This is a genomic window from Citricoccus sp. CH26A (assembly GCF_000224415.1).
Lineage (GTDB): Bacteria > Actinomycetota > Actinomycetes > Actinomycetales > Micrococcaceae > Citricoccus.
Map to the genome: position 1 here is coordinate 56598 of NZ_AFXQ01000001.1, position 57671 is coordinate 114268.

Consider the following 57671-nt stretch of genomic DNA (forward strand, 5'->3'; position numbering starts at 1 on the left):
GCGTGCTCATCGGGCCCATGGCCGCCACGGGTGCCGAGCCCCTCGGCGCCATGGGCACGGACACCCCGATCGCGGTGCTCTCGAAGCGTCCGCGGCTGCTGTTCGACTACTTCACGCAGTCCTTCGCGCAGGTCACCAACCCGCCGCTGGACGCGATCCGCGAGGAACTGGTCACCTCGATGCGCACCTCGATCGGCCCGGACGGCAACCTGCTGTCCACGGAGCAGGTGCGCACCCGGCACGTGAACCTCGAGTTCCCCGTGATCGACAACGACCAGCTGGCCAAGATCGCCAACCTGCGCGAGCAGCCCATTGAGGGCGGAGCCTCGCGGCGCGGCGCCAAGGTCGCCCTGAAGGTGCGCGGCCTGTACCGGGTCGACGCCGGCGCGGCCGGCCTGCGCGCCCGGCTCACCGAGATCTGCGAGCAGGTCTCCACCGCGGTGAACCGCGGGGTGCAGTTCATCGTGCTCTCCGACCGCGACTCCAACGCCCAGTGGGCGCCGATCCCCTCGCTGCTGCTGCTCTCGGCCGTGCACCACCACCTGCTGTCCTCCGCCAACCGGACGCGGGCCTCGCTGCTCGTGGAGGCCGGGGACGTCCGCGAGGTCCACCACGTGGCGGTGCTGATCGGCTACGGCGCCTCGGCCGTCAACCCGTACCTGGCCATGGAGTCCGCCGAGGCGCTCGTGCGCACCGGCGCCATCACCGGCGTCACCGCGGAGCAGGCCGTGGCCAACCTGATCAAGGCCCTGGGCAAGGGCGTGCAGAAGATCATGTCCAAGATGGGCATCTCCACGGTCGCCTCCTACTGCGGTGCCCAGACCTTCGAGGCCATCGGCCTGTCCCGGTCCCTCGTGGACCGGTACTTCGCCGGCACCCACACCCCCATGGGCGGAGTGGGCCTGGAGGTCATCGCCGCGGAGAACCAGCAGCGGCACTGGGCGGCGTACCCCCCGGACGGCAACGACATCGACCCGTACCGCGAGCTGGAGACGGGCGGGGAGTACCAGTGGCGCCGGGACGGACCGCCGCACCTGTTCAACCCGGAGACGGTGTTCCGGCTGCAGCACTCCACCCGGACCCGCCAGTACGACGTCTTCAAGGACTACACCCGCCGGGTGGACGAGCAGTCCCAGGACCTGATGACCCTGCGCGGACTGCTGCGCCTGAAGACGGGGGTGCGCGAGCCGGTCCCGCTGGAGGAGGTCGAGCCGGTCTCCTCGATCGTGAAGCGCTTCTCCACCGGGGCGATGAGCTACGGCTCCATCTCCCGGGAGGCGCACGAGACGCTGGCCATCGCCATGAACCGGCTGGGCGGCAAGTCCAACACCGGTGAGGGCGGAGAGGACCCCGAGCGACTGCTCGACCCGGAGCGCCGCTCGGCGATCAAGCAGATCGCCTCCGGCCGCTTCGGCGTGACCAGCCTGTACCTGGCCACCGCGGACGACCTGCAGATCAAGATGGCCCAGGGCGCCAAGCCCGGCGAGGGCGGCCAGCTGATGGGCACCAAGGTCTACCCCTGGGTGGCGTCCACGCGGCACTCCACGCCCGGGGTGTCCCTGGTGTCCCCGCCGCCGCACCACGACATCTACTCGATCGAGGACCTCGCCGAGCTGATCCACGACCTCAAGCGCGCCAACCCGGCCGCCCGCGTGCACGTCAAGCTCGTCTCCGAGTCCGGGGTGGGCACCGTGGCGGCCGGCGTGACCAAGGCCAAGGCCGACGTCGTGCTCATCTCCGGCCACGACGGCGGCACCGGCGCCTCGCCGCTGAACTCGCTCAAGCACGCCGGCGCCCCCTGGGAGCTGGGCCTGGCCGAGGCCCAGCAGACGCTGATGCTCAACGGGCTGCGCGACCGCGTCGTGGTCCAGGTCGACGGGCAGCTGAAGACGGGCCGCGACGTGGTGATCGCCGCCCTGCTGGGCGCCGAGGAGTACGGCTTCGCCACCGCGCCGCTCGTGGTCTCCGGCTGCATCATGATGCGGGTGTGCCACCTGGACACCTGCCCCGTGGGCGTGGCCACCCAGAACCCCGAGCTGCGCTCCCGCTTCACCGGGACCCCGGAGTTCGTGGTCACGTTCTTCGAGTACATCGCGGAGGAGGTGCGCGAGTACCTCGCCGAGCTGGGCTTCCGGTCCCTCGACGAGGCGATCGGCCACATCGAGGTCCTCGACCGGGACGAGTCCCTGGACCACTGGAAGACCGGGGGGCTGGACCTGTCCGGCATCCTGTCCGGCTACGATCCGGCCGACCCCGAGAAGGCGCGGCAGCTGCTCAGCCACACGGGGCAGAACCACGAGCTGGACCGGCACTTCGACAACGACCTCATCACCGCCGCCGAGCCGGCGATCGCCACCGGGCAGCCGCTGACGGTGTCCAAGGTGATCGTCAACACCGACCGGGCCGCCGGGACCATGCTGGGCTACCACGTGACCCGGGCACGGCTGCTGGACGAGCTGGCGGACGACACCATCACCGTGCGGCTCACGGGCGAGGCCGGACAGTCCCTCGGGGCGTTCGTGCCCGCGGGCATCACCCTGCGGCTCGAGGGCGACGCCAACGACTACGTGGGCAAGGGCCTGTCCGGCGGACGGATCGTCGTGCGCCCGGACGAGCGGGCCGGGTTCGCGGCCGAGGACAACGTCGTGGCGGGCAACGTCATCGGCTACGGGGCCACGTCCGGCGAGCTGTACCTGCGCGGTCGCGTGGGCGAGCGGTTCCTGGTGCGCAACTCGGGGGCCAGCGCCGTCGTGGAGGGCATCGGGGACCACGGCTGCGAGTACATGACCGGTGGCCGGGCCCTGATCCTGGGCCGCACCGGGCGCAACTTCGGGGCCGGCATGTCCGGCGGCGTGGCCTGGGTCCTGGACCTGGACCGCACCGTGATGAACCCGCTGGCGATGGCGAACGGGGACCTGCTGCTGCTGGACCCCGGCCCGAGGACCGGGAGGCGATCGCCGAACTGCTGGCACGGCACCATGCCGAGACCGGGTCGCCGGTGGCGGCCCACCTGCTGGCCACGCTGGACGAGGCCCTGCACCGGTTCACCACCGTGCTGCCGGCCACCTACGACGCCGTGCTCAAGGCCCGCGCGGCCGTCATCGATGAAGGACTGGACCCGGACGGCGTCGACGCCTGGGGTCGGATTCTGGAGGCAACCAATGGCTGATCCCCGTGGATTCCTGACCAACCGCGAACGCAGGGACCGTCCGTCCCGTCCGGTGCCCGTGCGCATCATGGACTTCAAGGACGTCTACGCCCGGCAGGACCCGGCCGTGGTGCGCCAGCAGGCCGGCCGCTGCATGGACTGCGGCGTGCCGTTCTGCCACCAGGGCTGCCCGCTGGGCAACCTCATCCCCGAGTGGAACGACCTGGTCCGCCAGGGCCGGATGGAGGAGGCGGCGGCACGGTTGCACGCCACCAACAACTTCCCCGAGGTCACCGGGCGCATCTGCCCGGCGCCCTGCGAGTCCTCCTGCGTGCTGGGCATCAACCAGCCCGCGGTGACGATCAAGCAGACCGAGGTGTCGATCGCGGACGCCGCCTTCGACAACGACTGGCTCGATCCGGTCATCCCGCAGCGGCACAACGGTCACACGGTGGCCGTCGTCGGCTCCGGACCGGCGGGGCTGGCCGCGGCGCAGCAGCTGACGCGGGCCGGGTTCACGGTGGCCGTCTTCGAGCGGGACGAGAAGGTCGGCGGACTGCTGCGCTACGGCATCCCGGACTTCAAGATGGAGAAGGACATCCTGGACCGGCGCATCGAGCAGATGGTCGCCGAGGGCACCCGGTTCCGCACCTCCGTGTCGATCGGAGAGGACATCACGTGGTCCGAGCTGCGTGAGCGCTACGACGCCGTCATCATCGCCACCGGTGCCCCCGTGCCGCGCGACCTGCCCGTCCCCGGCCGGCACCTGGCCGGGATCCACCCCGCCATGGACTACCTCGTGCAGTCCAACCGGGTGGTGGACGGACAGCAGGTCCCGGACCAGATCCGGGCCGACGGCAAGCACGTGATCGTGCTCGGCGGCGGGGACACCGGTGCGGACTGCATCGGCACCGCGCACCGCCATGGCGCGGCCTCCGTCACCACGCTGGCGATCGGCCGGGAACTGCCCACCGAGCGGCCGGAGGACCAGCCCTGGCCCACCATGCCGAAGGTCTTCGAGGTGACCAGCGCCGACGCCGAGGGCGGCACCCGCGAGTACCTGGCCTCGACCGTGGAGTTCCTCGACGACGGCAACGGCCACGTCCGCGCCCTGCGGGTGGCGGAGACCGAGTACCTGCCGGACGGGCGGCGGGTGCCCCGGCCGGGCACCGAACGGGAGATCCCGGCCGACCTCGTGCTGCTGGCCCTCGGGTTCACGGGGGTGGAGGACACCGGGCTGACCCAGGGACCGGAGGGTGCCGGCGTCGTGCTCGAGGGCGGGCTGGTCCGCCGGGACCGGCGGTACGAGACGGACACCCCGGGGGTGTTCGTGGCCGGCGACGCCGGGCGCGGGGCCTCGCTGGTGGTGTGGGCGATCGCCGAGGGCCGGGCCTGTGCCCGGGCCGTGGACGAGTCGCTGGAGAGCTGGACCCGCCTGCCCTCGCCGGTGGAGCCCACGGACCGGCCGATCTCGGTGCGGGCCGACGACGGTGCCCTGCGGCCGCGGCGGCGTGAATACGCCTCCGAGGCGGCCGAGGCCCGGGTGCGCGGATGATCCGGTCGTTCACCCGCACGTCGTCCCCCGTCAGTCCCGGAAGGGACCTTCCGCTCGTTAGGGTGGAACCATGAGACACGCGAAGATCGTTGCCACGTTCGGTCCGGCCACGGAGGGATACGAGAACACCAGGGCCCTGATCGCCGCGGGCGTGGACGTCGCGCGGATGAACATGAGCCACGGCACGTACGAGGTGCACGAGCGGACCTACGCCGACATCCGCCGCGCCGCCACGGACCTGGACCGCCCGGTGGCGGTCTTCGCCGACCTGCAGGGCCCGAAGATCCGGCTGGGCCGGTTCGCCGACGGGCCGCACGCGTTGGCCGTGGGGGACCGGTTCACGATCACCACCCAGGAGGTGGAGGGCACCGCCGAGCGGTGCGGCACCACCTTCAAGGGGCTGCCGCGGGACGTCCGCACCGGGGACACCCTGCTGATCGACGACGGCAAGGTCGCACTGCGGGCCGTGGAGGTCACGGACACGGACGTGGTCACCGAGGTCACCGTGGCCGGCACGGTGTCCAACAACAAGGGCATCAACCTGCCGGGGGTGGCGGTCAACGTCCCGGCACTGTCGGAGAAGGACGAGGAGGACCTGCGCTGGGCGCTGGACCTCGGCGTGGACATGGTGGCGCTGTCCTTCGTCCGCTCGGCCCAGGACGTGCAGCGGGTGCACGAGATCATGGCGGAGCAGGGCCGGAAGGTCCCGGTGATCGCCAAGATCGAGAAGCCGCAGGCGGTGGAGGCCCTGCACGGGATCGTGGACGCGTTCGACGCGATCATGGTGGCCCGCGGCGACCTGGGCGTGGAACTGCCGCTCGAGGACGTCCCGGTGGTGCAGAAGCGGGCCATCGAGCTGGCCCGGCGCTGGGCCAAGCCGGTCATCGTGGCCACGCAGGTGCTCGAGTCGATGATCGACAACCCCCGGCCGACCCGCGCCGAGGCCTCGGACTGCGCCAACGCGGTGCTCGACGGCGCCGACGCCGTGATGCTCTCCGGCGAGACCTCGGTGGGCAAGTACCCGGTGGTCACCGTGGAGACGATGGCCCGGATCATCGAGTCCACCGAGACCCACGGCCTGGACCGGATCCTGCCGCTGGGGTCGCGGCCGAAGACCCGCGGCGGGGCCATCACCCGGGCCGCCGTGGACATCGCCAACCAGCTCGACGTGCGCTACCTGGCCACCTTCACGCAGTCCGGCGACTCGGCCCGGCGGCTGTCCCGGCTGCGGCCGCACCAGATGGTCTACGCGTTCACCCACGTGGAGCACACCCACAACATCCTGTGCCTGTCCTGGGGGGTGCTGCCGAAGATGGTGCCGTTCGCCGACTCCACCGACGAGATGACGGCCCAGGTGGACCGTTCGCTGCTCAAGGAGGGCATCGCCGGGGTCAACGACCTCGTGGTCATCGCCGCCGGGTCGCCTCCCGGCCAGGCCGGCTCCACGAACACGGTCAAGGTGCACCGGATCGGCGACCTCGCGGACTCCGGCGGACTGCTGCAGGGCTATCAGCGTCCGGCGCGGGAACGCGTGGGCGTGTGGCCGGCGCGGTCCCCGCTCTGAGATGATCACGGACACGGACCGCGTCCACCTGCGGCGATGCGTGGAACTGGCCGAGGAGGCCCTGGACAGCGGGAACGAGCCCTTCGGGTCCGTGCTGGTCTCCGCGGACGGCGCCGTGCTCCTCGAGGACCACAACCGGGTGGGCGGCGGTGACGCCACGCGTCACCCGGAGTTCGCGATCGCCCGGTGGGCCGCCGGGCACCTGAGCCCGGACCAGCGGGCCGCGTCCGTGGTCTACACCTCCGGTGAGCACTGCGCCATGTGTTCCGCCGCGCATGCCTGGGCGGGACTGGGACGGATCGTCTACGCCAGCTCCACCGCCCAGCTGGGCCGGTGGCTCCGCGGGCTGGGGGTCCCGCCCGGACCGGTCGTGGCGCTGTCCATCCGGCAGGTCGCCCCCGGGGTGCCGGTCGACGGCCCGGACGAGGAGCTCGCGGAGCAGGTCCGGAGGCTGCATCACCGCTATCACCGCCATCACCGCCTCGACGGGGGTGCGGGCGCACCGGGCCCCGCCGGCGGGGTCAGCCCATCTGGTCGATGACCGTCTGGGCCACCTCCCGCATCGTCAGGCGGCGGTCCATGGAGGTCTTCTGGATCCACCGGAAGGCCTCGGGCTCGGACAGGTCCAGGGTGGTCGTCAGCACGGACTTCGCCCGGTCCACGAGCTTGCGCGTGGCGAACTGCTCGGTGAGGTCGGAGACCTCGGCCTCCAGGGCGCGCAGCTCCTCGAACCGGGCCACGGCCAACTCGATGGCCGGCACCAGGTCGTTCTCGCTGAACGGCTTGACCACGTAGGCCATCGCCCCGGCCTGGCGGGCCCGTTCCACCAGCTCGCGCTGGCTGAAGGCGGTCAGCAGCACCACGGGCGCCACCCGCTCCCGGGCGATCTGCTCGGCCGCGGTGATGCCGTCCATGATGGGCATCTTCACGTCCATCAGCACCACGTCCGGCTGCAGCTCCGTGGCCAGCTCGACCGCCCGCTGGCCGTTGTCCGCCTCGCCGACCACGGCATAGCCCTGGGACGAGAGGATCTCCACGATGTCCAGGCGGATCAGCGTCTCGTCCTCGGCGACGACGACGCGCAGCGGCTCATCGGCGCTCGGCGCGGTGCTCTCGGTCGGCATGGTGGCTCCTCGCAGGTGGGGACGGTTCACGGGACTCACGGTTCAGCGTATATCGAGGCCTGGTCCCGGCGGTCGCGCGTGTATCCTTGTGGAGTTGCCTCGCCGGATCCCGGCGGGCCCCAATGGCGGAACTGGCAGACGCGCCGCACTCAAAATGCGGTATCGAGAGATGTGTGGGTTCGAGTCCCACTTGGGGCACTGGCGGCGCGGCGGCACGACCGCCCGCGGCCGTTAGCCCTTCCGGCGCTCCGGGTCGAGGATCATGTTGGTGATCCTCGCGGTGGACAGCCGCCGTCCCTGCTCATCGGTCATGACGATCTCGTGCGTGGTCAGCGTCCCGCCCAGGTGGATCGGCGTGCAGGTCCCCGTCACGGTTCCCCGCTGGATCCCCCGGTGATGCGTGGCCCCGATCTCGATCCCGACCACCGGCTTGCCGGCGTGCAGGACCGCGGCGATGGACCCCAGGGTCTCGGCCAGCACCAGGTGGGCCCCGCCGTGCAGCAGCCCGGCGTTCTGCTCGTTGCCGGCCACCGGCATGGTGGCCACCATGCGTTCCACGGTCATCTCCTGGAACACGATGCCCATCTTGGCGGTCAGCGGACTGATCCCCAGCCGGCCCAGCCTGCCGTGGATCTCCTCCGGGATCCCCGAGTCCAGCATGAGCCGCCGCAGTTCCTCGGGCGAGGGGTCCGGCGTGACCCCGGGGACGAAGGCGTAGGGGGCCGCGGCGGGGGCGCGTGTCTGGGCTGAGTCCATGAGCATTAGGCTGGCACCCGTGACTGATTCGAGCAATTCCGCACCTGACACCGCCCAGCGTCTGCTGGTCATCGACGGCCACTCGATGGCCTTCCGGGCCTTCTACGCCCTGCCGGTGGACAACTTCGTCACGGACACCGGTCAGCACACCAACGCCGTCTACGGCTTCACCACCATGCTGCTGACCATGATCCGCCAGCAGAAGCCCACGCACGTCGCGGTCGCCTTCGACCTGGACACCCCCACCTTCCGCTCCGAACAGTACGAGGAGTACAAGGCGGGCCGGTCCAAGACCCCGGAGGAGTTCCACGGGCAGGTCGAGCTGATCCAGAAGGTCATGGAGGCCATGAACATCCCCACCATCACGGTGGACGGCTTCGAGGCGGACGACATCGTGGCGACGATGGCGGCCCAGGCCGAGGCGGCCGGCTGGCAGACCCGGGTGGTCTCGGGCGACCGGGACGCGTTCCAGCTCATCACCGACCGGACCCTGGTGCTGTACCCGAAGAAGGGCGTCTCGGACATCCCGCCGATGGACGCCGCCGCGATCGAGGCGAAGTACGGTGTCCCGCCCCACCGGTACCCGGACCTGGCGGCGCTGGTGGGGGAGAGCGCCGACAACCTGCCGGGCGTGCCCGGGGTCGGCCCGAAGACCGCCGCGAAGTGGATCGGCCTCTACGGCTCCGTGGAGGACGTGCTGGAGCACGCCGAGGAGATCAAGGGCAAGGCGGGCCAGTCCCTGCGTGACCACGCCGAGTCCGTCCGCCGCAACCGCAGGCTCAACGCGCTGGTGACGGACATGGACCTGCCCGTGGCGCTGGAGGCCACGGAGCTCGAGCACCCGGACCACGAGCAGATCGAGGACCTCTTCGACGCCCTGCAGTTCAACGCCGTGCGCCAGCGCCTGTTCGACACCCTCGCCGAACGACTGGGTGGCGAGCCCGAGGCCGTCCCGGTCGAGCAGACCCCGGACTTCGCGGTCGCCACCACCGCCGGGGAGCTGGAGGCGTTCATCACCGCGCACGGGGCCAACCTGGTGGGCGTGCACGTGGTCCTGGACGGGCCGGCCATCCTGCCCAAGCGCAAGATCCCGGCCCCCGGGGACTACGGGGTCCCGCTCGGGGCGGCGCTCGTGGCGGAGGGCGCCGCCGTCTACGTCCCCCTGGACACGCCCGACGCCGGCGCCGGCCCGGTGCTGGCCGAGTACCTGTCCCAGCCCGGTGCGCAGAAGGCCGTGTACGACCTGAAGGCGGCCGGCAAGGCCCTCAAGGCCTCCGGTGCCCGGACCGCACTGGGGCGCGCCGTGGCGCTGGCCGGCGTCGTGGACGACGTGCTGCTCTCGGCCTACCTGATCTCCCCGGACCGCCGGGGTTACGGCCTGGACGCCCTCGTACAGGCGTACCTGCAGTCCACCCTCGAGATGGAGGACGACCCGACCCAGGCCGGGGACCAGCTGGAACTGGACCTCGGGGCCGCCGAGGCCGAGGGGGCCGACGCCGGGGCGGCGCTGCTCCAGGCCCGAGCCGCCGCCACCGTCCGCGCCGCCTGGATGGTGCGCCGGTTGTCCGAGGTGTTCGTGCCCCAGTTGCTCGAGCGCGGGGCCCAGCAGCTGCTGCGGGACCTCGAGATCCCGTTGGCCCTGGTGCTCGTGGACATGGAGCTGGCCGGCATCGCCGTGGACCGGCCCGTGCTGGACGGGCTCTTCGAGGAGTTCACCACGCGGATGCAGTCCGCCCAGGAATCGGCATGGGCCTCCGTGGCGGAGGCCACCGGCGGGGAGAAGGTCAACCTCGGCTCGCCCAAGCAGCTGCAGGCGCTGCTGTTCGAGAAGCTCGACATGCCGCGCACGCGCAAGACCAAGACCGGGTACTCCACGGACGTGGACTCGCTCACCGACCTGCTGGCCCAGACCCAGCACCCCTTCCTCGAGAACCTCATGCTCCACCGGGACGCCACCAAGCTGCGCCAGACCGTGGAGGGACTGCTGGACACGGTGGCCGGGGACGGACGCATCCACACCACCTACTCGCAGACCGCCGCCGCCACCGGGCGGTTGTCCAGCCTGCACCCGAACCTGCAGAACATCCCGGTCCGGACCGAGGCGGGCCGGAAGATCCGCGAGGTGTTCGTCGTGGGGGAGGGCTACGGCACCCTGCTCACGGCCGACTACTCCCAGATCGAGATGCGCATCATGGCGCACCTGTCCGAGGACGAGGCCCTGATCCAGGCGTTCCGGGAGGGCGAGGACCTGCACCGCTTCGTCGGTTCCCAGGTGTTCGGCGTGGAACCCCAGGACGTCTCCTCGGAGATGCGCGCCAAGGTCAAGGCCATGAGCTACGGCCTGGCCTACGGGCTGAGCTCCTTCGGGCTCTCCAAGCAGCTCCAGATCCCCGTGGACGAGGCACGGTCCCTCATGAAGGGCTACTTCGACCGCTTCGGCGCGGTGCGCGACTACCTCAAGGAGGTCGTGGCCAAGGCCCGCCAGGACGGTTTCACCGCGACCATCCTGGGCCGGCGCCGCTACCTGCCGGACCTGAACAGCGACAACCGCCAGTTGCGGGACATGGCCGAGCGCGCCGCGCTCAACGCCCCGATCCAGGGCTCGGCGGCGGACATCATCAAGCAGGCCATGCTGGACGTCCAGTCCGGACTGGTGGAACAGGGACTGCGCTCCCGGCTGCTGCTGCAGGTCCACGACGAACTGGTCCTGGAGGTCCCGGACGAGGAACTCGACGCGGCCACCACCCTCCTCCAGGAGAGGATGGGTGCGGCCGCGGAACTGTCCGTCCCGCTGGACGTGCACGTCGGCGTCGGGCGGAGCTGGCACGATGCCGCGCACTGATCCCGTCCTGCCCGAGGGACTCCGGCTGCATCGCTTCGACGTCACCGGCCGGCCGGCCGCGGAGGACCCCGCCGCGGCCCTGTTCCTGCGGACCGTCGAGCGCGGCTTTTACGAGCCGGAGCCGACGGGCACCGCACTGGACCAGCTGCTCGGCTACGCCCACGCGGACGGGCGCACCTACACCGGCGTCTACGCGGCCGGTGCCGACCCGGCCACCGACCGCCCGGTCGGCACCTTCTCCGGTTTCGACAAGCGCCTGCACACCGGCCGGCGCCGGGAGGTCGACGCCCGCCTGATCTCCGAGGTCACCGTCTCCCCGAGCCATCGCCGCCGCGGGATCCTGCGCGCCCTGATGGAGTCGGAACTGGCGATCGCCGCCGGGCGGGGCCTGCCGCTGGCGGCGCTGACCGCCTCCGAGGCCACCATCTACCGCCGCTTCGGCTTCGGCGCGGCCACCACCCAGCGCTCCGTCGAGGTGGACGTCCGGGGGGACGCCGCCCTGGCGGGACCGGTGACCGGGCGCGTCGAGCTGGTGGAGCCGGGGGACCTGGCCGGGCTGGGCCCGGAGCTGTTCGGGCAGGCCTACCTGCAGACGCCCGGTTCCGTGCAGCGGATGGCCTCCTACGGCGGCCACGAGACGGACACCATCGAGTCGGGACGGCACGGGAAGGACCACGGCTTGTTCGCCGCGGTCCACCACGACGACGGCGGGGTGCCCCGCGGGTACGTCACCTACCGGTTCACCGGCTGGGACACCGATCCGGCCACCATCCGGGTCTCGCTGCTGACCGCCACCACGGCGGAGAGCACCCGGGCCCTGTGGTCCTTCCTGGCGAACCTGGACCTCATCGAGCGCGTCACCTGGCGCGGCGCGCCGGACGACGGCCTGCTGGAGCACCTGTTCGCGGACCACCGCCGGGTGCGCACCACCCGGCGGGAGGACCACCTGTGGCTGCGGTTGCTGGACCTCCCGGCTGCCCTGCGCGGCCGGGCCTGGGCCCGCGACGGCGAGCTGACCCTGCGGGTGCACGACCGCCTCGGCCACACCGCGGGCGACTGGCGCCTGACCGTGGCCGGTGGCGAGGCCGACGTCGTGCCGCTGGAAGCGCACCCGGACCTGGAGCTGGACGTCGCGGACCTGTCCGGGGCCTACCTGGGCGGGGTGTCCGCCGAGGTGCTCCGCCAGGCCGGCAGGATCACCGAGCACCGGCGCGGGGCCGCCGCCGCACTGGCCGGGATGCTGGCGCAGGACCGGCCCGTCCACTGCATGACCGGGTTCTGACGGACGGTGCCCCCGGGGACCGCCACCGGGGGCACGCCCCGCTTTGACCGCGACTTGGGACGGCGGCTAGACTGGCCGAGCACTTTCTGTGCATACCCAATAATCCAAATCAACCCACTATCCGGGTGTCGCGGTCCTTACGTGTGTCCGCCTGGCCCGGCCGAGTGAACAATCCACATCGGAGCCCCTACTACATGACCATTACCTCCACCGCCCCGCAGGTCGCCATCAATGACATTGGCACTGCTGAGGACTTCCTCGCCGCCATTGATGAGACGATCAAGTACTTCAATGACGGCGACCTGGTCGAAGGCACCGTCGTCAAGGTCGACCGCGACGAAGTGCTCCTCGACATCGGCTACAAGACTGAAGGCGTCATCCCGTCCCGGGAACTCTCCATCAAGCATGACGTGGACCCGGATGAGGTCGTCGCCGTGGGCGATAACGTGGAGGCCCTGGTCCTCACCAAGGAGGACAAGGAAGGCCGCCTGATCCTGTCCAAGAAGCGCGCTCAGTACGAGCGTGCCTGGGGCTCCATCGAGAAGATCAAGGAAGAGGACGGCGTCGTCACCGGCACCGTCATCGAGGTCGTCAAGGGCGGCCTCATCGTCGACATCGGCCTGCGCGGCTTCCTGCCCGCCTCCCTCGTCGAGATGCGCCGCGTCCGCGACCTGGCCCCGTACATCGGCCAGGAGCTGGAAGCCAAGATCATCGAGCTGGACAAGAACCGCAACAACGTGGTCCTGTCCCGCCGCGCCTGGCTCGAGCAGACCCAGTCCGAGGTCCGCTCGAACTTCCTGCACAAGCTGGAGAAGGGCCAGGTCCGCACCGGTACCGTCTCCTCCATCGTCAACTTCGGTGCCTTCGTGGACCTGGGCGGCGTGGACGGCCTGGTGCACGTCTCCGAGCTGTCCTGGAAGCACATCGACCACCCGTCCGAGGTCGTCGAGGTGGGCCAGGAGGTCACCGTCGAGGTGCTCGAGGTGGACATGGACCGCGAGCGTGTCTCCCTGTCCCTGAAGGCCACCCAGGAAGACCCGTGGCAGCTGTTCGCCCGCACCCACGCCCTGGGCCAGGTCGTGCCGGGCAAGGTCACCAAGCTGGTGCCGTTCGGTGCGTTCGTGCGCGTCGAGGACGGCATCGAGGGCCTGGTGCACATCTCCGAGCTGGCCTCGCGCCACATCGACACCGCCGAGCAGGTCGTGTCCGTCAACGACGAGCTGTTCGTCAAGGTCATCGACATCGACCTGGAGCGCCGCCGCATCTCGCTGTCCCTCAAGCAGGCCAACGAGGGCGTGGACCCGGAGGGCACCGAGTTCGACCCGGCGCTCTACGGCATGGCCGCCGAGTACGACGACGAGGGCAACTACAAGTACCCCGAGGGCTTCGACCCGGAGTCCAACGAGTGGCTCGAGGGCTTCGAGACCCAGCGCGCCGCGTGGGAGCAGCAGTACGCCGACGCCCAGGCCCGCTGGGAGGCCCACAAGGAGCAGGTGGCCCGCCACCTCAACGAGGACGTCGAGGGTGCGGCTGCCGTCGAGTCCGGCGCTGCCTCCTACTCCTCCGAGGACCGCGGCGAGGCGGACCAGGGCACCCTGGCCTCCGACGAGGCCCTCGCCGCCCTGCGCGAGAAGCTCACCGGCAACTGATCGGCTGAGCCGCTGACCATTCGGACAGCGTGACAGGAAGGCCCCGCACCACCACGGTGCGGGGCCTTCCTGCGTCCGGAGGGCGGCGGGCACCCTGCCCGTGACGCGGTCGCGTCGGCGCCGGGCTCAGTGCCGGGTGCTGACCGTGACCGTGAAGGTGCGGTCACGGGCCACCTGCCGGGTGGGGCCCACCCGTCGCTCCAGGTCGGGCCGGTACATCAGGTGCGAGTTCCACACGCACCACAGCTCGCCGCCGGGGCGCAGCACGCGCGCGCCGGCGTCGAACAGTCGCAACGCCACCCGGGTGTCCACCGTGTTGCCGGCATGGAACGGGGGGTTGAGCACCAGCAGGTCCTCGCTGGCGTCCGCGAACGACGCCAGGGCATCGTCCCGGCGGACCTCCACCTGTGCGGCGACGCCGTTGAGCGCGGCGGACAGGACCGTGGAGGCGCAGGCGTCGGCCGACTGGTCGGTGGCGACCACGGTGGCCTCCCGGCCCCTGCTGCGGGCCCGCAGCGCGAGGTGGACCGCGATCGTGCCGTTGCCGCAGCCGACGTCCACGGCCCGCCCCACGTCTCCGATCCCCCCGATGTTCCCGAGCAGGAACCGCGTTCCCGGGTCCACGGCGGTGCCCCCGAAGGTGGAGCCGTGGGCCGCGAGGGTGACGGTGCCGACGTCGGGCAGGGTGTGCACCGCCGTGCGGGGGAACGGGGCGGGCCGTCCGCGGACCGGGCCGCGCGCGGTGAGGACGCGGGACTTGGAGCGGCCGCGTCCGGGGACCACGGACTCGAAGTAGCGGTTCAGCACGGTGTTCTGCCGCGGGGTCATGTGCTTGTCCCGGCCTGCGGCCAGCAGGAGGACGTCCTGGGCGGCGTGCTCGGCCACGAGGTGCGCCCACTGCTCCAGCGCGTCGAGCGAGCGGGGCAGGACCAGCAGGACGGTGCGCGCCCCGGCCACCAGTGCGGGGTCCACCGGCCCGCGGTGCAGGGTCCCCGGCAGCGGCGTGGCCCACCGGCCGAGGTTGGCCTCCAGGGACCGCTCGTGGGCCAGGGCGTCCTGACCTACGCGGACGTCGTGACCCGCCGCCAGCAGGGGGAGCGTGAGCGCACCGTGCCGATCCTCCAGCACCACGACGGCATCCCGCGTCTCGCTCCCCGCACCGGCGTGCCCGGCGTCCAGCCAGGACTGCAGGGTGTCCAGCAGCAGCAGGTCCGCGGCGTCGTGGGCCTGCAGCCCGGGCGCCTCGGGGTAGGGCCAGCGGGACAGCGCGTCGAACGCGAAGCCCTCCGTCAGGGCCGAGCGGTCGACGGGGGGAGTCTGGCCGAACGGGACGGTGGCGTTCACGGCAGGTCCACCCACTCGCTGCCGAGCGTGCGGAACGTCCCGGCCCCGGCCGTGATGGACGCCAGGCGGGCGGCGAACGCCTCTGTCGAGTGGCCGTCGTCGGGCAGGGCCACCGTCACCGTGGCCGAGGAGGCCCCGTAGTCGGTGTCCTGCACCGCGAACCCCGCCGCGCGCAACTCGTTCTCCCAGCGGCCGGCCTCCGCGTGGGGGGCCTCGACCCCGGCCAGCACCATCCGCTGCCGCGCGAGCAGGGGGGCGGTGTCCAGGACGGCGGACACGGCGTCCGAGTAGGCGCGGACCAGTCCGCCGGCACCCAGCTTCACCCCGCCGAAGTAGCGCACGACGACCGCGCAGACGTCCGAGAGGTCGCGTGCGCCTCCGGTGTCCCTCATGGACAGGGCCTCCAGCATGGGGATGCCCGCGGTCCCGGCCGGCTCACCGTCGTCGGAGGACCGCATCACATCCCGGTCGGGGCCGAGGATGAAGGCGCTGCACACGTGCCGGGCCTCGTGGTGCTGCCGGCGCAGGCCGGCGATGAACTCGCGTGCCTGCTGTTCGGTCTCGACTCGGGCCAGGCACCCGATGAAGCGCGAGCGCCTGATTTCCAGTTCGTGGACAACCGGTGCGTGGGCCGAGGCGGCAGGGAGGACCGTGTACTGCGCGTTGCGCGACCTGCCAGGCATGCCGTTCAGTCTACGGGTCGCTGCCGCGCCGCCCTCGTGCGGTAAGTTGTCGCCTGTCGCACGGACACGGTCCCCGGGACGACCGGGGGTGATCGGAAACGAGGGAACTCATGCTGACTCGTCTTCACAACCGGCTGGGCTTGCGGACTGGGCCGGCCATCTTCTTCATCTCGGCGTCGGTCATCATCGTCTTCACGGTGGCGATGGCCCTGTTCCCTGCACCCGTCCAGGGTGCCTTCGGCGTGGTGTCGACGTTCCTGCGCTATGACGCCGGCTGGTTCTACACGCTCGGCACCACTCTTCTGGTGTTCGTCGCGGTCGGCCTGGCCCTCAGCCGATACGGCCGGGTGAAACTAGGCACCGACGACTCAGAACCGGAGTACTCCGGAGTCGCCTGGTTCGGGATGCTCTTCGCCGCCGGCGTGGGCGCCGTCCTCATGTTCTGGGGCGTGGCGGAGCCGATGAACCACTACGTCAACCCCCCGATGTACGGCACCGAACCGGCCTCGGACCTGGCGGCCACTCAGGCGCTGGCGATCGCCAACTTCCACTTCGGGATCCACATGTGGGCGCTGCTGGTGGTTCCCGGGCTGTGCTTCGGCTACTTCACGTACAAGCGTCAGTTGCCGCCGCGCGTCTCATCGGCCCTGCAGCCCCTGCTCGGTGACCGAATCCACGGCACCTGGGGGAAGATCGTGGACATCCTTGCCGTGGTGGCCACCGTCTTCGGCCTGTCCGTCTCCGTGGGCCTGGGCGCCATGCAGATCAACAGCGGCATGAATTACGTCATGGGTGTGCCCATGAACGGTTGGCTACAGGCCGGCATCATCGCCGTCATCACTGCCGTAGCGCTGGCCTCTGCCTTGTCGGGCCTGGACAAGGGCATCAAGCGGCTGTCCTACCTCAACATCGTCATGGCGGTGGCCCTGATGGTGTACGTGATGATGTGGGGCGCCACCATGGACACGGTACGCGGGATCGTCGAGTCCGCGGGCTCCTACCTGGGCAGCCTGCCGATGCTCTCGTTCTTCAACGACACGTTCGGCGGGGGTGAGTGGTCTGGCGACTGGACCGTGTTCTACTACGCCTGGACCGTGACGTGGTCGCCCTTCGTGGGCCTGTTTGTGGCCCGCATCTCCCGCGGCAGGACCATCCGGGCCTTCGTCACCGCGTGCCTCGGTCTACCCACCGCCTTCGTCATCATCTGGTTCGGCGTCTATGGGCTCAACTCCTTCCGCATCGACCGAGCGGAAACGAGCGCCGGGAGCCTGACCGAGACGATCGTCACCCAGGGCAACGTGGAGGCAGCCCTGTTCCAGTTCCTGCAGTCTTTCCCCTTCTACGGCGTGACCGCGGTGCTGGCCCTGGTGATCATCGTCATCTTCTTCGTGACCTCATTGGACTCCGGCGCCCTGGTGCTCGACAACCTGGCCTCCGGCCACGAGGACGTGGGGCCCAAGCGCCAGCGGATCTTCTGGGCGGTCTCGGTGGGCCTGATCTGCTCGGTCATCCTCGTCACCTCTGGTGAGAATGGCTTCGGCGCCTTGCAGGAGGTCATCATCGTCATCGGCGCCCCGGTCATGGCCCTGGCACTGCTGCAGTCCTGGATGCTGCTGCAGGCCCTGCGCGAGGACGCCGGCGCGGTGAAGCCGATCCGGACTCGCCAGTGGAAGAAGGTGCTGCCGGTCGAGGAATACCACCGGCGGGCACACGAGGATGAGCACGACATGGACAAGTACGTGATCCGGCCCGAGTACGAGGTCGGAACGGAACCCGAGTACGACACCCACCAGCCGCAGACCTGGGCCTGGCAACGGGCCCAGGACGGCCGAGCGCTGTTCCATGTCGGCCTGACCGGTGGCATTGCCTCGGGCAAGTCGCTGGTGGGGAAGCAACTGGGGGAGCTGGGCGCCCGGGTCATCGATGCCGATCAGGTCGCCCACGACGTCGTCATCCCGGGGTCCGAGGCCCTGGCCGAGATCCGGGAGGTGTTCGGCGGGGACGTCATCACGGACGGCGGCGAACTCAACCGCTATGCACTGGCAAAGATCGTGTTCGGCAACAGCAGCGCCCGGGAGCGCCTCAACGCCATCGTCCATCCGCGCGTGCGCCAGGAGATCGAGCGGCGGGTCCGGGAGGCCGGGCCGCACGCGGTGGTCGTCGTGGACCTGCCGCTGTTGGTCGAGACGGACGTCGCCCAGGAGTTCGACGTGGTCCTCACGGTGGAGGCCCCGGCCGAGACCCGGGTTGCCCGGTTGGTCCACGAACGCGGTTTCTCCATGCAGCAGGCCTGGCAGCGTATCGACGCCCAGGCCAACGACGCGGAGCGGCGCGAGATCGCCGACGAGGTGATCCTCAACGACGGCAGCCTCAACGACCTCTCAGAGGCGACCCGGCGGTTCTGGGACGACTACGTCCAGCCGGTGCTCGACGAGGACAGGGCCCGCGACGAGGCGGTCAGCACGGATTCAGCCACCGCCCCTGTCTCGGCCGGTGAGGACGAGGAGGCGCGATGACCTCGATGGGGACGACCGCCGGTCGGCCCAGGCTGCACATCGGCCTGACCGGGGGCATCGCCTCGGGCAAGTCCACCGTGGCCGCCGAGCTCGCGGACCTGGGGGCCGTCGTCGTCGACTCGGACGCCCTGGCCCGCGCGGTCGTCGCCCCCGGTTCCGAGGGGTTGGCCCTCGTGCGCGAGGCCTTCGGCCCCGCCGCGATCGCGGCGGACGGGACGATGGACCGGGCCGCGGTCGCGGCCATCGTCTTCAACGACGCCGACGCCCGGGAGCGGCTCAACGGGATCATCCACCCCCTGGTGCGCGCCGAGGGACGGCGCCTGGTCCGCGAGGCCGGGCCCGACGCCGTCGTGGTCCAGGACGTGCCCCTGCTGGTGGAGACCGGGCAGGCCGACGCCTACGACCTGGTCCTGGTGGTCCAGGCCGACACGGACGAGCGGGTGGCGCGGATGGTCCGGGACCGGGGGATGACCGAGGAGGCCGCAAGGGCCCGGATCGCCACGCAGGCCACCGACGAACAGCGCCGGGCCGCGGCCGACGTCGTCATCGTCAACGACGCCGGCCTCGAGGACCTGCGCCGGGCCACCCGCCGCTTCTGGGAGGAGTACGTGGCGCCGGTGCTGGACGGCGCCGGGGACTGAGCGTCCCCGGCGGGCCGCCGCCCGGGACCACCACCGGGACCAGCGGTCTCCGCCGGTGGTGAACCGTACTGCCGCGGTGACTCGAACAGCAGTACGGTTAACGGCATGAGTCTGGCGCAGAAGATCAAACGGCAGGTGGCCCCCTTCGAGGTGATCTCGGAGTTCACGCCCTCGGGCGACCAGCCCAAGGCGATCGCCGAACTGGCCGAGCGCGTCCAGGCGGGGGAGAAGGACGTGGTCCTGCTGGGTGCCACCGGCACCGGCAAGTCCGCGACGACGGCCTGGCTGATCGAGAAGGTCCAGCGGCCCACGCTGGTGATGGTCCAGAACAAGACCCTGGCCGCGCAGCTGGCGAACGAGTTCCGAGAGCTGCTGCCGAACAACGCCGTCGAGTACTTCGTCTCCTACTACGACTACTACCAGCCCGAGGCCTACGTCCCGCAGTCGGACACCTTCATCGAGAAGGACTCCTCCATCAACGAGGAGGTCGAGCGGCTACGGCACTCCGCCACCAACGCCCTGCTGACGCGCCGGGACGTCATCGTGGTCGCCACCGTGTCCTGCATCTACGGACTGGGAACGCCCGAGGAGTACATCCAGCAGATGGTGACGCTGCGCCGGGGCCAGGAGATGGACCGCGACGCGCTGCTGCGCCAGTTCGTGCAGATGCAGTACGTCCGCAACGACCAGGACTTCCACCGCGGGACCTTCCGCGTGCGCGGGGACACCGTGGAGATCATCCCGATGTACGAGGAGCTGGCGATCCGCATCGAGTTCTTCGGGGACGAGATCGAGACCATCCAGACCCTGCACCCGCTCACGGGCCACGTGGTCCGCGAGGAGGAGGAGATGTACATCTTCCCGGCCTCGCACTACGTGGCCGGCGACGAGCGCATGCACACGGCGATCGGCTCGATCGAGGACGAGCTGCGGGAGCGCCTCCAGGAGTTCGAGTCGCAGAACAAGCTGCTCGAGGCCCAGCGGCTGCGGATGCGCACCACCTATGACCTCGAGATGATGCAGCAGATGGGGTACTGCAACGGCATCGAGAACTACTCGCGGCACATCGACGGCCGCCCGGCCGGCTCGGCCCCGCACTGCCTCCTGGACTACTTCCCGGACGACTTCCTTCTCGTGGTCGACGAGTCCCACGTGACGATCCCGCAGATCGGGGCCATGTACGAGGGCGACATGTCCCGCAAGCGCACCCTCGTGGAGCACGGCTTCCGGCTGCCCTCGGCCATGGACAACCGCCCGCTGAAGTGGGACGAGTTCCTCGAGCGGATCGGCCAGACCGTCTACCTCTCCGCGACGCCCGGCAAGTACGAGCTGTCCCAGGCCGACGGCGTGGTGGAGCAGATCATCCGGCCCACCGGCCTGGTGGACCCCGAACTGGTGGTCAAGCCCACCCAGGGGCAGATCGACGACCTGCTCGAGGAGATCCGGGTGCGCACCGAGCGCGACGAGCGCGTGCTGGTGACGACCCTGACCAAGCGCATGGCCGAGGACCTCACGGAGTACCTGCTCGACCACGGGGTCAAGGTCGAGTACCTGCACTCGGACGTGGACACGCTGCGTCGCGTGGAGCTGCTGCGCGAGCTGCGCAAGGGCACCTTCGACGTGCTCGTGGGCATCAACCTGCTACGCGAGGGCCTGGACCTGCCCGAGGTGTCCCTCGTGTCCATCCTGGACGCGGACAAGGAGGGCTTCCTGCGCTCGTCCACCTCGCTCATCCAGACCATCGGCCGTGCGGCCCGCAACGTCTCCGGCCAGGTGCACATGTACGCGGACCGCATCACCGACTCGATGCGCTACGCGATCGACGAGACGAACCGCCGGCGCGAGGTGCAGCAGGCGTACAACCGGGAGCACGGCATCGACCCGACGCCGTTGCGCAAGCGGATCGCGGACATCACCGACCAGCTGGCCCGGGAGGACGCGGACTCGGCGGACTTCCTGGCGGGGATGGGCGGCATCAAGTCCGGCTTCGAGTTCGGCAAGGGCAAGCGCGGCTACACCGCGACCATCAGCGACGAGCAGCGGGCGGCGGCCGCCCACGCCGTCGCCGGCGGGGACGCGGACCTGGTGGAGCACGACGGCGGCGCCCCGGACTTCGCGAAGCTGCCCGCCAAGGACCTGTCCGACCTGATCGACCAGATGAGCGCGCAGATGCACCAGGCCGCCGTGGACCTCCAGTTCGAGCTGGCCGCCCGGATCCGGGACGAGGTCTCCGAACTGAAGAAGGAACTGCGGCAGATGCAGCGGGCGGGCCACGCCTGAGACCTGACCGTGGGCAGGGTACACTGGGCCACGGCGTAGGGGAGTATCCCGAACACTGCGGACGTCAGCACGCTGGTCTGACCAGCCGTACGCAGCGGCCTGCCGCACGGCAGGCGGAGAGACTTGCGGCACACACCCAGCGGTGTCCCGTGCCGGCCGTCCCTCGTGCGACGGTCCGGCCGTGGTCACCGGAACCACCACGGAAAGTGACTGCATGGAAATCAATGCGCTGACCTGGATCGTCACCATCTTGGTGATCATCGCGCTGCTGCTCTTCGACTACATCTTCCACGTGCGCAAGGCCCACACGCCGACCATCCGGGAGGCGGCCATCTGGTCCGCCATCTACGTCGGCATCGCCCTCCTGTTCGGCCTGGTCTTCTTCGCCTTCGGCGACACCCGGCACGCGGTCGAGTACTACGCCGGCTACATCACGGAGAAGGCGCTCAGCGTCGACAACCTCTTCGTCTTCCTGGTCATCATGGCCTCCTTCAAGGTGCCGCGCGAGTACCAGCAGAAGGTGCTGCTGTTCGGCATCACCTTCGCGCTGATCTCCCGGACCGTGTTCATCCTCCTCGGTGCGGCGCTGATCTCCGCCTGGTCGGACGTGTTCTACCTCTTCGGCCTGGCGCTGCTGCTGATCGCGGGCGGCCAGCTCAAGGGGGAGCTCACCGGGGACGAGGAGAACAAGGACGAGGCGGACAACTTCCTGGTCCGCCTGGCCAAGAAGTGGCTCCCCGCCTCCGAGCGCTACGACGGCGACCGGCTGTTCACGTGGGAGAACGGCAAGAAGGTCATGACGCCCATGCTGCTCGTCATGGTCAGCATCGGGCTCACCGACGTCCTGTTCGCCTTCGACTCGATCCCCGCCATCTACGGGCTCACCCAGGATCCGTACATCGTGTTCACGGCCACGGCGTTCTCGCTGATGGGCCTGCGCCAGCTGTTCTTCCTCATCGACGGCCTGCTGGACCGGCTCGTGTACCTGTCCTACGGCCTGGCGGCCATCCTGGGCTTCATCGGCGTCAAGCTGATCCTGCACGCGCTGCACGAGAACAACCTGCCGTTCATCAACGGCGGCGAGAACGTCCCGGTCATCGAGATCGCGACGAACACCTCGTTGCTGGTCATCGTGGGCATCCTCATCATCACGGTCGTGGCCTCGCTGACGAGCCCCAAGGGGCGCGCCCTGGTGGCCCTGCAGAACGCGGAGAAGTTCTCCTACCGGTACACCAAGCTGGACGAGACGGCGACCGAGGAGGACCGCCGCAAGGCCGAGGCGCTCATGGACAAGTGGACGCACGCGGCCGAACGGGTTTCCCCGCACTACCGCGACGAGCTGCTGGACCACAAGGACAGCTACTCGCAGATCATCCGCACGGCCCACGAGACCCGTCTGGCCTCCGCCCAGGCGGAGGGCCGGGACGTGCCGGCCATCTCGCAGACCATCGTGGACAACGAGGGTCCCACGACCTGATCCCGACCCACCGCACGGGGGCCCGGTCTGGCAGTCGCCAGGCCGGGCCCCCGTCGTCCAGGGCTGGACACCACCCCGGGGACCGGGGTCTATGGTGGCCCCATGTACACGGAGACAGCACCCCAGGCAGACCGTCATGCCCTGAGCCCGGAGCACGCGGAGACCATCAGGGCGTCCCTACCGGCGGTGGGCGCGAACATCCAGGAGATCACCCGGCTCTTCTACAGCACGATGTTCTCGAAACACCCCGAGCTGCTCGCCAACACCTTCAACCGGGGCAACCAGCGCAGCGGTGAGCAGCAGAAGGCGCTGGCGGCCTCGGTCGCCACCTTCGCGGCCATGCTGGTGGACTCCTCGGCGCCGAGTCCCGTCGAGCTGCTGACGCGGATCGGCCACAAGCACGTCTCGCTGGGCATCACCGAGGACCAGTACCAGATCGTCCACGACAACCTGTTCCACGCGATCGTGGAGGTCCTGGGCGACGCGGTCACCCCCGAGGTCGCCGAGGCCTGGGACCGCGTCTACTGGATCATGGCGGACGTCCTGGTCAGCTTCGAGAGGGGCCTCTACGACTCCGCGGGGGTGCCGCCCGGCGAGGTCTTCGTGCCCGCGCGGCTGGCCCGGCGCGAGCAGCTGACGGGGTCCGTGATGAGGTACTCCTTCGAGGCCGAGGGCTTCTCCCAGACCCAGCCCGGCCAGTACACCTCCCTGGGCGTGAGCCTGCCGGACGGCGCCCGGCAGCTGCGCCAGTACTCCCTCGTGGAATGGGACGACCGGGGCTTCTCCGTGGCCGTCCAGCGGGACGGCGAGGTCAGCTCCCACCTGCAGGACCACGTGCGGGAGGGGGACACGATCGAGGCCACCCTGCCCGCCGGCCACCTGGTGCTGCACCAGTTCACCTCGCCGATCGTGACGGTCAGCCAGGGCATCGGCTCCACCCCGATGGCCGGGATGCTGTTGGCGCTGATCCGGCGGCTGGACAGCGAACAGGGGGCGCAGTCCGCTCCGGAGCACCCCATCACGGTGCTGCACGCCGACTCGTCCGAGGCCGACTACGCCTTCGGGGAGCTGGCCGAGTCGGTGACGTCCCGCCTGCACGCGCCGCTCGTGACGGCCTTCCGGGACCAGGGCCAGCGGCTGGACCTGAAGGCCCTGTCCGAGGACGGCACGCTGCCGGCGGGCGCGCAGTGGTACCTGTGCGGCGGGAACGCGTTCCTGCAGGACATCCGCGACCAGATCGAGGAGCACAAGACCACCCTGTTCCCCGTGGAGGTCCACTTCGAGCTGTTCAGCCCGAACGACTGGCTGCTGCGCTGAGGGGCGTCCGGCTCAGCCCGTCATCTCCAGCAGCCGCTTCAGGATGGCCGGACCGTCGTCGCCGATCCCGTCGTGGTGGAAGTCGTCGGTCTCCCACACGGTGAGGCACCGGACCCGGTCCGCCGTCTGCAGGGAGAGGTCCCGGTCCACGTACACGTCGTGCGTGTAGACCGCGGCGGCCGTCGGCACCGTGTTGGCGGCGAGCGTGTCCGGGTCGTAGAGCGGCCCCCAGTCGGTGCGGCGCGCGAGCGCCTCGGTCACCGCGCGCAGCGGCCGCAGTGCCGGGTCGAGGTCCGCGTACCAGTCGAAGACCATCTCCCCGGTCAGCAACGGCGCCGTCGTGCGGTCCGGGTCGAAGTCGGCCAGGTCCGCCGACCCGGTGAGCAGCCGCTGCGCGGCCCAGCCGGTGTCCGTCCCGCCCGTGTCCGACCGCACGGCACCGGTGCTGGCCGGTTGCGCGTAGATCGACTCGTGCATCACCAGGTAGAGCGGGTTGGTGGCCCGTGAGACCTGCTGGTAGAGCCCGTGCAGGAAGGTGTCGGAGAGCTCGGGGCATTCGGGGCCGGCGAAGGCCTCCTGCAGGAGGTAGTGCAGCTGGTCCATGCGGGTGTTGCCGCCCAGGAGCATTCCCAGCGCCTGGACCCGGCCGACGGTCACGGGCGAGCCGTCGGGCAGGCTCGCGGCACCGCCCCGGGCCACCTCGTAGACGCGGGCCAGCACGTCCCGGTCCTGCGGGAAGCGGGAGAAGTACTCCTCGTTGCGGTGCCGCATCCGCCGGTAGGTGGCGCGGTAGACCTGCTCGGCGTGGCCGTCCAGGGGGGCCAGTCCGCCGGTGATCAGGGCCCGCTCCACGCCCTCCGGGTGCCAGGAGAGGTAACTGAGGGCACAGAAGCCGCCGAAGCTCTGGCCGAAGACGGTCCACGGCCCGGAGCCGAGGGCGAGCCGGATCGCCTCGGCGTCCTGCACGATCGACGGCGCCCGGAAGTGCACGAGGTACTCCGCCTGCTGCCGGGCGGTCCCCTCGGCCGGCAGGGTGTGACGGGTGACGGGGGAGGAGAGCCCGGTACCGCGCTGGTCCAGCATGAGGATCCGGAAGTCCGCGGCCGCCTGCTTCATCCAGCCCCCGAGCCTGGCCTGGCGCATGCCCTTGCCCCCGGGCCCGCCCTGCAGGAACACCAGCCAGGGCAGCTCCTGCCGCCGTCCACGGTGGGCGGCCGCCACGTACTCGCGGGCGAAGACCGGGATGGTCCGGCCGTGCGGCGCCGCGTGGTCCAGCGGGACCTCGAACCAGTGGTCGGCGATCAGCGTGCCGTCCAGCAACGTGGCCCGGGGCCCGGCCCGGTGCGCGGCCGGACGCGGGGGAGCGAAGGTGCGGGGGTCACCGGCGACGACGGCACTCACCCCCGTGCACCCGCCATCCCGGTCGTCGGCCGGGTGGTGTCCCCGACGCCGGCCCCCGCGGCCTCGCCGGCCCGCTGCAGGGCGCCACCGGTGAGCCGGAAGGTCGTCCACTCGTCCATCGGCTCGGCACCGAGTGAGCGGTAGAACCCGATCGACGGCTCGTTCCAGTCCAGGACCGTCCACTCCAGCCGCGCGTAACCGCGCCGGGAGCAGATCCCGGCCAGGTGCTCCAGCAACCGCCGGCCGTGCCCGCGCCCGCGGACCGCGGGATCCACGTAGAGGTCCTCGAGCCAGATGCCGTGCGTGCCCTCCCAGGTCGAGTAGTTCAGGAACCACAGGGCCAGGCCCACCACCCGGGGCGCGGCGCCGGGCGCGTCGTCCACCACGTCCTCCACGACGTGGCAGAACACGGCCGGATGCTCACCGAACAGGTGCCGGTGCAGGTCCCCCTCGGTGTTCCGGACCGCGTCGGGCTCCCGCTCGTAGGCCGCCAGGTCACGGATCAGCCGCAGGATGTCCGGCACGTCCGTGGGGCGGGCCGGCCGGATGCCGTTCGTCATGGTCTTGGTCTCCATCGTCCTGTCCGTCCTGGCTGTCCTGTCCCGTCCCGTCATCACACTGCCCAGCCGGGCTCGGGTGGGCCCACCGAGACCACCAGGATCACGGGGTGGCCGAGCTCATCCGAGGCGTCCAGGTCCACCACGGCGTTGATGCCCCAGTCCAGGTTCTCCTCGGGGTCCACGAGGACCTGCCGCACGGCCCACCAGCGGGAGCCGGACACGCCGGCCGGTGCGCCTCCGCCGGGCCCGGCCGCCGGGGACGTGTCGACCCGGAAGTACTGGGGACCCCGGGCCGCGGCGCCGTCGTCGATGTCCTCGTAGTCCCCGAAGTACCCGTCCAGGGCCTCGGCCCAGTCGTGCGTGCTGAACGAGTCCCCGGCGGAGGCGCCGAGCTCGCCCAGGGCGCGGTCCTGCTCGTCCCCGAACAACCGTACACGGCGGAACATCGCGTTGCGGACCATCACGGTGAAGACGGTCCGGTTGGCCGTCAGCCGCGGCGGCTCGGGCGGGGCGAGCTGTTCGTGGTCCTTCTTGAGCTCCTCGATGTCCCCGGCCAGCAGGTCCTCCCACTCCTCGATGAGCGAGGAGTCGGTCTGCTTGACGATCTCGTCCAGCCAGGCCATCAGCACGTCCAGCTCGTCGTCCCGGACGTCCTGCGGGATGGTCTGGCGCAGCGCCTTGACCGCGTCCGTGAGGTAGCGCAGCAACACGCCCTCGGACCGTGCCAGTCCGTAGAAGTTCACGTAGTCGGTGAAGCCCATGGCCCGTTCGTACATGTCCCGCACCACGGACTTCGGCGTCAGCTCGAAGTCGTTGAGCCACGGGGCGGAGGCGCGGTAGGTCTCGAAGGACTGCTCCAGCAGCTCCGCCAGGGGTTGCGGGTGGGTGACCTCGTCCAGCGCGTTCATACGGTCGGTGTAGTCCATGCCCTCGGCCTTCATCGCGGCCACCGCCTCGCCGCGCGCCTTCTTCACCTGGGCGGACAGCACCTGCCGGGGCGGTTCGAGCGTGGCCTCCACGATCGAGACCATGTCCAGGGCGTACCCCGGCTCCGCGGGGTCCAGCAGCTCGAAGGCGGCCAGGGCGAAGGGGGAGAGCGGCTGGTTGAGGGCGAAGTTCGGCTGCAGGTCCACCGTCAGGTCCACCGTGCGGCCCTCGGCGTCCGGCTCCTCCAGCTTCTCCACGACGCCGGTCGCCAGCAGCTCGCGGAAGATCCCCAGGGCGCGGCGCATCAGGGCGGCCTGCCGGGCCGGTGTCTCGTGGCTGTTGCGGATCAGCCGTCGCACGGCGATCACCGGGTCACCGGGCCGGTCCAGGATGTTCAGCAGCATCGCGTGGCTGATCTGCAGCCGGGAGGTCATCGCCTCCGGCTCGGCGTCCACGAGGCGCTCGAAGGTGGCCTTGCCCCAGGACACGAAACCCTTCGGCGGGGTCTTCTTCGGCGAGGACTTCGCGGACTGCTTCATCCGCTTGGACCGTTCGGACTCGTCCTTGACGCCGGCGAACTTGGCCGCCAGCTTCGCCTGGTTCCGGGCATTCTCGATCACGTGCTCGGGGGCCTGGACGACCACCAGTCCGGAGGTGTCGAACCCGGCGCGACCGGCCCGGCCGGCGATCTGGTGGAACTCACGGGCATTGAGGATCCGCGTGCGTTCGCCGTCGTACTTGCTCAGGGCCGTGATGAGCACGGTGCGGATGGGCACGTTGATGCCCACCCCGAGCGTGTCCGTTCCGCAGATGACCTTGAGCAGGCCCTCCTGGGCGAGGCGTTCGACCAGGCGCCGGTACTTGGGCAGCATCCCGGCGTGGTGGACGCCGATCCCGGACCGGATGAGCCGGTTGAGCGTCTTGCCGAACCCCGCGGAGAACGCGAAACCGGCGATCCGCGCGGCGATCGCGTCCTTCTCGGAGCGCGTGGCCACGGACACCGAGGACAGGGACTGCGCCCGCTCCACGGCGTCCAGCTGGGAGAAGTGCACCACGTACACCGGCGCCTGCCGGGTCTCCACGAGCTCGGCGACCTTGTCCTGGACGTGGTCCTCGGACCACTCGTAGGACAGCGGGATGGGGCGCTCGGCGTGGGCCACCGTGGTGGTGGTCCGGCCGGTCCGTTCCGTGAGGTCCTCCTCGAAACGGCTCGTGTCCCCCAGCGTGGCGCTCATCAGCAGGAACTGCGCCTGGGGCAGTTCCAGGAGGGGCACCTGCCACGCCCAGCCGCGCTGGGGGTCGGCGTAGAAGTGGAACTCGTCCATCACCACCGGGCCGACGTCCAGTCCGGATCCCTCCCGCAGGGCCTGGTTGGCCAGGATCTCCGCGGTGCAGCAGATGATGGGGGCGTCCCCGTTGACGGACGAGTCGCCGGTGACCATCCCCACGTTCTCCGCTCCGAAGACGTCCACGAGGGCGAAGAACTTCTCGGACACCAGGGCCTTGATGGGCGCGGTGTAGTAGGTCCGCTGTCCGCGGGCGAGGGCGTGGAAGTGCGCGGCCAGGGCCACGAGGGACTTCCCGGACCCGGTGGGCGTGGCCAGGACGACGTTGTTGTCCTGCACCAGTTCCATGACCGCCTCGTCCTGGGCGGGATAGAGGGTGATCCCCCGGGACCGCGTCCAGTCCAGGAAGGACTCGTAGACGGCATCGGGGGACAGCCGGGGGGCGTCCGGGGCGGGGATCAGGTCGGTGAGCAGCATCCCTGCCAGCCTAGTTGGCGTTCCGTGGTGGGTTCGTGTCCTCCCGCGTCATCCCACGGGTACGCTCCGGGCCGGCGGGCGCTAGCGTGGAAGCATGCGCGACTTCACCTGGGATCCGGAGCAGTACAGCGTCTTCGCCGACCGCCGGGCCCGGCCCTACCGCGACCTGACGGCCCGGATCCGTATCACCGATCCCCGGGTGGTCGTGGACCTCGGCTGCGGCCCCGGCAACATGACGGCCACCCTCGCCGAGCGCTGGCCCGATGCCCACGTGACCGGACTGGACTCCTCGGCGGACATGGTGGACACCGCCCGCCGGCTGGCCGCCGAGCCGGGGGCGCCGGCCAACCTGTCCTTCGAGCAGGTGGACGCCCAGCGCTGGCAACCGGGCGCCGACGTCGACGTGGTGGTCTCCAATGCCATGCTCCAGTGGATCCCGGACCACCGCGAGCTGGTCGCCGGCTGGCTGGCCGCCCTCCGGCCGGGGGCCTGGTTCGCCGTCCAGGTGCCCGGGAACTTCGAGGCCCCCTCGCACGCCACCATGGCCGAGCTGTCCCGCCGCCCGGAGTACGCGGCGGCGCTGGAGGGCGTGATGGAGCGCGAGTCCGTCTACACCACCGAGGAGTACCTGGAGACCCTGATCGCGGCCGGTTATGAGGCCGACGTCTGGGAGACCACCTACTCCCAGCCGCTCACCGGGTCCGATCCCGTCTACGACTGGGTCCGCGGGGCCGCGCTGCGACCCTCGCTGCAGCGGCTGGAGGAGGCCGACCGGCGCGACGGCACGAACCTGGTGGAACGGTACGTGGAGGAGTACAAGCGCATCATGCGCGCCTCCTACCCGACCTACCTCACCCCGGACGGGGTGCGGCTGACCGACTACCCGTTCCGTCGCATCTTCGTGGTCGGGGTCAAGAGCGACCTGGCGCCCAGCATCTGAGCCGGGCCGTTCACCAGCCGCGCTCGCGCCACTGCGCCAGGTGCGGTCGCTCCGCGCCGAGCGTGGTCGGGTCCCCGTGGCCGGGATGCACGATCATGTCGTCCGGATACACGTCGAACAGCCTGGCCACCACGTCGGCGAACAGGGACTCGAACCGCTCCGGGTCCTGCTGCGTGTTGCCCACGCCCCCGGGGAACAGCGAATCGCCGCTGAAGCACAGAGGCGGGCCGTCCTCGGGCTCGTAGACCAGGGCCACCGAACCGGGGGTGTGGCCGCGGAGGCCGACGACGGCCAGCGAGATCCCGTTGAAGGCCGCGGTGTCCCCGTGGTTCAGCAGGACCTTGGCGGCCACGCCGGTGGCCTCCTCGATCGCGGCGGCGTCCGCGGTCCCCGCGGCCGTGGGCACGCCCGTGGACTCCGCCACCGCGGCCAGCGCCCGGACGTGGTCCCAGTGCTGGTGGGTGGTGATGATCACCGCGAGCTTGAGCTCGCAGGGGGTGTCCTCTCGCGCCGACTCCAGCAGTTCCCGGACCGCCTCCGCATCGTCCGCGGCGTCGATCAGCACCTGGGTCCCGGAGGTCTTCGAGGTCAGGACGTAGACGTTGTTCGCCATCTCGGAGACCGAGCGTTGTCGGACCGTCACTTGGGGCAGGTCGTGCAGCAACCGGATCGGTGAGGTGGAAGAAGGCATGCGACCCAGTCTAGGGACGTTGACGTTCCGAAGGGCAAGGCCGTCGGGGAGGTCAAGACCCGGTCCACGCCGTTCGCTAGGGTGGGGTCATCAGCGGGTGCACGGGAGACGGAGGAGTGCTGGTGGAGGACGACAGCGCGGCGCGGGCGCCGCAGCAGGGATCGGTGCCGGCCTGGCTCGTCAAGGCCCTGGCCATCAACACCTCCTCCACCGTCCCGCCCTTCGAGCAGGTCCGCACCGGACTGCTCGACCTCATCCATCGCAATCGGCTGCCGGTCGGCACCAAGTTGCCGACCGTGCGCGGCCTCGCGGCCGCCCTGGGGGTCGCCGCCAACACCGTGGCGCGCGCCTACAAGGAACTGGAGCAGGCCGGCGTCGTCACGGCCCGGCCCCGGCTGGGCACCGTGGTGGCCCGCGGCGGTGATGACGCCGAGGACCGGCTGGCCGCGGCGGCCACCGCCTACGCGGAGGCCGCGCAGTCGCTCGGGTTCACGCGGCGCCAGGCGGTCCGGCAGCTCGAGGCCGTCTACCCGTCGTCCTGAGCGCGACGGCGGTGCCGGAGGCACGCCCGGGGCCGGTTACGCTCTCGGCCGACGTTTCGAAGATGTCTTCGAAGGCGTCCTCCAATAGACTGGACGGCGTGCCCGATACCCCTCTGACGATCACTGACCAGACCATTCCACCCACCACCGCCCGCGGCCTGGCCGCGGGCCCGGACAGCGGTGGCCATCGCCACGACCCGGACCGGATCGTGGTCAAGGGAGCCCGGGAACACAACCTGAAGAACGTCGACCTGGACATCCCCCGGGACTCGCTCGTGGTCTTCACCGGGCTGTCCGGGTCCGGGAAGTCCTCCCTGGCCTTCGACACGATCTTCGCGGAGGGCCAGCGCCGGTACGTGGAGTCCCTGTCCTCCTACGCGCGCATGTTCCTGGGCCGGGTGGACAAGCCCTCGGTCGACTTCATCGAGGGCCTGTCCCCGGCGGTGTCCATCGACCAGAAGTCGACGAACCGGAACCCGCGGTCCACCGTGGGCACGATCACCGAGGTCTATGACTACATGCGCCTGCTGTGGGCGCGGATCGGCGTGCCGCACTGCCCCGAGTGCGGGCAGCCGGCCTCCAGGCAGTCACCCCAGCAGATCGTCGACCAGCTCTCCGAGCTGCCGGAGAAGACCCGCTTCCAGGTGCTGGCCCCCGTGGCGCGGGGCCGCAAGGGCGAGTTCGTGGACGTCTTCTCCTCCCTGGCCACCCAGGGCTTCTCGCGCGCCATCGTCGACGGCGAGCTCATCCAGCTCTCCGACCCGCCCAAGCTGAAGAAGCAGGTCAAGCACACCATCGCCGTGGTCGTGGACCGGCTGGCGATGAAGGACGGGATCCGCCAGCGGCTCACCGACTCCGTGGAGACGGCGCTGAAGCTCGCCGACGGACTCGTGGTGGTGGACTTCGTGGACGTGGACGCCGCTGTGGACCCGGAGAAGGCCAACGCCGGCGAGTGGGACGCCGTGGACGCCGAGGGGAACCGCAAGTACCGCTCCTTCTCGGAGAAGCTGTCCTGCCCCAACGGCCACCAGCTGTCCATCGACGAGATCGAGCCGCGGTCGTTCTCCTTCAACAACCCGTTCGGGGCCTGCTCGGTCTGCACCGGCATCGGCACCCGGCTCGAGGTGGACGAGGACCTGGTGGTCCCGGACCCCGACCTCTCCCTCGCCGAGGGCGCCATCGCCCCCTGGTCCATGGGCAAGTCCACGTCCGAGTACTGGAAGCGCCTGCTGTCCGGCCTCGCCGACGAGGTCGGGTTCTCCATGGACACCCCGTGGAAGAAGCTGCCCGCCTCGGCCCGCAAGGCCGTACTGCACGGCAAGGACTTCAAGGTCGTGGTCCAGTACCGCAACCGCTTCGGCCGCGAACGCCGGTACACCACCGGTTTCGAGGGCGTGATCGACTACATCCACCGCAAGCACCTGGAGACCGAGTCGGACAACGCGCGGGACCGCTACGAGTCCTACATGCGCGAGATCCCCTGCGCCGCCTGCAACGGCACGCGGCTGAACCCGACGTCGCTCTCCGTGCTGGTCGGCGGGAAGTCCATCGCCGAGGCCTCGGTCCTGCCCATGCGGGATGCCATCACCTTCCTCGAGGGACTGGAGCTGTCCGCCCGTGACCGGCAGATCGCCGACCAGGTCCTCAAGGAGATCCTGGCCCGGCTGCACTTCATGCTCGACGTCGGCCTCGACTACCTGAACCTGGAGCGCCCGGCGGGCACGCTCTCCGGCGGAGAGGCCCAGCGCATCCGGCTGGCCACCCAGATCGGCTCCGGACTGGTGGGCGTCCTCTACGTCCTGGACGAGCCGTCCATCGGGCTGCACCAGCGGGACAACCGCCGGCTGATCGAGACCCTCAACCGGCTTCGCGACCTGGGCAACACCCTGATCGTGGTGGAGCACGACGAGGACACCATCGCCGAGGCCGACTGGATCGTGGACATCGGCCCCCGGGCCGGCGAGCACGGCGGCGAGGTGGTCCACTCCGGGTCCCTCGAGGACCTCAAGGCCAACGAGCGCTCGATCACCGGGGACTACCTCTCCGGCCGCCGGGCCATCACGCTGCCGGCCGAGCGTCGGCCCGTGGACAAGGACCGCAGGCTCACCGTGGTCGGGGCGCGCGAGCACAACCTGCAGGACGTCACCGTGGACTTCCCCCTCGGGGTGCTCACCGCGGTCACGGGCGTCTCCGGCTCGGGCAAGTCCACCCTCGTCAACGAGATCCTCTACAAGGTGCTGGCGAACCAGCTCAACAACGCCCGCCATGTCCCCGGCCGGCACAAGCGGGTGAACGGCCTCGAGCACCTCGACAAGGTCGTGCACGTCGACCAGAGCCCGATCGGGCGCACGCCGCGGTCCAACGCGGCGACCTACACGGGCGTGTTCGACACCATCCGCAAGCTGTTCGCGGACACCCAGGAGGCCAAGGTCCGCGGCTACCAGCCCGGCCGGTTCTCGTTCAACATCAAGGGCGGCCGCTGTGAGTCCTGCTCCGGGGACGGCACCCTGAAGATCGAGATGAACTTCCTGCCGGACGTCTACGTGCCCTGCGAGGTCTGCCACGGCGCCCGGTACAACCGCGAGACCCTCGAGGTGCACTACAAGGGCAAGAACATCGCCGAGGTGCTGGACATGCCGATCGAGGAGGCCGCCGAGTTCTTCTCCGCCTACTCCAAGATCTCGCGGTACCTCAACACGATGGTGGACGTCGGCCTGGGCTACGTCAGGCTCGGCCAGCCGGCCACCACGCTCTCCGGCGGCGAGGCCCAGCGCGTCAAGCTCTCCGCCGAGCTGCAGAAGCGCTCGAACGGCCGCTCGATCTACGTGCTGGACGAGCCGACCACCGGCCTGCACTTCGAGGACATCCGCAAGCTGCTCGGCGTGCTGCAGTCCCTGGTGGAGAAGGGCAACACCGTCATCACCATCGAGCACAACCTGGACGTCATCAAGTCGGCCGACCACCTGATCGACCTCGGTCCCGAGGGCGGTTCCGGCGGTGGCACCATCGTGGCGACGGGCACGCCGGAACAGGTGGCGAAGAACCCGGCGAGCCACACCGGCCGGTTCCTCGCCGAGGTCCTGTGACGGCCGCGGCGCCCGCCACCGGCAGCCCGCGTCCCGCCGTCCTGCTGGACCTGGACGGCACCCTCGTGGACCCCGCGGGGGCCATCACCGGGGGCATCGCGGCGACCCTCGCCCGCCACGGGCTGCCCGTGCCGGGACCGGAGCGGCTGCGCGCACTGGTCGGGCCCCCGCTGCGGGAGGGACTGCGGAGCCTGGACGGGGTGACCGAGGACAACCTGCTGGTCCTCATCCGCGAGTACCGCGCCGGCTACCGGGAGCACGGGATGGCCGCGAGCGTGGTCTACCCGGGCATCCATGAGGCGCTGGAGGACCTGGGCCGGGACCACGACCTGGTGGTGGCGACCTCGAAACCGGTCTCGAGTGCACGCCGGCTGCTGGGCATCCAGGGCCTGGACCACCACTTCGTGGCCATCTGCGGCTCCAGCGACGACGAGACCGCGCCCGTCCCGCCCGGGGGCACCAAGGTGCAGGCGATGGCCGAGGCCCTGGCCGCCGTCGGGATGGGCGGGCACGGGAAGCCGCGTGCCGTCATGGTGGGCGACCGGCACTTCGACCTCGACGGCGCCGCGCACCACGGCCTGCCCGGCATCGGGGTGCTGTGGGGCTTCGGCGACCGGGACGAGCTGACGGCCGCCGGGGCCGAGGCGCTGTGCGACAGCCCGGCGGAACTGCCCGCGCTGTGCCGGCGCCTGCTGGGCGAGCGGGCCATCCAGCACTGAGCACACTATGATGGACCGGTCCGCCGGTCCTCAACGGAACCGGTGCGGACCAGCACGCACCCACGCAGCGAGAGGATGGACATGGCGACCAACGAGGCCGTGCGCTGGGGGTTCCGTGCCGCCCTGAAGGTCTCCTGCCGCCCCACCGTCACCGGACTCGAGAACGTCCCGCGGACCGGTGGGTTCATCGTGGCCAGCAATCACCTGTCGTTCCTGGACTCGGTGATCCTGCAGGCGCTCATGCCGCGGATGGTCCACTTCTTCGCCAAGTCCGAGTACTTCACGCAGCCGGGCCTCAAGGGCCGGGTGATGAAGGGCTTCTTCGAGTCCGTCGGGTCGATCCCCGTCCAGCGCGACCAGCAGGCCGCCTCCGTGGCCGCGCTCGACCAGCTGGTGGAACTCGTGCAGGCCGGGTCCGGCGTGGGGATCTACCCGGAGGGAACGCGCAGCCGGGACGGGCGGCTCTACAAGGGCCGCACCGGCGTCGGCTGGCTCGCGCTGGCCACCGGCATGCCGGTGGTCCCCGTGGGACTCCGGGGCACGGACCGGCTCCAGCCCCCGGGCACGAACCGCGTCACCCCGCACCACTTCAGCCTGGCCGTGGGCGAACCCCTCCAGTTCGAGCACCTGGGTCGCAAGCACCCGCTGCCACCGCGCAAGCAGGCCACCGCCCAGGTCATGGACGCGATCGCCGCGCTCTCCGGCCAGGAGCGGGTGGAGCAGTACAACGCCCCGGTCGGCGGGGGTCAGGACTGATGCGGGACTGATGCGCCATGGCTGATCCGGCCAGCTACCGGCCGAGGTCCGGTGAGGTTCCCACCTCGCCGGGGGTGTACCGTTTCCGCGACCCGGACGGCCGGGTCCTCTACGTGGGCAAGGCCAAGAACCTGCGCTCCCGCCTGGCGTCCTACTTCCAGGACCCCGCCGGGCTGCATCCGAAGACCCGCGCCATGGTGTTCACGGCCTCCTCGGTCGAGTGGACGGTCGTCGGCTCGGAGCTGGAGGCCCTGCAGCTCGAGTACACCTGGATCAAGCAGTACACCCCGCGGTTCAACATCATGTACCGGGACGACAAGTCCTATCCGTACCTGGCCGTGACCATGAACGAGAAGTACCCCCGAGTCCAGGTCATGCGCGGGGACCGGCGCAAGGGCGTGAAGTACTTCGGGCCGTTCCATCCCGCCAAGGCGATCCGCGAGACCGTGGACCTGATGCTGCGGGTCTTCCCCGTGCGCACCTGCTCCGCCGGTGTCTTCCGGCGCGCGGAGCTCTCCGGCCGGCCCTGCCTGATGGGCTACATCGACAAGTGCGCCGCACCCTGCGTGGGCCGCGTCAGTGCCGAGGACCACCGCCAGCTCGCCCAGGACTTCTGCGACTTCATGGCCGGGGACGCCCACCGGTACATCCGCCGGCTCGAGGAGCAGATGAAGGAGGCCGTGGCCGACCTGCGCTACGAGGACGCCGCCCGGCGCCGGGACGACATCGCCGCCCTGAAGAGGGTCTTCGAGCGCAACGCCGTGGTGCTGTCCGAGTCCACCGAGGCGGACATCTTCGCCTTCGCCGAGGACGAGCTGGAGGCGGCCGTCCAGGTCTTCCACGTGCGCGAGGGCCGGATCCGCGGCCAGCGCGGCTGGGTGGTCGAGAAGGTGGAGGACGTCTCCGGGCCCCAGATGGTCGAGCAGCTGCTCGAACAGGTCTACGGGTCCCTCGAGGACTCCAGCCGCATCCCGCGTGAGGTGCTGGTCCCCGAGCTTCCGGAGGACGCGGAACAGGTCGCCACGTTGCTGACCGGCCTGCGCGGTGCCCAGGTCAGCCTGCGGGTGCCCCGGCGGGGGACAAGCGCGCCCTGATGGAGACGGTGCAGGAGAACGCCCGGATGGCGCTGCGACTGCACAAGACCCGCCGCTCCGGGGACCTGACCACCCGCTCGGCCGCGCTGCGCGAACTGCAGGAGGCCCTGGAGCTGGACGAACCGCTGCTGCGGATCGAGTGCTACGACATCTCGCACGTGTCCGGCACGAACGTCGTCGGGTCCATGGTGGTCGTCGAGGACGGGCTCCCCAAGAAGTCCGACTATCGGAAGTTCGCCGTCACCGGGGAGGCTGCCCGTGACGACACCGCCGCCATGCACAACGTGCTGACCCGCCGCTTCCGGCACTACCTGGAGGACCAGGAACGCAACGGGTCCTTCACCACCGGTGAGATCCCCGATGCCGGCACCGACGGACCGGAGGGTGCCGCCCCGGCCGAGGCGGGCGCCCGGCGGTTCGCCTACCCGCCCTCCCTCGTGGTGGTCGACGGCGGCCCCGCCCAGGTGGCCTCGGCCGCACAGGCCCTGGCGGACCTCGGGATCACCGACCTGCCGGTGGTCGGACTGGCCAAGCGCCTCGAGGAGCTGTGGCTGCCGGGGGAGGAGTTCCCGGTCGTGCTGCCCCGGGCCTCGCAGGGGCTCTACATGCTGCAGCGGCTACGCGACGAGTCCCACCGCTTCGCCATCACCTTCCACCGGCAGAAGCGTGCCAAGTCGATGGTCTCCTCGGCGCTGGACGGGATCCCCGGGCTCGGACCCACCAAGCAGAAGGCGCTGCTCAAGCACTTCGGCTCGGTGAAGCGGATCCGGGCGGCCGGCCTCGACGAGCTCCGTCAGGCCCCGGGCATCGGTGCCGCCCTGGCCGCCGCCGTCCACGCCTCCCTGCATCCGGGCCAGGGAGCCGACGGGGCCCCGGGCCAGGCGGGGGAGGAGGCCGTGGACCAGGTGGCGGACCAGTACGGGATCAACCTGACCACCGGGGAGATCCTGGACTGACACTGGGTAGGCTGGACGCATGAGCGACGGCCTGATCCCGGTGAAACCGGCCACTTCCGAGGTACTCATCGTCACCGGCATGTCCGGGGCAGGACGCACCACCGCCGCACACGCCCTCGAGGACCACGGATGGTACGTGGTGGAGAACATCCCCCCGCAGCTGTTCGGCACCCTGACGGACCTCGTGGGCCGCTCGCCCGAGGCCATCCCGCGGATGGCGCTCGTGGTCGACGTCCGGTCCAAGGACCTGTTCACGGACATCCAGGAGGCCCTCGAGCAGTTGCGCGCCCAGGGCGTCGACTACCGCGTGCTGTTCCTGGACGCCGCGGACGACCTGCTCGTCCGCCGGTTCGAGTCCGCCCGCCGGCCCCACCCCCTCCAGGGCTCCGGCCGGATCCCGGACGGCATCGCCGCCGAGCGACTGCTGCTGAAGGACCTCAAGGAGCAGGCCGAGATCGTGGTGGACACCACCTCCATGAACGTCCATTCCCTGGCCACCACCATCACGGAGCTGTTCACCGAGTCGGGGCCGATCGTCCTGCGCCTGAACGTGATGAGCTTCGGCTTCAAGTACGGGCTGCCCCAGGACGCCAATTTCGTGGCCGACGTCCGGTTCCTGCCCAACCCGCACTGGGTGCCGGAACTGCGCCCCTTCACCGGCAAGGACGCGGCCGTCTCGGACTTCGTCCTGGGCCAGAACGGGGCGGCGGAGTTCGTGGACCGCTACGTCCAGGCGCTGCTGCCGGTCCTGGAGGGGTACCGTCGGGAGAACAAGCACTACGGCACCTTCGCCGTCGGCTGCACCGGCGGCAAGCACCGTTCCGTGGCCGTCGCCGAGGAGCTGGCCCGCCGGCTCCGCCAGCAGCCACGGGTCACCGTCAACGTGCAGCACCGGGACCTGGGGCGGGAATGAGCACGCACTTCACCGGCCAGCTACCCCTGGTCCCGGTCTCCCAGTCGATCGCCGGGGGCACGTACGACCCCACCCTGCGCGTCACCGCGCTGGGTGGCGGGCACGGACTCTCCGCGACGCTGCGGGCCCTGCGCCTGATCGCCGGGGAGATCACCGCCGTCGTCACGGTGGCGGACGACGGCGGGTCCTCCGGGCGCATCCGGCAGGAGATGGACGTACTGCCCCCCGGCGACCTCAGGATGGCGCTGGCCGCGTTGTGCGACGACACCGACTGGGGCCGGACCTGGCGTGACGTCATGCAGCACCGCTTCCACTCCAAGGAGGGCGTGGACGGCACCCTGGACAACCACGCCCTGGGCAACCTGCTGATCGTGGCACTGTGGGAGCTCCTGGGCGACCCGGTGAGCGGGCTCCGCTGGGCCGGGGCGCTGCTGGGCGCGCGCGGCCAGGTCCTGCCGATGTCCACCATCCCCCTGACGATCTCCGGTTCGGTCCTCGCCGAGGGCCGCAACGGCGAGCTGATCCGGCGCACCATCTCCGGCCAGGCCTCGCTCGCCGCCGCCGGCCGGAACACCCGGGTCTCGCAGATCCAGCTCCAGCCGGACGACGCCCCGGCCTGCCGGGAGTCGCTGGAGGCCATCGAGCTCTCCGACTGGGTGGTCCTCGGCCCGGGGTCCTGGTACACCTCGGTCCTGCCGCACCTGTTGCTGCCGGAGCTGCGGGAGGCCCTCGAGGGGACCACCGCACGCCGCGCCCTGGTGATGAACCTCGCCGTGGACACCGCCGAGACCTCCGGCATGAGCGCCGCCGACCACCTCGAGGCGGTGCACCATCATGCGCCGGACCTGCGGATCGACGTCGTGCTGGCCGATCCCGACGCGGTCCAGGACCGGGCCGGCTTCGAGAAGGCCGCCTCCCGTCTCGGTGCGGCCGTGCAGTTTAGTAAGGTAGGGGCCGGTTCCGGGACGCCGGTGCACGATCCGCTGCGCCTGGCCCTGGCCTTCCAGGAGGCCTTCACGAGACCCTGACCCCCTGCGCGTACCCACCCGGCCGCCGCCGGGCCACCACGAGTTCAAGTGAAAGATGTGAGGCGACCCATGGCCCTGACTGCTGCGGTGAAAGAGGAGCTGACCCACCACGCGGTCAGGAGTTCCTCTGAGCGCAAGGCCGAGGTGTCGGCGATCCTGCGCTTCGCCGGCGGGCTGCACATCATCTCGGGGCGCATCGTCATCGAGGCCGAGCTGGACAACGCCGCGGCGGCCCGCCGCCTGCGGACCGCGATCGCCGAGGTCTACGGTCACGGCAGCGAGATCATCGTGGTCTCCGGCGGCAACCTGCGCAAGGGCAACCACTACGTGATCCGGGTGGTGCGCGACGGCGAGTCCCTGGCCCGGCAGACCGGCCTGCTGGACGTGCGGGGCCGCCCCGTGCGCGGTCTGCCGCCGGCGATCGTCAACGGCTCCGTCGCCGACTCCGAGGCCGTGTGGCGTGGGGCCTTCCTCGCCCACGGGTCGCTGACGGAACCGGGCCGGTCCTCCGCCCTGGAGGTCACCTGCCCCGGTCCCGAGGCGGCCCTGGCCCTGGTCGGTGCGGCCCGGCGCCTGGGCATCACCGCCAAGGCCCGGGAGGTGCGCGGCGTGGACCGCGTGGTCATCCGCGACGGGGACGCCATCTCGGCGCTGCTGACCCGGATGGGCGCCCATGACACGGTGCTGGTGTGGGAGGAACGCCGTACCCGCAAGGAGGTCCGGGCCACCGCGAACCGACTGGCCAACTTCGACGACGCCAACCTGCGTCGCTCGGCCCAGGCCGCCGTCGCCGCCGGTGCCCGGGTGGAGCGCGCGCTGGAGATCCTCGGCGAGGAGGTCCCGGACCACCTGAAGTACGCCGGACAGCTCCGGGTCCAGCACAAGCAGGCCTCGCTGGACGAACTGGGCCGGCTGGCCGATCCGCCCATGACGAAGGACGCGATCGCCGGGCGCATCCGGCGCCTGCTGGCCATGGCGGACAAGCGCGCGGCGGAGGAGGGCCTGCCCAGCACCGACGCGGCCCTGCACGCCGAGGCGCCGTCCGCCGCGGACGAGGACTAGGCTCCGGCCCCGCTCCCGGAACGCACCCGCCCCCGGGGCCGGGTGGTGGCGTACCAGCCGCTGAACAGGAGCACGATCAGGACCACGTCCACGGCGTCCCCGCCGTAGTACATCAGCTGGGCGCCGGCCTCGCCGTCCGCCCGGCCCACCCCGTCCGGCGGGTGCGCGTAGAGCCACTTGGCCAGGACCGAGTGGGCGGCGATGAAGGCGACCAGCACCGCCGAGCGCACGACCATCGAGGCCCGGTGCGGATCCGGGTCCGGACCCACGAGCGCGGCGGTGAGGAGAGAGCCGGCCAGCAGCACGTGGGCGTGCACGAGTGCGTGCACCAGGGGCGAAGCGTGCATCAGCGGGTACAGCGCCGTCGTGTACAGGACCCACAGCCCGCCGGCGGAGAGCACCGCCGCGACCACCGGGTGGGTGATGACCCGCACGGCCCTCCGGCGCAACAGGCGCGTCAGGGACCGTGCCGCGCGCACCGGCAGCGCCCGCAGGGCCAGGGTCACCGGTGCGGCCAGCACCAGCAGCAGGGGAGCGATCATGCCCAGCAGCAGGTGTGCGCTCATGTGGGCGGCGAAGCCCTCGCGGGCGGCCCGGGCGAGGGGCCCGAGCAGCGCCGCCCCCACGCATCCCAGCCCCGCGTACCAGCACAGGACCCGCCGGACCGGCCACGGGGAGCGGCCCCGGGACGCCCACAGGCCCAGCGCGTAGCCCAGCGCGGCCCCCGCCAGCAGCAGCACGACGGCGGCGTCGGCCAGGAACCATCCCAGGGCGTCGGCACCTCCGCAACCGCCGGCGGCGGGTCCCGTCCCGTGCCCGTGGTCCATGCGGGCCGCGATCATCCGGCGGCCGGCGCCGGCCGGGTCCGCCACAGGATGGCGGTCCCGATGAGCACGAGCAGCGCGGCCGAGCCGATCCAGGCCAGGTCATACGGCAGCAGGTCCACGTGGTAGCGGATCTGGTGGATCCCGAGCACCTTGTGGTTGACGACCCCGTCGAAGAGCTGGAAGGCCCCGACCCCGGCGATCACGGCCCCCGTCCACCGGCGCCAGGGCACGTCGCCGCGCCGGCGCACGTCCGCGAGCAGGAACAGCCCCCAGACCGTGATGAACCACCCGAGGGCGTGGAAGACCCCGTCGGCGGCCAGTGCCACCTCCGGGGTGGACAGGTCGTAGAAGTGATGCCACTGCAGGCCCAGGTGGAAGACGAACAGGTCGATCATCGACGCCGCGATGCCACAACCGAAGAGGAACCCCGAGGCGACCGCGCGCCGGCTCCCGCGGTCCCCGGCCCGCTGCTCCACACCGGGGCCGGCTTCCCCGCCGGCACCGGTCGCTGCGCTCGACATCGGTCCACCTCCTGGGTCGGCATGCTGAGGACCCCTCCATTGTCATCATCCCCGCGGTGTCCCCGGCAACGACCCGGGCGCGGCAGGATGCCCCGGGGTGGGCCTCGGGGTGCCGGTGACCGGGCGATACACCGGCCGGACATTGTGGCTGACAGCGGAATCATTGGCCAGTCGGGCCCCGCGCATGCATAGGATGAGACAGATGGCTCCTTCTCGGGGCCACGATCCGCGGGGCCTGTCGTACAGGTCCCGGCCACACGTCCACCAAGGAGGAATAATGGCTGAATTCACCCTGCCGGAGCTGGATTACGACTACGCCGCTCTCGAGCCGCACATCTCGGCGAAGATCATGGAGCTGCACCACTCCAAGCACCACGCCACCTACGTCAAGGGCGCCAACACGGCCCTGGAGAAGCTCGCCGCGGCCCGCGAGGCCGGTGACTTCGGTTCCGTGAACCAGTTCTCCAAGGACCTGGCCTTCAACCTCGGTGGCCACACCAATCACTCCATCTTCTGGAAGAACCTCTCCCCGAACGGTGGCGACAGGCCCGAGGGTGAGCTCGCCGCCGCGATCGACGAGTTCTTTGGCTCGTTCGACAAGTTCCAGGCCCACTTCACCGCCGCCGCTTTGGGCATCCAGGGCTCCGGCTGGGCCGTTCTGGCCTACGAGCCGATCGGTGGCAACCTGGTCATCGAGCAGTTCTACGACCAGCAGAACGGCGTGCCGGTCGCCACCATCCCGCTGTTCCAGCTGGACATGTGGGAGCACGCCTTCTACCTGGACTACCAGAACGTCAAGGCCGACTACGTCAAGGCCGTCTGGAACATCGTCAACTGGGCGGACGTCGCCGCCCGCTTCGAGGCCGCCCGCACCGGCGCCGCGAAGCTGATCACCCCCTGATCCGATGAACTACCCGGGGCCGGCCGGCCTGTCACAGCCCGGCCGGCCCCGCCCATGCCGTCTCCCCGCAGTCCCTCGTCGTCCACCCTCCCCGCACGACTGAAAGGCATGACCGTGACCAAGATCGCCATCAATGGATTCGGCCGCATCGGCCGGAGCATCCTCCGTGTCCTCGAGCAGGACGGCCATGACCTGGAGCTCGTGGCCGTCAACGACCTCACCGGTGCCGAGGACCTGCTGTACCTGACGAAGTACGACTCCGTCATGGGCCGGTACGGTCATGACATCGACCTCGTGGACGGCAACCTCGTGGCGAACGGCCGGACCATCAGGGTCTTCTCCGAGAAGGACCCGGCCGACCTGCCCTGGGGTGAGCTCGGCGTGGACATCGTCATCGAGTGCACCGGGCACTTCACGAAGGGGGAGCAGGCCCGCAAGCACCTCGAGGCCGGAGCGAGGAAGGTCGTCCTGTCGGCCCCCGGCAAGGGCATCGACGGCACGTTCGTGATGGGCATCAACGACCGGGACTACGACCCTGGCACCATGGACATCGTTTCGAGCGCCTCCTGCACCACCAACTGCCTGGCCCCGATGGTCCAGGTGCTGCACGAGTCCTTCGGGATCATCGACGGCATCATGACCACGGTCCACGCCTACACCGGCGACCAGAACCTGCACGACGCCCCCCACGCCAAGGACCGTCGGCGTGCCCGGGCCGCCGCCCAGAACATCGTCCCCACGTCCACCGGCGCGGCCAAGGCGATCGGCGAGGTGATCCCCGAACTGAAGGGCAAGCTGGACGGCTTCGCCCTGCGCGTGCCGGTCATCACCGGATCGGCCACGGACCTGACCGTCGAGCTGGAACGGGAGGCCTCCGTGGACGAGGTCAACGCCGCCTTCCGGGCCGCCGCCGAGTCCGGTCCGCTCTCGGGCGGGCGACTGGTCTACTCCGAGGACCCGATCACCTCGACCGACATCATCGGCGCCCCGGCGGCCTGCACCTTCGACGCGCCGCTGACCAAGTCGATCGGCAAGACGGTGAAGATCCTCGGCTGGTATGACAATGAGTGGGGTTACACCTCCCAGCTCGTGGACCTGACCTCCCTGGTCGCGTCCAGGCTCTGACCCCGCCACCGCACCGCATCGAGCCGCAATTCCTTCAGAGAGGCACTTTCGCATGACCGCCAAGACCCTTGACGACCTGCTGCAGGAGGGCGTCGCCGGACGCCACGTCCTGGTCCGCTCGGACCTGAACGTCCCGCTGGACGACGGGACGGTGACCGACGACGGCCGCATCCGCGCCTCGCTGCCGGTCATCACGGCGCTGGCCGACGCCGGCGCCCGGGTGATCGTCATGGCCCACCTGGGCCGTCCCAAGGGCCAGGCGGACCCGAAGTACTCCCTTCGGCCGGCCGCCGACCGGATGGCGGAGCTGTCCGGCCGCGACGTGCGCCTCGCCGGAGACGTCACAGGCGACTCGGCCCGCGAGCAGGCGGCCGCGATGTCCGACGGGGACATCCTGCTGCTCGAGAACGTCCGCTTCGACCCGCGGGAGACCTCCAAGGCCGACGCCGACCGCGAGGCACTGGCGGCGGAGATGGCGGCCCTCACGGGAGAGCACGGCGCCTACGTGGACGATGCCTTCGGCGCCGTGCACCGCCGGCACGCCTCGGTCTACGACATCGCCGGGCGGTTGCCGTCCTACCAGGGCGCCCTGGTGGCCCGGGAACTGGACGTGCTCTCCCGCCTCACGGGTGACCCCGACCGCCCGTACGTGGTGGTGCTCGGCGGTTCCAAGGTCTCGGACAAGCTCGCCGTGATCGACAACCTCATGGAGCGTGCCGACACCCTGCTGATCGGCGGTGGCATGCTCTTCACCTTCCTCAGGGCACAGGGCCACGAGGTGGGCGCCTCGCTGCTCGAGGAGGACCAGGTCCCGGTCGTCACCGAGTACCTCCGGCGCGCCCAGGACGGCGGTTGCCGGATCGTGCTGCCCACGGACATCGTGATGGCGTCCGGCTTCGCCGCGGACGCCGACCACGAGGTGCTGCCGGTGGACCGCCTCACCGCGGGCGCACACGGGGAGAAGGCCATCGGGCTGGACATCGGACCCGAGACCCGGGCCGCGTTCGGTGAGGAGATCCGCGGCGCGCACACCGTGTTCTGGAACGGGCCCATGGGCGTGTTCGAGTTCGAGGCCTTCGCCCACGGCACCCGCACGGTGGCCCAGGCACTCACGGAGGCCCAGGGGCTCACGGTCGTCGGCGGCGGGGACTCCGCGGCCGCGGTGCGGACCCTGGGTTTCGAGGACTCCCAGTTCGGTCACATCTCGACCGGGGGCGGTGCCTCCCTCGAGTACCTCGAGGGCAAGACCCTGCCGGGCGTCGCCGCCCTGGAGACCGCCCCGGCGGCCGGCCAGGCAGGTGCCGGGGCATGACCTCCCAGACCAACGGCGTCTATGACCGCACCCCGCTGATCGCGGGGAACTGGAAGATGAACCTGGACCACCTCCAGGCCGTCACCCTCGTCCAGAAGCTGTCCTGGACCCTGGCCGACGCCGACCACGACTTCGAGCGGGTCGAGGTGGCGGTCTTCCCGCCGTTCACCGACCTGCGCAGCGTGCAGACCCTGGTCGCGGGTGACCGGTTGCCGCTGGCCTACGGGGCCCAGGACCTCTCCGCCGAGGACTCCGGTGCGTTCACCGGGGAGATCTCGGGCCAGTTCCTGGACCGTCTCGGCTGCCGCTACGTGCTCGTGGGGCACTCCGAGCGGCGCACCCTGCACGGCGAGGACGACGCCCTGCTGAACCGGAAGCTGCAGGCGGCCCTGCGCCACGGGCTGACCCCCGTGTTCTGCGTCGGCGAGGGCCTGGAGGTCCGCCGGGCCGGCGGGCACGTGGAGCACACCCTGGCCCAGTTGCGGAACGGCCTGTCCGGCCTGTCCGCCGAGGCCGTCTCCGGGCTCGTGGTCGCCTACGAGCCGGTGTGGGCCATCGGCACCGGTGAGGTGGCCGGGCCGGCGGACGCCCAGGAGATGTGCGCCGCGCTGCGTGCCGAGCTGGCCGGCCTCTACGACGACGCCACCGCCCGGGGCGTCCGCCTGCTGTACGGCGGCTCGGTGAAGTCCGGGAACGTGGCGGCGATCCTGCGGGAGCGCGACGTGGACGGCGTCCTGGTGGGCGGTGCCAGCCTCGACGAGTCCGAGTTTGCTAGCATTGTCAGGTTCGAGCACCACCTGCTGACCGACTGACCGGCGCACCCCCAATGGAAAGAGTGACGTGGACGTCCTGACCCTCATCCTGCAGATCACCCTGGCGCTCATCAGCGTCCTGCTGGTGCTGCTGATCCTGCTGCACAAGGGCCGTGGCGGTGGCATGTCGGACATGTTCGGCGGGGGCGTGACCTCGTCCCTGGGCGCCTCCGGCGTCGCCGAGAAGAACCTGAACCGCCTCACGGTCACGCTCGGCATCACCTGGGGCGCGATCGTCGTGGCCCTGGGCCTGATCATGCGGTTCTCCCAGGACTTCTGAGCCCTTCGGGCACCCGGGTCGCCGACGGGAGCCAGCGGCACCGCCCGTGTCTCAGCGGGCGGCCGCACCGTCCAGCCACCAGGTGGTGGCCATCGCACCCGAGACCACCGATGCCGGCCAGCGGGCCGCATCGGTGGTCTTCGCGTTCCTGGCCCCACGCACGGCCGTGACCGCCTCCTGCTTGTCCAGGCCGGCGACCACGAACCACAGCCGCCGGGCGGTGTTCAGGGCCTCGACGGTCAGCGAGACGCGCAGCGGCGGGGGCTTGGGGGAGTCCTCCACCCCGATCACCGTCGCGTTCCTCGCCTGCGGGCCCGGCAGGCCGGGGAACAGGCTGGCCACGTGGGCGTCGGGGCCCACGCCCAGCATCACCACGTCGAACACGGGCAGCCGCGGGTCCGGACCGGGGTCGGCCTGGGCGTGCCGGGCCAGCTCGGCGGCGTAGCGTACGGCGGCGTCGTCCGGGCCGGAGCCGTCGGCGGCCGGCACGCGGTGCACGTTGCCGGCCGGCATCCCGTGGGCGTCCACGAGCGCGTCCACCAGCGCCGCCGCGGCCTGGACCTCGTTGCGGTCCGGGTCGCCGGCGGCCAGGTGGCGTTCGTCGCCCCACCACAGGTGCACGCGCGACCAGTCCAGCGCCGGCTCCTCCTCGACCAGCCGGGCCAGGGCGGCGAGGATGCCCGTACCGGTCCCGCCTCCCGTGAGGACCGCCGAGGCGCTGCCCCGGCCGCTGACGGCCTCGGTGAGGACACGGAGCAGTTCCCGGGCGGCGGCCCGGCACAGGGCCTCGCGGTCCCCGTAGACGCGGACGGAGTCCCCGCTCGGATCGGTGGTGATGGTCACGTGGTCATCGTTCACTGGGAAGTACCGCCTTCAGGTCGGTCAGGGGCAGCCCGTTCACCACCACGTCGCCGAACACCTCGTCGGGGTCCAGCCGCCGGAGCTCCTCGGCGAGGCACTCCTGGTCGCTGCGCTTGGGCAGGGAGATGCGCTGGACCGGTCGGCCCTGCTGGTAGAGGGACGCGACGTCGCCCACGGGGCGGGAGAGCACGATGTCACCGTCCTCCCTGCGCAGCCGGACGGAGCGCATGCCGTGGCCGGCCTTGGAGTGGGCCATCGTCACGGGGACGTCCAGACGGCGCGTGAGCCAGGCCGCCAGCAGCATGGTGGAGGGGGAGTCCTCGGCGCCGTCCACGGTGACGGAGCGGATCTCCGCCGGGTCCAGCCCGTCGAGGATGGCCGCCAGCTGGATGCGCCAGCCCGTCAGCCGGGTCCAGGCCAGGTCGGTGTCCCCGGCCCGGTAGGTGGTCCGCAGGTGCATCAACGCCGCCCGGGCCGAGACCGCCGTGGCGGTGTCCGTGATCCGGCGGTGCGCGATGCGGCCCAGCGGGGAGTCGGCCGGGACCTCCGGGGGCCGGTGCGGCCACCAGACGACGATCGGGGCGTCCGGCAGCAGCAGGGCGCCGATGAGCGACTCCGACTCCACCGCGTTGGACCCGGCACCGCGCAGCACCACGACGTCCGAGGCGCCCGCGTCCCCGCCGACCCGGATCTGGGCGTCCAGGGCGGTTTCCGCCTCGGGGTCGCCGACGGCGATCACGATGATCCGGCAGGGATGCTCCCGGCTGGCCAGGTTGGCCGCCCGGATCGAGGACTCCACGTGGTCGTCGGAGGTGGCGATGATGAGGGTGAGGACGCGTCCGAGGGTGACCACGCCGCCGGCCTGGCGCAGCCGGTTCATCTCCTTGGCCACCCGGGAGGTGGTGGTGTCCTTGATGTCGATGATCATCAGGGCCTCCTCCAGGCACGGCCGTCGCGCGCCATCAGCTCGTCGGCGGTCACGGGACCCCAGCTGCCCGGGGCGTAGGGCTCGGGCTGTCCGGGCAGCGAGGCCCAGTACTGCTCGAACGGGTCCAGGATGGCCCAGGAGAGCTCCACCTCGGCCTGGCGCGGGAACAGCGGCGGCTCGCCGAGCAGCACGTCCAGGATGAGCCGCTCGTAGGCCTCCGGGCTGTCCTCGGTGAAGGCGTGCCCGTAGCCGAAGTCCATGGTCACGTCCCGGACCTCCTGCTGGGTGCCGGGCACCTTCGAGGCGAACCGGATGGTCACGCCCTCGTCCGGCTGCACCCGCACCACGATGGTGTTCTGGCCGAACTCGTCCTCCCGGTGCCCCGGGAACAGGAGGTTGGGGGCACGCTTGAACACGACCGCGATCTCCGTGACGCGCCGGCCGAGGCGCTTGCCGGCGCGCAGGTAGAACGGCACCCCGTCCCAGCGCCGGGTCCGGATGCCCAGCCGCAGCGCCGCGTAGGTCTCCGTGGTGGACGCCGGGTTGAAGCCCTCCTCGTCGAGGAAGCCGGTGACCTTCTCCCCGCCCTGCCAGCCGCCGGTGTACTGGCCCCGCGCCGAGGCGGCCCCGAGGTCGGTGGGGACCTCGACGGCGGCCAGCACCTTCTCCTTCTCGGTGCGCAGGTGGTCCGCGTCGAAGGAGATCGGCTCCTCCATCGCGGTCAGGGCGAGCAGCTGCAGCAGGTGGTTCTGGATGACGTCCCGCGCCGCGCCGACGCCGTCGTAGTACCCGGCCCGTCCGCCGATGCCGATGTCCTCGGCCATGGTGATCTGGACGTGGTCCACGTGATTGGCATTCCACAGCGGCTCGAACAACCGGTTCGCGAAGCGCAGCGCGAGGATGTTCTGGACGGTCTCCTTGCCCAGGTAGTGGTCGATCCGGAACACTGCGTCCGGCACGAACACCTGCTCGATGACGTCGTTGAGCTCCCGCGCGCTGGCCAGGTCGTGGCCGAAGGGCTTCTCGATCACCACGCGGCGCCACGGCCGTCCCGAGGACCCGGTGCGCGCCGGGGAGGGCCGGGTGCCGGAGTCGTGGTGCCGTCCGGCCAGTCCGTGGTCGGCGAGCTGCTGGCAGACCTCCTCGAACCAGTCCGGGGGGATGGACAGGTAGAACACGGTGTTCCCTCCGGTCCCCCGGGAGGACTCCAGGACGGCCAGGGTGTCGCTGAGCCGCTCGTAGGCCCCGGAGTCGCCGAAGGCGCCCGAGATGAACCGGAAGCCGCCGCGCAGCTGGTCCCACACGGCGTCGTTCCACTCGGTCCGGGCCGAGGCCTGCACGGAGGCGCGCACGTAGTCGGTGAAGGCCGCGTCGTCCCAGTCGCGCCGGCCGTACCCGACCAGGGAGAACCCCGGGGGCAGCAGGCCGCGGTTGGCCAGGTCGTAGATGGCCGGCAGCAGCTTCTTGCGCGCCAGGTCGCCGGTGACGCCGAACAGCACCAGGGCGGAGGGGCCGGCGATCCGGGTCAGTCGCCGGTCACGGGGGTCCCGGAGCGGGTTCCTCGTCCCGCGGTCCTGGGCCGTCTCAGGCACCGCGGAAACCGTTGAGCAGCTGGGCGATGCCCTGACCGCGGTCGGTCAGGTGCACCCGGACCACCGTCAGGCCGTGCTCGCGCAGCACGGTGGCGTCACCGTCCGCCTGGGCCGAGATGAGCTGGCCGAAGGTGAAGGGCCGGCCGGGGATGGCCAGGTCGACGTCGGAGTCCGCCGTGATCTGCAGGAACACGCCCCCGGCCGAACCGCCCTTGTGGTACTGGCCGGTGGAGTGCAGGAAGCGTGGTCCCCAGCCGAAGGTGACCGGCCGGCCGGACTCCCGGGCCAGGACGGCCCGCAGGGTCTCCAGCTCGGGGTAGCCCAGGCGGTCCAGGTAGGCCTGCACGGCCAGGTAGCCCCGCTCGGGCACCAGGCGGGCGACGGCGCCCAGCACCGAGGCCACGTCCGGGGCCCCCACGATGTCGGCCGGGCCGGTGAGCTCGACGGCACCGATCACGGCGTCGGGCGTGCCCGGCTCGGGCGTGGCGTCCAGCAGGCCGCGGGCGGCCGTCTTGGCGGCCTCGACGTCGGGCTGGTCGAAGGGGTTGATGCCCAGGATCCGGCCGGCGGCCGCCGTCGCGAACATCCACAGCAGCAACTGGGAGCCCAGCGAGCCGAACACCTCCACGGCGTCCTCGGAGCGGGTGGCCTGGTCGGTGCCGGCCCGTTCCTCGCGATCGTCCGGGTCGGCGACGAGCCGGACCTGGAGCAGGTCACCGGCGTCCCCGGTGGTCTCGGGATCCCCGGCGTCCACGACGACCGGGAGCAGGCCCGTGCCGTCCTTGCCGGTGGACTCGGCGATGAGCTGCTCGGCCCAGTCCGCGAAGCCGACCAGGCCGGACCCCTCGTCCGAGAACACCAGCTTGTCCCGGAGGGGATCCGTGCCGGCCATCGCCGCACCGAGCTGCAGGCCCGGGTTGTCCGGCTCGTCCGTGACGAGCACCTCGAGGGTCTCCTCGGCCTCGTCCAGCAACCGCGCGATGTCCACCCCGGCCAGGCCGGTCGGCACGAGCCCGAAGGCCGTCAGGGCGGAGTAGCGTCCACCGACGGTCGGGTCCGCCGTGAAGACCCGGCGGTATCCGGCCTCCCGGGCCGACTGCTCGAGCGGGGACCCCGGGTCCGTGACGACGACCACGTGGGCCCTCGGGTCCACGCCGGCGTCGGCGAAGGCCTGCTCGAAGACCCGGCGCTGGGAGTCGGTCTCCACCGTGGACCCCGACTTGGAGGAGACCACCAGGACCGTGTCCTTCACGCCGGCGGCCAGCACGTTGCCCACCATCTCCGGGTCGGTGGAGTCCAGGGTCGTCAGCGGCGCGCCCACGGTGGCCGCGATGACCTCCGGGGCCAGGGAGGACCCGCCCATCCCGGCCAGGACCACGCGGGTGATGCCCTCCGCGGCGAGTTCCTCGCGGAGCTGCTCGACCTGGGGCACCAGGGCGCGCGAGTCCTCGAACAGCGTCATCCAGCCCAGTCGCCTCGAGGCCTCGTCCTCGGCGGCCGGACCCCACAGGGTGGCGTCGCGCTCGGACAGGCGGCTGGCGAAGCGGTCCTGCACCAGGGCGGGCACGTGGCGGTCGATGGCCTCGAGTGCGGCGCCGGTGGCCTGCAGTCCGAGCGAGCTCATGGGGGATTCTCCTTGGTGTCGTTGCCTGGTGGGAGGGGCGGTGCCCGGCTAGCGCGCGGCGGCGTCCTGGGCCGAGGCCTCGCGGAGCGCCGTGCCCACGGTCTCGAGCAGCTCGTTCCAGCTGGTGACGAACTTCTCCAGGCCCTCCTCCTCCAGCACGGACACGACGTCGTTGTAGTCCACGCCGGCGTGGCCGATGGCGTCCAGCACGCGGTCCGCATCCTCGCCGGCACCGGTCACCGTGTCGCCGGTGACCTCACCGTGGTCGGCGAGGGCCGCCAGGGTCTTCTCCGGCATGGTGTTCACGGTCCCGGGTGCCACCAGCCCGGTGACGTACAGGGTGTCCGGCAGCGCCGGGTCCTTGGTGCCGGTGGAGGCCCACAGGGGTCGCTGGGGCCGGGCGCCCGCCGCCTCCAGGACGCGCCAGCGCTCGGTGTCCAGCGTCTCCGTGAAGATCCGGTGGGCCAGCCGCGCGTTGGCCAGGCCGGCCTGTCCGGTGAGTTCCTCCACGCCCTCGGTGCCGGACTCGCGTAACCGCCGGTCGACCTCGGTGTCCACGCGGGAGACGAAGAAGCTGGCCACCGAGTGCAGCGTGGACAGGTCCCTGCCCGCCGCGTGGGCCTGCTCCAGCCCGAGCAGCCAGGCGTTGAGGACCTCCCGGTAGCGGGTGAGCGAGAAGATCAGGGTCACGTTGACGCTGATGCCCTCGGCGAGGGTGGCCGTGATCGCCGGCAGTCCCTCCTCGGTGGCGGGGATCTTCACCAGGACGTTGGGCCGGTCCACGGCGGCGGCGAGCTCCTGGGCCTCGGCGACCGTGCTCTCCGCGTTCCGGGCGGACCGGGGGTCCACCTCGATGGAGACCCGCCCATCCACCCCGTGGGTGGCCGCGTGGACCGGGGCGAGGATGTCACAGGCCTGCTGGACGTCCCGCGTGGTCAGCTCGAAGACCGCGCGGTCCACGTCCGCGCCCTCGGCCGCCAGCTGGGCCAACTGCTCGGCGTACGGTCCGCCGTTCTTCAGCGCGCTGGCGAAGATGGACGGGTTGGTGGTCACCCCGGTGACGTTCCGGGTGTCGATCAGCTCCTGCAGGTTGCCGGTGACGATCCGCTCCCGGGAGAGGTCGTCGAGCCAGATGGAGACGCCGGCCTCGGCCAGTGCGCGCGTGTTCGGGTTCTGTTCAGTCATCGCGTGGGCTCCCGTGTCCTTCGGGTCGGTGTGCTCGGGTCGGTGTGCTGAGGGGGTCAGTCGGCCAGCAGGGTGCGTGCCGCCGTCGCCACGGCCTCGGCCGTGATCCCGAACTCGCGGTACAGCGTCTGGTAGTCGGCCGAGGCGCCGAAGTGCTCCAGGGAGACCTGGGCACCGCGGGCACCGGTGTACTTCGCCCAGCCCTGGGCGATGCCGGCCTCGACGGAGACGCGGACGGCCCCGTTGTCCGGCAGGACCTGGGCGCGGTAGGACTCGTCCTGGGCGTCGAACCACTCCAGGCAGGGTGCGGAGACCACGCGCGTGGGGATGCCCTCGGACTGCAGTGCCTGGCGGGCCTCCACGGCCAGCTGCACCTCGGAACCGGTGCCGAGGAGGATCACCTGGGGCTCCACGTCCTGGCCCGAGGCGTCGGTGGCCTCCAGCAGGACGTAGGCGCCCCGCGCGGTGCCCTCTGCGCCGGCGAAGCCCTGCTCGCCGCGGGGGAACACGGGCAGGTTCTGGCGGGACAGCACGATCCCGGCCGGTCCGTCGGTGCGTTCCAGGATGGTCCGCCAGGCCCAGGACACCTCATTGGCATCGCCGGGACGCACGACGGACAGGCCCGGGATGGCCCGCAGGCTGGCCAGCTGCTCCACGGGCTGGTGCGTGGGACCGTCCTCGCCGAGCCCGATCGAGTCGTGGGTCCACACGTAGATCGCGGGGGTGCCCATCAGGGCCCCGATGCGGATGGCGGGCCGCTGGTAGTCGGAGAAGATCAGGAACGTCCCCGAGTAGGCGCGCAGCAGCGAGCCCAGGGAGATGCCGTTGACGATCGCCCCGGCGGCGTGTTCGCGCACCCCGAAGTGCAGGGTCCGTCCGTAGGGCCCGCCCGACCACGTGCTGGTCTGGCGGGACGTGGGGATGAACGACTCCGCCCCGTCCATCGTGGTGTTGTTGGAGCCGGCCAGGTCCGCCGACCCGCCCCAGAGCTCGGGCATGACCGGGCCCAGTGCGGAGAGCACCGTGCCGGAGGCCGCCCGGGTGGCCAGGCCCTTGGCCTGTCCGGAGAAGGCCGGGTCGAAGTCCGCCGGGAAGGTCGGGAAGGCCTCGGCGAAGCCTGCGGGCAGCTCGCCGGCGGAGAGCCGGTCATACAGTGCGGCGCGTTCCGGGTGGGCCTCGCGCCAGGCGTCGTAGGACGCCTCCCAGTCGCTCCGGAAGGCCGCGGAGCGGTCCCGGACGCCGCGCGCATGGGCCAGGACGTCGTCCTCGACCGCGAAGGACTGCTCCGGATCGAAGCCGAGCACCTCCTTGAGAGCCTTCAGCTCCTCGCCACCGAGCTTGGAGCCGTGGATGGCACCGGTGTCCTGCTTGCCGGGGGAGGGCCAGCCGATGACGGTGCGCAGGTTGATCAGCGAGGGGCGGCCGGTCTCGGCCTTGGCCGCGGAGATCGCCTCGTACAGCGCCCGGGTGTCCTCCACGTAGTTGCCCGTGGCCAGCCAGTCCACGGTCTGGACGTGCCATCCATAGGCCTCGTACCGCGCGGAGACGTCCTCGCTGAACGCGACGTCGGTGTCGTCCTCGATGGAGATCTTGTTGTCGTCGTAGATCACCACGAGGTTGCCGAGCTCCTGGTGGCCGGCCAGCGAGGAGGCCTCCGAGGTGACGCCCTCCTGCATGTCACCGTCCGAGGCGATGACGAAGACGTGGTGGTCGAAGGGGCTCGTCCCGGCCGGGGCGTCCGGGTCGAGCAGTCCGCGCAGCCGGCGCTGGGCGTAGGCGAAGCCCACGGAGGAGGCCAGGCCCTGGCCCAGTGGGCCGGTGGTGATCTCCACGCCGTCGGTGTGGCCGTATTCGGGGTGCCCGGGCGTCCTGGACCCCCAGGTGCGCAGGGACTGCAGGTCCTCCAGCTCGAGCCCGGCGCCGGCGGCGAACAGCTGCAGGTACAGGGTGAGCGAGGTGTGCCCGGCCGAGAGGATGAACCGGTCACGGCCGGCCCAGGTGGCATCCGCCGGGTCATGGTGCATGACGTTCTGGAACAGCTGCCAGGCCACCGGGGCGAGGGAGATCGCGGTGCCGGGGTGTCCGTTGCCGACCTTCTCCACGGCGTCGGCGGCCAGGACGCGGAGCATGTCCACGGCCTTCCGGTCCAGGTCCGAGTAGGTGTACTCACGGGCGGGTGCCTGACGCTGCAGGGGGGACGTCCCCCGGGTCGCGGTTCCGGTGGGCTGTGCCGGGACTGAAGTCACGAAAGCTGCTCCTGACGGGATGATTCTGCGGCCGGTGCCGACCTCGGGCCAGCTTATCCCGAATGAGCCCCCGGGAAACCGGTGGCGACGGGGTCGTGCCGCGGAGAACCGCCCCTGCCCGTGTCAGGTGGGTCACTGTGACCCACGGGAACGTCACCCGGGTCTGGCGGTGTCGGCGCGACGGGTACACTGGAGGGGGTGTTCCCCGGGTCGGCCGTCCGATGTCAGGGCGGGCAATGAACCTCTTGCGTGAACACCGTCCCCGTCCTCCTGCACCGTGAGAAGTAGATGCCCAGCACCCTTGATGCCCAGTCCGCCGGGACGCAGACGTCGTCCGGCGTCCGTTCCGAGACCCGGAAGCTGGGGTTCGGCCGGAAGGCCGCCGCCTACGTGGCGCTAACCAAGCCGCGCGTCATGGAGCTGCTGCTGGTCACCACGCTGCCGACCATGATCTTCGCCCAGCGCGGTTTCCCGGATGTGCTGACCATGGTCGCCACGATGGTCGGCGGGGCACTGGCCGCCGGTTCCTCCGCCGCGTTCAACTGCTACATCGACCGTGACATCGACAAGATCATGAAGCGGACCGAGAACCGACCCCTCGTCACGGGTGAGCTCACCCCGCGCGAGGCGCTCGTCTTCTCCTGGGTGATCGGCGTGGTGTCGATCCTCATCCTGGCCCTGGGGACCAACCTGCTGGCCGCCGCCCTCGGGGTCGCCGCGATCTTCTTCTACGTGGTCGTCTACAGCCTCGTCCTCAAGCGACGCACCGAACAGAACATCGTCTGGGGCGGGATCGCGGGGTGCTTCCCGGTGCTCATCGCCTGGGCCGCGGTGCGCGGGACCATCGAGTGGCCCGCCATCGTGCTGTTCCTGATCATCTTCCTGTGGACCCCGCCGCACTACTGGCCGCTGTCCCTGAAGTACAAGAAGGACTACCAGGATGCGGAGGTCCCCATGCTCGGTGCCGTGGCCTCGGCCCGCGTGGTGTCCAGCCAGGTCGTGCTCTACGCCTGGGCCACGGTCGCCTGCTCGCTGCTGCTGGTCCCGCTGGGCTGGGCCGGCATCGTCTACACCGCGGTCGCCCTGGTCACCGGCGGCTGGTTCATCTACGAGTGCCACGTGCTTTACGGGCAGTCCCAGAAGCCGGACTACAACGACAAGAAGGCCATGAAGGTCTTCCACCTGTCCATCACGTACCTCACGCTGGTCTTCGTGGCCCTCGCGGTCGACCCCTTCGTGGGCGAGCCGCTCATGACCGTTCCGGGCGCCCCGGCCTGACGCCCGGGCTGCCCGCCTCGGGAGTGGACGGCGGCCACCGGCGGTGGTGACCGTCGTCCAGGACGCTCAGAGGGGTCGTTCCAGGATGAAGTCCTGTTCGGTGCGGCGTCCCATCCGGAAGGTGCGGACGCCGCGGCGCGAGTACCCGCTCTTGGCGTAGAACCGCTGGGCCCGCGTGTTCTCCTGGTTGACGCCGAGCCAGATCCCGGCGGCACCGTTCCGGCGGGCCGCCTGCAGGGCGGCCGCCATGAGCCGGGCGGAGACGCCCCGGCCGTGATGGTCCGCGTGCACGTAGAACTTGTTCAGCTCCACCGTCGGAGCGTGCCGCAGGGTGGCGGGCTCGGAGAATGCCGGCTGCGAGCCGTGGACGAGCAGGCAGTATCCCACCGGCGTCCCGTCCTCGTCCCCGGCCCACAGCACGGTCCGGTCCACCGCCCGGATATGGGCCGCGAAATGCTCCGCGGTCAGGTTCGCGGCGATGAAGGACCGGATGTCCTCCGGCGCGGAGCCCGGCGGGCAGGCCAGCGGGAAGGTCGCCGCCGCCAGCCCCGCCAGCGGGACCGCGTGGACGACGTTCGAGGCCTCGGAGACCTCCGGCACGGCCGCAGGGATCACGCGGGCGGAGGACACGGGGACCCTAGGCCATCGTCGCGTGCCGCCGGGCGGGCTGCGGCCGGACCGGGCGGGCGCGGTAGGCGGACACCTGGCGGTCCCAGGCGGTGGTCACGGCCCAGACCACCAGGCCGGTGCCCAGCATGTGCAGCAGGACCAGCCAGATCGGCAGGCCGGTGAAGTGCTGGGTGTAGCCGATGATCGCCTGGAAGGCGATGACGCCCACCAGCGACCAGGCGGAGATCCGCTGCAGCCGCGAGGACTGCTGGCGTAGCACCACCACGAGCAGCACGAGTGCTGCAGCGGTCATCAGGTACACCGGCAGCGCGTGCAGGCGGGTGACGACCAGCGGGTCGAAGTCGTGACGGGGCGCGTCGGCGTCGCCACCGTGGGGTCCGGTGCCGGTGACCACGGTGCCCAGGTACAGCACCACCCAGCCGGTGACGAAGGCCGTCGTGGCCATGCCCCGCGACAGCGGGGAAGTCTCCCCGTCCACGATCGCCGTCGGCGACTGCTCGCCCTCGCCGCGGGACAGGGCCTCACGGTGGCGCCATTCCACGCCCACCCGGTTGACCAGCAGGCTGGCGACGCAGACCATCACCGAGGAGACCAGGAAGTGCATCGCCACGACCCAGGGATTCAGCCCGGTCAGCACGGTGATCCCGCCGACGACGGCCTGGGCGGGGATGCACGCGAGCATGCCCACGGACATCCAGAAGATGCCCCGGTGGGAGCGGCGCAGGTTCCAGACCCAGAGCAGCACGGCCAGGGCCGCGATGCCGACCACGAAGGTCAGGGTGCGGTTGCCGAACTCGATGTACCCGTGGATGCCCATCTCGGGGGTGTTGGTCAGGGACTCCGGGGTGCACTTGGGCCAGGTGGGGCACCCCAGTCCCGACTTGGTCAGCCGGACCGCGCCTCCCGTGACGATGATGCCGATCTCGGTGACCA

General features: G+C 71.0%; 43 protein-coding genes, 1 tRNA gene and 2 pseudogenes (2 of these 46 cut by a window edge). 28 read left to right on the forward strand and 18 right to left on the reverse strand.

The features are described from left to right. The 4 genes and pseudogenes from gltB to CITRI_RS0100295 all read left to right on the forward strand — a co-directional run. Nucleotides 1-3169: pseudogene (gene gltB, locus CITRI_RS15620) on the forward strand (glutamate synthase large subunit) (it extends 1420 nt beyond the left edge of the window). Then, nucleotides 3162-4703 carry a glutamate synthase subunit beta gene (locus tag CITRI_RS0100285; protein WP_029138898.1) on the forward strand — a complete coding sequence of 514 codons (1542 nt, stop codon included), beginning with the start codon at nucleotides 3162-3164 and terminating at the stop codon, nucleotides 4701-4703. The pseudogene gltB and the gene CITRI_RS0100285 overlap by 8 nt, the downstream one beginning before the upstream one ends. 70 nt (nucleotides 4704-4773) lie before the next feature. Next, on the forward strand, nucleotides 4774-6267 hold the full coding sequence (gene pyk / locus CITRI_RS0100290) for a pyruvate kinase (protein ID WP_010142518.1): 1494 nt from the start codon (nucleotides 4774-4776) through the stop codon (nucleotides 6265-6267). Between the two features lies 1 nt (nucleotide 6268). Further along, nucleotides 6269-6808 (forward strand): nucleoside deaminase, encoded by a 540-nt coding sequence (locus tag CITRI_RS0100295; RefSeq protein WP_010142519.1) that lies wholly within the window; start codon nucleotides 6269-6271, stop codon nucleotides 6806-6808. Here the strand turns inward: CITRI_RS0100295 and CITRI_RS0100300 are convergent. Continuing rightward, on the reverse strand, nucleotides 6789-7391 hold the full coding sequence (locus CITRI_RS0100300) for an ANTAR domain-containing response regulator (RefSeq protein ID WP_010142521.1): 603 nt from the start codon (nucleotides 7389-7391) through the stop codon (nucleotides 6789-6791). The two genes, CITRI_RS0100295 and CITRI_RS0100300, sit on opposite strands and share 20 nt — an antisense overlap. Before the next feature lie 116 nt (nucleotides 7392-7507). On the opposite strand from CITRI_RS0100300, the gene CITRI_RS0100305 reads away from it, so the two are divergent. Next, nucleotides 7508-7589 (forward strand) — tRNA-Leu (locus tag CITRI_RS0100305). Between the two features lie 33 nt (nucleotides 7590-7622). Here CITRI_RS0100305 and CITRI_RS0100310 read toward each other — a convergent pair. Beyond that, nucleotides 7623-8153 (reverse strand): hotdog fold thioesterase, encoded by a 531-nt coding sequence (locus CITRI_RS0100310; protein WP_010142523.1) that lies wholly within the window; start codon nucleotides 8151-8153, stop codon nucleotides 7623-7625. Between CITRI_RS0100310 and polA the strand changes: the two genes are divergently transcribed. The 3 genes from polA (at nucleotide 8146) to rpsA (ending at nucleotide 13920) form a co-directional block, all read left to right on the forward strand. Then, entirely contained in the window at nucleotides 8146-10989 is a 2844-nt protein-coding gene (polA, locus tag CITRI_RS0100315) for a DNA polymerase I (protein ID WP_040385260.1), read from the forward strand. The genes CITRI_RS0100310 and polA overlap by 8 nt on opposite strands. Further along, nucleotides 10976-12271 carry a GNAT family N-acetyltransferase gene (locus tag CITRI_RS15625; RefSeq protein WP_010142525.1) on the forward strand — a complete coding sequence of 432 codons (1296 nt, stop codon included), beginning with the start codon at nucleotides 10976-10978 and terminating at the stop codon, nucleotides 12269-12271. Before polA ends, CITRI_RS15625 begins: the two co-directional genes overlap by 14 nt. 194 nt (nucleotides 12272-12465) lie before the next feature. After that, complete coding sequence (gene rpsA, locus CITRI_RS0100325; RefSeq protein ID WP_010142526.1) at nucleotides 12466-13920, forward strand: 30S ribosomal protein S1; 1455 nt, start codon at nucleotides 12466-12468, stop codon at nucleotides 13918-13920. Between the two features lie 126 nt (nucleotides 13921-14046). Here rpsA and CITRI_RS0100330 read toward each other — a convergent pair whose 3' ends face one another. Beyond that, entirely contained in the window at nucleotides 14047-15264 is a 1218-nt protein-coding gene (locus tag CITRI_RS0100330; RefSeq protein ID WP_010142527.1) for a class I SAM-dependent methyltransferase, read from the reverse strand. Next, a complete protein-coding gene (locus CITRI_RS0100335; RefSeq protein WP_010142528.1) occupies nucleotides 15261-15947 on the reverse strand; it encodes a YigZ family protein in 687 nt (228 codons plus the stop codon). Before CITRI_RS0100335 ends, CITRI_RS0100330 begins: the two co-directional genes overlap by 4 nt. A gap of 110 nt (nucleotides 15948-16057) precedes the next feature. Here CITRI_RS0100335 and coaE (CITRI_RS15630) point away from each other — a divergent pair, with 110 nt between their 5' ends. The 5 genes from coaE (CITRI_RS15630) (at nucleotide 16058) to CITRI_RS0100360 (ending at nucleotide 24178) form a co-directional block, all read left to right on the forward strand. After that, a complete protein-coding gene (coaE, locus tag CITRI_RS15630) occupies nucleotides 16058-18463 on the forward strand; it encodes a dephospho-CoA kinase (protein WP_010142529.1) in 2406 nt (801 codons plus the stop codon). After that, nucleotides 18460-19104: a dephospho-CoA kinase gene (coaE, locus tag CITRI_RS0100345; RefSeq protein ID WP_010142530.1), complete on the forward strand. Its 645-nt coding sequence runs from the start codon at nucleotides 18460-18462 to the stop codon at nucleotides 19102-19104. Before coaE (CITRI_RS15630) ends, coaE (CITRI_RS0100345) begins: the two co-directional genes overlap by 4 nt. Nucleotides 19105-19209: 105 nt before the next feature. Further along, nucleotides 19210-21384, forward strand: coding sequence for an excinuclease ABC subunit UvrB (uvrB, locus tag CITRI_RS0100350; protein ID WP_010142531.1), 2175 nt, complete (start codon nucleotides 19210-19212; stop codon nucleotides 21382-21384). Between the two features lie 214 nt (nucleotides 21385-21598). Continuing rightward, the gene (locus CITRI_RS0100355) at nucleotides 21599-22861 is read left to right on the forward strand and encodes a TerC family protein (RefSeq protein WP_010142533.1); all 1263 of its coding nucleotides are present in this window, start codon (nucleotides 21599-21601) and stop codon (nucleotides 22859-22861) included. Nucleotides 22862-22963: 102 nt separating this feature from the next. Then, on the forward strand, nucleotides 22964-24178 hold the full coding sequence (locus CITRI_RS0100360; protein WP_010142534.1) for a globin domain-containing protein: 1215 nt from the start codon (nucleotides 22964-22966) through the stop codon (nucleotides 24176-24178). Between the two features lie 12 nt (nucleotides 24179-24190). Here the strand turns inward: CITRI_RS0100360 and CITRI_RS0100365 are convergent, their stop codons facing one another. Genes CITRI_RS0100365 through CITRI_RS0100375 form a run of 3 tightly spaced genes read right to left on the reverse strand, consistent with a single transcriptional unit; the run spans nucleotide 24191 to nucleotide 28829 of the window. Further along, complete coding sequence (locus tag CITRI_RS0100365) at nucleotides 24191-25579, reverse strand: alpha/beta fold hydrolase (RefSeq protein ID WP_010142535.1); 1389 nt, start codon at nucleotides 25577-25579, stop codon at nucleotides 24191-24193. Next, nucleotides 25576-26154: a GNAT family N-acetyltransferase gene (locus CITRI_RS0100370; RefSeq protein ID WP_010142536.1), complete on the reverse strand. Its 579-nt coding sequence runs from the start codon at nucleotides 26152-26154 to the stop codon at nucleotides 25576-25578. Before CITRI_RS0100370 ends, CITRI_RS0100365 begins: the two co-directional genes overlap by 4 nt. A gap of 38 nt (nucleotides 26155-26192) precedes the next feature. Continuing rightward, a complete protein-coding gene (locus tag CITRI_RS0100375) occupies nucleotides 26193-28829 on the reverse strand; it encodes an RNA helicase (RefSeq protein ID WP_010142537.1) in 2637 nt (878 codons plus the stop codon). 94 nt (nucleotides 28830-28923) lie between these two features. Between CITRI_RS0100375 and CITRI_RS15635 the strand changes: the two genes are divergently transcribed. Further along, the gene (locus CITRI_RS15635; protein ID WP_010142538.1) at nucleotides 28924-29769 is read left to right on the forward strand and encodes a methyltransferase domain-containing protein; all 846 of its coding nucleotides are present in this window, start codon (nucleotides 28924-28926) and stop codon (nucleotides 29767-29769) included. 10 nt (nucleotides 29770-29779) lie between these two features. On the opposite strand, the gene CITRI_RS0100385 is transcribed toward CITRI_RS15635, so the two are convergent. Then, complete coding sequence (locus CITRI_RS0100385; RefSeq protein WP_029138901.1) at nucleotides 29780-30460, reverse strand: MBL fold metallo-hydrolase; 681 nt, start codon at nucleotides 30458-30460, stop codon at nucleotides 29780-29782. A gap of 122 nt (nucleotides 30461-30582) precedes the next feature. Between CITRI_RS0100385 and CITRI_RS0100390 the strand changes: the two genes are divergently transcribed. The 8 genes and pseudogenes from CITRI_RS0100390 (at nucleotide 30583) to whiA (ending at nucleotide 40616) form a co-directional block, all read left to right on the forward strand. Then, complete coding sequence (locus tag CITRI_RS0100390; protein ID WP_010142540.1) at nucleotides 30583-31002, forward strand: GntR family transcriptional regulator; 420 nt, start codon at nucleotides 30583-30585, stop codon at nucleotides 31000-31002. A 62-nt stretch (nucleotides 31003-31064) separates the two neighbouring features. Next, a complete protein-coding gene (gene uvrA / locus CITRI_RS0100395) occupies nucleotides 31065-34088 on the forward strand; it encodes an excinuclease ABC subunit UvrA (RefSeq protein WP_050813534.1) in 3024 nt (1007 codons plus the stop codon). Beyond that, the gene (locus CITRI_RS0100400; RefSeq protein ID WP_010142543.1) at nucleotides 34085-34807 is read left to right on the forward strand and encodes an HAD hydrolase-like protein; all 723 of its coding nucleotides are present in this window, start codon (nucleotides 34085-34087) and stop codon (nucleotides 34805-34807) included. Before uvrA ends, CITRI_RS0100400 begins: the two co-directional genes overlap by 4 nt. Before the next feature lie 81 nt (nucleotides 34808-34888). Beyond that, entirely contained in the window at nucleotides 34889-35563 is a 675-nt protein-coding gene (locus tag CITRI_RS0100405; protein WP_010142544.1) for a 1-acyl-sn-glycerol-3-phosphate acyltransferase, read from the forward strand. Between the two features lie 17 nt (nucleotides 35564-35580). Next, nucleotides 35581-37613 (forward strand): annotated as a pseudogene (gene uvrC, locus CITRI_RS18635) (excinuclease ABC subunit UvrC). 19 nt (nucleotides 37614-37632) lie between these two features. Continuing rightward, nucleotides 37633-38526: an RNase adapter RapZ gene (gene rapZ / locus CITRI_RS0100415; RefSeq protein ID WP_010142547.1), complete on the forward strand. Its 894-nt coding sequence runs from the start codon at nucleotides 37633-37635 to the stop codon at nucleotides 38524-38526. Beyond that, nucleotides 38523-39554 (forward strand): uridine diphosphate-N-acetylglucosamine-binding protein YvcK, encoded by a 1032-nt coding sequence (yvcK, locus tag CITRI_RS0100420; RefSeq protein ID WP_010142548.1) that lies wholly within the window; start codon nucleotides 38523-38525, stop codon nucleotides 39552-39554. Before rapZ ends, yvcK begins: the two co-directional genes overlap by 4 nt. 69 nt (nucleotides 39555-39623) lie before the next feature. Next, entirely contained in the window at nucleotides 39624-40616 is a 993-nt protein-coding gene (gene whiA, locus CITRI_RS0100425) for a DNA-binding protein WhiA (RefSeq protein WP_010142549.1), read from the forward strand. Here whiA and CITRI_RS0100430 read toward each other — a convergent pair. Both CITRI_RS0100430 and CITRI_RS0100435 read right to left on the reverse strand, forming a co-directional pair. Next, the gene (locus CITRI_RS0100430; RefSeq protein ID WP_010142550.1) at nucleotides 40613-41488 is read right to left on the reverse strand and encodes a cytochrome c oxidase assembly protein; all 876 of its coding nucleotides are present in this window, start codon (nucleotides 41486-41488) and stop codon (nucleotides 40613-40615) included. The genes whiA and CITRI_RS0100430 overlap by 4 nt on opposite strands. Then, nucleotides 41455-41964 (reverse strand): DUF2243 domain-containing protein, encoded by a 510-nt coding sequence (locus tag CITRI_RS0100435; protein ID WP_010142551.1) that lies wholly within the window; start codon nucleotides 41962-41964, stop codon nucleotides 41455-41457. The genes CITRI_RS0100430 and CITRI_RS0100435 overlap by 34 nt, the downstream gene beginning before the upstream one ends. A gap of 277 nt (nucleotides 41965-42241) precedes the next feature. Between CITRI_RS0100435 and CITRI_RS0100440 the strand changes: the two genes are divergently transcribed. The 5 genes from CITRI_RS0100440 (at nucleotide 42242) to secG (ending at nucleotide 46394) form a co-directional block, all read left to right on the forward strand. After that, on the forward strand, nucleotides 42242-42865 hold the full coding sequence (locus CITRI_RS0100440) for a superoxide dismutase (protein WP_010142552.1): 624 nt from the start codon (nucleotides 42242-42244) through the stop codon (nucleotides 42863-42865). Nucleotides 42866-42973: 108 nt separating this feature from the next. Next, entirely contained in the window at nucleotides 42974-43990 is a 1017-nt protein-coding gene (gene gap, locus CITRI_RS0100445) for a type I glyceraldehyde-3-phosphate dehydrogenase (RefSeq protein WP_010142554.1), read from the forward strand. A gap of 52 nt (nucleotides 43991-44042) precedes the next feature. Then, nucleotides 44043-45302: a phosphoglycerate kinase gene (gene pgk, locus CITRI_RS0100450; RefSeq protein ID WP_010142555.1), complete on the forward strand. Its 1260-nt coding sequence runs from the start codon at nucleotides 44043-44045 to the stop codon at nucleotides 45300-45302. Continuing rightward, a complete protein-coding gene (tpiA, locus tag CITRI_RS0100455; protein WP_010142556.1) occupies nucleotides 45299-46114 on the forward strand; it encodes a triose-phosphate isomerase in 816 nt (271 codons plus the stop codon). Before pgk ends, tpiA begins: the two co-directional genes overlap by 4 nt. A 28-nt stretch (nucleotides 46115-46142) precedes the next feature. Further along, on the forward strand, nucleotides 46143-46394 hold the full coding sequence (gene secG / locus CITRI_RS0100460; protein WP_010142557.1) for a preprotein translocase subunit SecG: 252 nt from the start codon (nucleotides 46143-46145) through the stop codon (nucleotides 46392-46394). 51 nt (nucleotides 46395-46445) lie between these two features. Here the strand turns inward: secG and pgl are convergent, their stop codons facing one another. Genes pgl through tkt form a run of 6 tightly spaced genes read right to left on the reverse strand, consistent with a single transcriptional unit; the run spans nucleotide 46446 to nucleotide 54830 of the window. Continuing rightward, nucleotides 46446-47237: a 6-phosphogluconolactonase gene (pgl, locus tag CITRI_RS0100465; protein WP_029138905.1), complete on the reverse strand. Its 792-nt coding sequence runs from the start codon at nucleotides 47235-47237 to the stop codon at nucleotides 46446-46448. A gap of 4 nt (nucleotides 47238-47241) precedes the next feature. After that, complete coding sequence (locus tag CITRI_RS0100470; RefSeq protein ID WP_010142559.1) at nucleotides 47242-48183, reverse strand: glucose-6-phosphate dehydrogenase assembly protein OpcA; 942 nt, start codon at nucleotides 48181-48183, stop codon at nucleotides 47242-47244. Next, the gene (gene zwf / locus CITRI_RS0100475) at nucleotides 48183-49775 is read right to left on the reverse strand and encodes a glucose-6-phosphate dehydrogenase (RefSeq protein WP_010142560.1); all 1593 of its coding nucleotides are present in this window, start codon (nucleotides 49773-49775) and stop codon (nucleotides 48183-48185) included. The genes CITRI_RS0100470 and zwf overlap by 1 nt, the downstream gene beginning before the upstream one ends. Further along, a complete protein-coding gene (locus CITRI_RS0100480; protein WP_010142561.1) occupies nucleotides 49768-51399 on the reverse strand; it encodes a glucose-6-phosphate isomerase in 1632 nt (543 codons plus the stop codon). Before CITRI_RS0100480 ends, zwf begins: the two co-directional genes overlap by 8 nt. Before the next feature lie 48 nt (nucleotides 51400-51447). Continuing rightward, nucleotides 51448-52584: a transaldolase gene (gene tal, locus CITRI_RS0100485; protein ID WP_010142562.1), complete on the reverse strand. Its 1137-nt coding sequence runs from the start codon at nucleotides 52582-52584 to the stop codon at nucleotides 51448-51450. A gap of 56 nt (nucleotides 52585-52640) precedes the next feature. Continuing rightward, nucleotides 52641-54830, reverse strand: coding sequence for a transketolase (gene tkt, locus CITRI_RS0100490; protein ID WP_010142563.1), 2190 nt, complete (start codon nucleotides 54828-54830; stop codon nucleotides 52641-52643). A 288-nt stretch (nucleotides 54831-55118) separates the two neighbouring features. Between tkt and CITRI_RS0100495 the strand changes: the two genes are divergently transcribed. Further along, nucleotides 55119-56108, forward strand: coding sequence for a heme o synthase (locus CITRI_RS0100495; RefSeq protein ID WP_010142565.1), 990 nt, complete (start codon nucleotides 55119-55121; stop codon nucleotides 56106-56108). A gap of 66 nt (nucleotides 56109-56174) precedes the next feature. Here the strand turns inward: CITRI_RS0100495 and CITRI_RS0100500 are convergent, their stop codons facing one another. Both CITRI_RS0100500 and CITRI_RS0100505 read right to left on the reverse strand, forming a co-directional pair. After that, entirely contained in the window at nucleotides 56175-56738 is a 564-nt protein-coding gene (locus CITRI_RS0100500; RefSeq protein ID WP_010142567.1) for an N-acetyltransferase, read from the reverse strand. A 7-nt stretch (nucleotides 56739-56745) separates the two neighbouring features. Next, nucleotides 56746-57671 carry the 3' portion of a heme A synthase gene (locus tag CITRI_RS0100505; RefSeq protein ID WP_010142568.1) on the reverse strand. Its footprint extends 124 nt past the window's final position, so 926 of the gene's 1050 nt are visible here — the last part of the coding sequence; its start codon lies off the right edge, out of view — the gene reads right to left on this strand; the stop codon is at nucleotides 56746-56748.

Excerpts from the sequence above, each read along its gene's own strand:
- CITRI_RS0100470 (WP_010142559.1), bottom strand. The coding sequence starts at position 48,183 with ATGATCATCGACATCAAGGACACCACCACCTCCCGGGTGGCCAAGGAG.
- CITRI_RS0100300 (WP_010142521.1), bottom strand. The coding sequence starts at position 7,391 with ATGCCGACCGAGAGCACCGCGCCGAGCGCCGATGAGCCGCTGCGCGTC.
- CITRI_RS0100355 (WP_010142533.1), top strand. The coding sequence starts at position 21,599 with ATGGAAATCAATGCGCTGACCTGGATCGTCACCATCTTGGTGATCATC.
- coaE (WP_010142530.1), top strand. The coding sequence starts at position 18,460 with ATGACCTCGATGGGGACGACCGCCGGTCGGCCCAGGCTGCACATCGGC.
- tal (WP_010142562.1), bottom strand. The coding sequence starts at position 52,584 with ATGACTGAACAGAACCCGAACACGCGCGCACTGGCCGAGGCCGGCGTC.
- rapZ (WP_010142547.1), top strand. The coding sequence starts at position 37,633 with ATGAGCGACGGCCTGATCCCGGTGAAACCGGCCACTTCCGAGGTACTC.
- CITRI_RS0100360 (WP_010142534.1), top strand. The coding sequence starts at position 22,964 with ATGTACACGGAGACAGCACCCCAGGCAGACCGTCATGCCCTGAGCCCG.
- yvcK (WP_010142548.1), top strand. The coding sequence starts at position 38,523 with ATGAGCACGCACTTCACCGGCCAGCTACCCCTGGTCCCGGTCTCCCAG.
- uvrA (WP_050813534.1), top strand. The coding sequence starts at position 31,065 with ATGTCTTCGAAGGCGTCCTCCAATAGACTGGACGGCGTGCCCGATACC.
- CITRI_RS15635 (WP_010142538.1), top strand. The coding sequence starts at position 28,924 with ATGCGCGACTTCACCTGGGATCCGGAGCAGTACAGCGTCTTCGCCGAC.
- pgk (WP_010142555.1), top strand. The coding sequence starts at position 44,043 with ATGACCGCCAAGACCCTTGACGACCTGCTGCAGGAGGGCGTCGCCGGA.
- whiA (WP_010142549.1), top strand. The coding sequence starts at position 39,624 with ATGGCCCTGACTGCTGCGGTGAAAGAGGAGCTGACCCACCACGCGGTC.
- CITRI_RS0100295 (WP_010142519.1), top strand. The coding sequence starts at position 6,269 with ATGATCACGGACACGGACCGCGTCCACCTGCGGCGATGCGTGGAACTG.
- pyk (WP_010142518.1), top strand. The coding sequence starts at position 4,774 with ATGAGACACGCGAAGATCGTTGCCACGTTCGGTCCGGCCACGGAGGGA.
- CITRI_RS0100375 (WP_010142537.1), bottom strand. The coding sequence starts at position 28,829 with ATGCTGCTCACCGACCTGATCCCCGCCCCGGACGCCCCCCGGCTGTCC.
- CITRI_RS0100405 (WP_010142544.1), top strand. The coding sequence starts at position 34,889 with ATGGCGACCAACGAGGCCGTGCGCTGGGGGTTCCGTGCCGCCCTGAAG.
- CITRI_RS0100435 (WP_010142551.1), bottom strand. The coding sequence starts at position 41,964 with ATGTCGAGCGCAGCGACCGGTGCCGGCGGGGAAGCCGGCCCCGGTGTG.
- coaE (WP_010142529.1), top strand. The coding sequence starts at position 16,058 with ATGCTGACTCGTCTTCACAACCGGCTGGGCTTGCGGACTGGGCCGGCC.
- CITRI_RS0100440 (WP_010142552.1), top strand. The coding sequence starts at position 42,242 with ATGGCTGAATTCACCCTGCCGGAGCTGGATTACGACTACGCCGCTCTC.
- rpsA (WP_010142526.1), top strand. The coding sequence starts at position 12,466 with ATGACCATTACCTCCACCGCCCCGCAGGTCGCCATCAATGACATTGGC.
- CITRI_RS0100285 (WP_029138898.1), top strand. The coding sequence starts at position 3,162 with ATGGCTGATCCCCGTGGATTCCTGACCAACCGCGAACGCAGGGACCGT.
- tpiA (WP_010142556.1), top strand. The coding sequence starts at position 45,299 with ATGACCTCCCAGACCAACGGCGTCTATGACCGCACCCCGCTGATCGCG.
- CITRI_RS0100310 (WP_010142523.1), bottom strand. The coding sequence starts at position 8,153 with ATGCTCATGGACTCAGCCCAGACACGCGCCCCCGCCGCGGCCCCCTAC.
- CITRI_RS0100335 (WP_010142528.1), bottom strand. The coding sequence starts at position 15,947 with ATGCCTGGCAGGTCGCGCAACGCGCAGTACACGGTCCTCCCTGCCGCC.
- CITRI_RS0100480 (WP_010142561.1), bottom strand. The coding sequence starts at position 51,399 with ATGAGCTCGCTCGGACTGCAGGCCACCGGCGCCGCACTCGAGGCCATC.
- CITRI_RS0100495 (WP_010142565.1), top strand. The coding sequence starts at position 55,119 with ATGCCCAGCACCCTTGATGCCCAGTCCGCCGGGACGCAGACGTCGTCC.
- CITRI_RS15625 (WP_010142525.1), top strand. The coding sequence starts at position 10,976 with ATGCCGCGCACTGATCCCGTCCTGCCCGAGGGACTCCGGCTGCATCGC.
- polA (WP_040385260.1), top strand. The coding sequence starts at position 8,146 with ATGAGCATTAGGCTGGCACCCGTGACTGATTCGAGCAATTCCGCACCT.
- CITRI_RS0100370 (WP_010142536.1), bottom strand. The coding sequence starts at position 26,154 with ATGGAGACCAAGACCATGACGAACGGCATCCGGCCGGCCCGCCCCACG.
- CITRI_RS0100385 (WP_029138901.1), bottom strand. The coding sequence starts at position 30,460 with ATGCCTTCTTCCACCTCACCGATCCGGTTGCTGCACGACCTGCCCCAA.
- gap (WP_010142554.1), top strand. The coding sequence starts at position 42,974 with ATGACCGTGACCAAGATCGCCATCAATGGATTCGGCCGCATCGGCCGG.
- uvrB (WP_010142531.1), top strand. The coding sequence starts at position 19,210 with ATGAGTCTGGCGCAGAAGATCAAACGGCAGGTGGCCCCCTTCGAGGTG.